The organism is Bernardetia sp. Wsw4-3y2, assembly GCF_037126295.1.
Classification (GTDB): domain Bacteria; phylum Bacteroidota; class Bacteroidia; order Cytophagales; family Bernardetiaceae; genus Bernardetia.
The window spans coordinates 4,670,001-4,727,671 of the sequence record NZ_CP147017.1 but is presented as its reverse complement, the minus strand read 5'-3'; the positions used below and the strand labels follow the sequence as shown (position 1 = coordinate 4,727,671).

The window sequence follows — 57,671 nt, the reverse complement described above, 5'->3', positions numbered from 1 at the left end:
ATGGTGTCTATGCTAAAGAATCAGCTAAAAGTACACGAGAGTACGCAAAATAAGCAAAATAAGGCTAATGATATAAGACAAACTGGGTAGTTTGGGTAAATCCTTGTGAGGGAAAAGACGACAAAGGTAAATCGTAGTTCAATATAAATAGACTACCATTTGAATACCAATCAAATACAAGTACCATACAAGCGAAATACAAATTATGTATTTTCTGAAATCGTTGTGCTTTAACTACTTAAAAAAATAAAATCGCCCTTTATGCTACCATAAAAAGCGATTTTGAGTAAAAAATTTGAAATTTTCCTTTTTATATTTTATGTATATTTAGATAACGCCCTTATACAAAAGCACAATTTATCTATCATCAACCTCAACAACTCTTACCGAGTGACCTTAACCTTAATAAATGACTAAATATACATGTATCATCATAGAAGACGAACCTTTGGCATTGGAAAAGACCAAAGGTTTTGTCGTAAAAATTCCTTTTTTGGATTTACTTGAAACATTTGATAATGCCCTTGAAGGATTGACATTTTTGAAGTCTAATAAGGTGGATGTACTTTTTTTAGATATCAATATGGACGAACTTTCAGGTATTGAGTTGTTGGAAAGTTCTAATTTAGATTGTCAGGTAATTATTACGACTGCCTATTCAGAGTATGCCTTAAAAGGCTATGAACTTTATGTTACTGATTATTTGTTAAAACCTTTTTCATTTGAACGTTTTTTGCAAGCAGTAAATAAAATTCAAGACAAAAAATTGGTCAAATCTAATGAATTGACGAGTAATTATATTTTTATAAAAACAGAAAATCGCTTGGAAAAAGTTAATCTTGATGAAATACTATTTATTGAAGGAATGAGAGATTACAGAAGAATACACACCACTAACAAACGAATTATGACACTTCAAAATTTTTCGGAGTTGGAGCAACTTATATCAGCAAAATTAATTTGTCGGGTGCATAAATCGTATATGGTTGCTATTAGTAAAATTGAAGAAATTGAACGAAGTCGAATTAAAATTTCAAACGAACTTATTCCTATTTCAGAAACATATAGAAAGCATTTTTTTGCACAGATTAATAGTTAATGGGTTATTGTAGCCTACTACTTTTTTTAAAGACCGAAGTCAAATCCTATCAGTCAATCGCTCAGTATCTTGTAACAAAAGTTTATTTGTGTTTTACTATTGTCAGTGAGAACACCAACAATGGTAGAATTATAATTTACAATCTTTTTTTTATAAAGTGTTCATTTATAAGTAATTGAACTAAATTATTTAGGGCTTATTTATTAAGCATCTTTTTTAGAATGAAACCCATAACTTTAGTTATGGGATAGTTGGAGGATATTTTCCACCTTTCTACTCCTCTTTTCCCACGATTAAAATCGTGGGTTTTGTTATATGTAATTCTGCCCAATTACTTAACAAAATATACAGTAGTGCGAAAGTCTTATAGATGTTATAATCTATATTTTGCAGACAAAAAAAAGGTGTTTGCATAATCTATTTTCACAACAGAAGCTATTATTCGACATTTGTTTCAGTATTAATTTAAAACCAATTAAAAAATGAAACAAATTGCATTTATCTATGTCGCATTGCTGATTACTTTTTCAGCAACAAGTCAAAACCCTACAAATCTTATTGATAATTTATTTATCGATTGGAGTACAGAAAACAATCCAGGGGGTGTTGTTTTGGTAACACATCAAAACAATCTTGTTTTTACAAAAGCGTATGGCTTGGCAAATATTCCATACCAAATTCCAAATACAGAAGAAAGTGTTTTTAATATTGGTTCTTTATCAAAACAATTTACAGCCATGGGAATTGTTTTGTTATATCTTGATGGAAAACTATCCTTTGATGATGATATTAAAACCTATTTACCTGAATTTACTGATTTTGGAAAGACGATAACTATTCGACAGTTATTGCATCACACAAGTGGATTAAGAGCCGTTCCCGAATTGTTTGGTCTAGCAGGTTGGCGTTCGGGCGATGCCATTTCAAACGATGATGTTTATAGATATTTATTAAAACAGCAAGATTTGAATTTTGAACCTAATTCTGAATTTATGTATTCTAATTCAGGTTATATTTTACTTGCTAAAATTATTGAAAGGATTTCTAAACAAGACTTCAAAAGCTATATGAAAGAAAAAGTTTTTCAACCACTTCACCTGAATTCCACTTTTGTTGAGGAAGATTATTCTGCAATCATTACCAAAACGGCAAATTCTTATACTGAAACAGCACCTTCATTTTTTCAAACGGTTGAAAACAACGATTTAACTTATGGAGCTTCCAATGTCTATTCTACAAGTGTCGATATATCGAACTGGGCAAAAAATTATACTAAAGCTCCTAAAAGTTGGAAAAAAGCCTTTTCAATACTTGAAACTTTAACTACATTAAATTCAGGCGAGAAAAATAATTATGCTTTTGGAATTGTAATTGATGATTTTTTTGGAAATCGTAGAATACAACATACAGGTGCTATTGCTGGTTTTCAGTCAATAATGTATTCTTATCCTGATGAAGACTTACAAATTATCATTTTGTCAAATTTCACTTCAAATCAATTATCACAAAAAGCCAATCAAATCAGCCAACTTTTCCTACAAAACAAATCTAAACCTACCAAAATTGAAGAAATAAAAAGTTCCTTTAAAATTAGCATTGAAGCTTTGCAAAAAAATGAAGGAATGTATTGGAACAATAAAAATAATTATTCCCGAAAAATTTTTGTAGCCAACGATACTTTGTGGTATTTAAGAAATAATAATCAAAAATCGCCTCTTCTTCCTATATCTGAAACAGAATTTCAAATGGGGGGTATCAATGAAAAATTAGTTATAAAATTTGATATTCATTCAGCAAAAATGACTTTAATTTTTGCGAATAATTCCACTGAAACATTTGAAAAATACGAAGATAAATTGCTTACGTTGGAGGAATTAAAATCATATACAGGAGATTTTTATAGTAGCGAGTTAGAAACTTTTTATACTATAACGCTCAAAGACAAATCATTATACGGTTATCATAGTCGCTTTGGTGAATTTGAAATTCAAGTGCTTAAAAGAGATGTCGTGAACTGGTCAGGAATGGCAATTTCGAAGTACAAAAGAAATGGAAATAGTATTGGCTTTTGGGTAACCATGAATGGAATTCGAAATTTGTGGTTTGAAAAAAAATAAATGTCAATATTGACCAAATTTATCTTTGCAGATATCGACAACAGTGAAGGTGATATAATGAATAAATTTTGAATGCAAAAACTCTTATCCAATTTCAAAAATTAGATAAGAGTTTTTTAGAATATTAATTGAACAGGGTTTTAACCCTGTTTTACCTTTGCTGTCATTGGTGGAGACACCAACGACACTTTATTTCAACCAACCTTCTACTTCTTCTTTGGTTGGATTTTTTACTTCTTTGAGTTTCATTTTCTTACGCATTCCACATATATCATTGAAAAGTTTTGAAGGAATTGCTTCTTTCAAGTCTTCAATTGTAAGGAAACCTAGCTTTTGAATAATTGGAATAAGTTCCGAACGAATTCCTAATGCTTCATAATCGCTTTCAGATGCATATTTTGGTTGTTTTTTAGGGCGCATTTGAGGGAAAAACAAAACATCTTGAATAGAGTTTTGATTCGTCATAATCATAGAAAGACGGTCAATTCCGATTCCTAAACCTGCTGTTGGTGGCATTCCGTATTCAAGCGCATTTAAGAAATCTTCATCCAAAATCATTGCTTCATCATCACCTCGTTTTCCAAGTTCTAACTGTTCTTCAAAACGTTTTCTTTGGTCGATTGGGTCGTTAAGCTCAGAAAAGGCATTACAAATTTCTTTTCCATTACAAACTGCTTCAAAACGCTCTACTAAACCTTCTTTTGTTCTGTGTTTTTTGGCAAGTGGCGACATCTCAACAGGATAATCTGTAATAAATGTAGGTTGAATCAGTTTTGGCTCACAATGTTCTCCAAAAATCTCATCAATAAGTTTTCCTCTTCCCATTGTATCATCAATCGGAACGCCTAATTGTAGAGCAGCTTTACGCATTTCTTCCTCACTCATTTCCGAAATATCAACACCTGTAAAATGCTCAATGGCTTCGTACATGGTGTAGCGTTTCCAAGGACGAGCAAAGTTAATTACATTTTCGCCTACCTGTACTTCTGTCGAATTATGAAGTTTTAAAGCAATTTTTTCTACCATTTCTTCTACCAAATTCATCATCCACTCGTAGTCTTTGTAAGCTACATAGAGTTCAATTTGAGTAAATTCTGGATTATGAAAACGGCTCATTCCCTCGTTTCTAAAGTCTTTTGAAAACTCATAAACACCATCATAACCACCAACAATTAATCTTTTTAGATACAGCTCATTTGCAATACGCAAATAAAGAGTCATATCTAATGTATTGTGGTGTGTTTTGAAAGGACGAGCTGCTGCACCTCCATAAATCGGCTGCAAAATTGGTGTTTCTACTTCTAAATAATCTTTATCATTTAAAAATTCACGCATCACATTCATAAGCTGAGAGCGTTTTTTGAAAACGTCTCTAACCTCAGGGTTTACAATCAAATCGACATAACGCTGACGATAACGCTGCTCTGAATCTGTAAAAGCATCATACGTTTTTACTGTTCCATCTTCATTTTCTACTCGCCTTACGACAGGTAGAGGATGTAGAGATTTTGTAAGAATCGTAAATTCGGTAGCACGAAGCGTAATTTCGCCTACATTTGTACGAAAAATATATCCTTTTACGCCAATAATATCTCCAATATCTAATAGCTTTTTGAAAACAGTATTATACATCGTTTTATCTTCATCAGGACAAATATCATCTCTACGAAAATAAACTTGCAAACGTCCTGTGCTATCTTCAATTTCTGCAAAGGCAGCCGAACCTTGAATACGATTTGTCATCAAACGACCTGCAAGAGAAATTTCCTTAAAATCATCAAAATTCTCCTCTCCTTCTGGTTTTTCTTCTGGAAAAAGAGCTTTAATCTGTTTGGCTGTATGCGTAAAGTTATAAAGTGCAGCAGGATAAGGTTCTATTCCTAGTTGTATAAGTTGTTCTCTTTTCTGACGACGCAGAATTTCTTGTTCGCTAAGTATTGGTTGCATAAAATGAGTAAAAGTCGTATTTAGTAATTGGTTCAAGCGTCGACGCTTGAACCAATTACTATTACTATCAATTATATATATAGTTTAAAAAAGCCTTTTTTAGATATAAGTTTCAAAAATACGGATTATTTGAATAGAACAAAAAAAATAGACTTTATTTATAAAAAATAAAGATATTCTTATCAATTTGGTATTCAAATTTGAGTGTTTACATTCTTTCAGGCATTTCTATTCCTAAAAGTTTCCCTGCATGTTTTAATGTCTTTGCTGTTGCATCAGAAAGGGCAACACGAAGCGATTTTTTAGCTTCATTTTCTTCTCCAAAAATTGGAAGTTCGGCATATAATTTACTATACTGACGAGCTAAATCATACATATAATTTGCTATCGCAGACGGTGCATAATTAGTTGCAGCTTCATTCAGATAAGAAGGATAATCAGAAAGTAAACGGATTAATTCTTCTTCCGTACTTTCCAACTCTTCTAAATTCTCAAAAGAAGTAGATTGGTGTGAAATGTTAGTTTCATTTGCTTTACGTAAAATAGCCGAAATTTTGGCGTGGGTATACTGTAAATAAACACCACTATTTCCTTGAAAATCAATAGAATCAGCAGGATTAAAAAGCATTTTCTTCTTAGGTTCTACTCTCAAAAGGTAATATTTCAATGCTCCTAAAGCCAACATTTTGTATAAATTCTCAGCTTCTTCTTCCGAAAAATCATCAATTTTTCCTACTTCTTGTGTTCTTTCTCTTGCCATTTCTACCATATCAGCTACAAGCTCGTCGGCATCAACAACAGTTCCTTCTCTTGATTTCATTTTTCCAGACGGCAGTTCTACCATTCCGTAAGAAAGATGATACATTCCATCAGCATAACTTCTACCTAGTTTTTGCATAATCAGTTTCAAGACTTTCATGTGATAATCTTGTTCGTTTCCGATTACATAAACTGATTTTTGCATTGGAAAATCATTAAACTTCAAATCTGCTGTTCCGATGTCTTGTGTCATATAAACAGAAGTTCCATCGCCACGCAAAACGAGTTTTTCATCTAAACCATCTTCTGTCAAGTCTATCCAAACCGAACCATCTTCTTTTTTGAAGAAAATTCCTTTTTCTAATCCTTCTTCTACAGCATCTTTCCCAGACAAATAGGTATTTGATTCATAATAAAATTTATCAAATGTTACTCCGATGCTTTTATAGGTTTCATCAAATCCTTCATAGACCCAACCATTCATTTTTTTCCAAAGGTCGGTAGTTTCTTTGTCGCCTTGTTCCCATTTCAAAAGCATTTGTTGTGCTTCTTTCAAGCTAGGAGCTTCTTTTTCGGCTTGTTCTTGTGTTCTTCCTGCTTCTACCAATTCTTTTACTTCGGCTTTAAATAAATCATTGAATTTCACATAATAGTCTCCAACCATTTTATCGCCTTTTATGCCCAAATCTTGTGGTGTTTTGCCTTCTCCATGTTTTTGGTAGGCAAGCATTGACTTACAGATATGAATTCCTCTGTCGTTTACCAAATTTACCTTCATTACTTCGCTACCATTAGCAGCCATAATTTCAGAAACCGAATAACCTAAAAAGTTATTTCTAAGGTGTCCTAAGTGCAAAGGTTTGTTTGTGTTTGGCGACGAATATTCTACCATTACTTTTTCGTCTTTCTTTTCTATTGCTTCCCAAACAGGTTTGTTATTGAGATTAACAAGTGTTTTGACCCAAACAGATTGTTCCAAAACAAGATTTAAAAAACCTTTCACGACATTAAAATCTTTTATAAAATCTACATTTTCTTTCAAAAATTCTCCTAAAAGAGTAGCTGTTTCGTCTGGTCGCTTCCCTGTAACCTTTCCATAAGGAAAAGTAACAAAAGTATAACTTCCCTCAAATTCTTTGCGAGTTTGTTGGAAATCAATTTTTTCTATTGGTAAAGTATGATTGAAAAGCGTTTGAAAAGCGTTTTGAATTTCTTTTTGGAGTTGTTGTAGTATCATAACTGTAAATAAAAGTTGTTTTTTGTCTTTGCTTTTTTGTATTTATTCGGCTAGTTTTTAATTAATTTACAAAGTTGCACAATTTGCAGCAAAAAGCGAAGAGAAATCGTGTTTTATGTATTCCTTTTAAGACAAAATCTTGGGTGTTAAAGTTCGCCAAAGCTAAACAAAATGCTCATTTATACAGATTATTATAGGATTATTCTAAACAATTCGGAATAAAATTTGTATTATACGGTACTTAATGTTAATTTAATGTTACATTTAATTGAATTAACTGCGAATGTATTTATTTTTAAACCTTGATTTTTATGAAAACTAAATTATTAAACTATGCCATAATCAATAAATATCCTTTGTTTTGTTTTATTGCAGGTGTTATATCGGTTGGTGTTGGGATGTACCAAAATCTAATGAAAAAAGAAATATTATTGATGGCTGTTGTTTTCGGAGGATTAACAGCTATAACAATAGCAGGGATTTATTTTACTCGCTATATAGTAGTCAAAAACATATTAGAAAAATTAGCTGAAAAACAAATTCAAGCTCATGTAATTGATGCAAATCTTATTTCATTTTCTTATAAAGAAGATAATTACAAAATGAACCTGTATGCAAGCAGAGGGACAACATTTGTGTTTTTTTATAAAAATGAAAAATTAATTGCTAATAAAGCAATTAGTCACTCAGAAGAAAACTTACTCAAAATGATTGCTTTATTGGATTCAGATAAGCCACTTTCAAGGAAGAAATATAAAGTTAAAATAAAAAGTAAGTGGCTTTAGATAGCACTTTAAAACTAGTTATAATTTATAAAACCTTATTTCCTTAGTATAACTTAGAAGTTACGCACCTTAAACTTACGTAATTTTTTTTAACTTTAGGTTGTATTTTTTTAGTATGTTTTTTTATTACTTAAATTTTACTTTTGATGAGAGTGTTGGTACGAAAATCAACTGCATTGTGTAATTTATCTCTTTATAGTAATTATTTAGGTTCTCTGACAATTTTTGCACCTGCCAGTTTTTGTCTGCAAATTTTGAGGTTGATATTTTTATTTAATAACTCACTTCAAAACACTAAGTGTTTGATTATCAAATAATTAATAAACATTCTGTATTTTCTTTTTAAATAATGAGTCTAATACTTTAAGCTTTATTTAGAACAAAGTGCAAAAATTGTCAGAGAACCATTATTTATTAGTAAATCCTAGAAATAAAGGATGTACTCAACTAGCTTTTGGAATGAAAAAAATGAGCCATGATAGTGTTCGCAATTTTTTAGTCCGTGAAGATTATACCCCACAGGATTTGTTTGAACGTGTTTGTTTACTGATTGTACTAGCAGGAGGCACTTTAAGTATTGATGATAGTGTTTGAGATAAACCCTATAGTGATGCCAAATTAAATCCTTTTATAGCTCGTCAGTATTCAGGCAAACATCATGGTGTTGTAAAAGGTATCTGTTTAGTTACCTTATTTTATACTGATATAAATGGGGTTCGTCTTCCTGTTAATTATAGAGTATATGAGCCAACTTCAGGGTTACAAAAAATGAACTTTTTCTTAAAATGCTTAGAGAAGTATTGGATTGGGTAGAGTGCGTAACTTCTAAAATTTACACTTTGAAAAATTCAGGCATTAATAAACTACCTTTTGTGATTTTTTACAAATACATGTTTTCAAAAATAGGCTATGAATTATAAATTGCACAGGGTTTTAACCCTGTTTTTATAGATAGCTAAAAATGTAAATTTATTTTTTTAGTCTTCTTAAGCAATTCGTAGTTTAATCCTCCAAAATATAGTAAATCAAGTTGCCTGCTCTAAGAAAGTATAACCATTCATTAATTCTACTTTTTTTGAATAAAAAAATAAATGGTCAAAATAAATCCTATCTAAAAAAGATTTAAAAACTGAAAATTTAAACTTTCAAAACTTCTTTGAGGTATCAGACAGATTTTGCTAACCTATAAATGATTTGCTTACTTATTTATTGATTAATACAGATTATCAAATAGTTTTGTAATTTTGTGGTTATTGAGTTTCTCAAAAAAAAGATTTTATTCATTTTAGTCAAAGCAGCACATTGGAAAACGAATATTCAAAACCTTATTATCCTTTCGAATCTGATTCAGAAAATACAGATAATTTAGCCTTTCAAAAAAAAGAACGCCCAAAACGTTTTCGTCCAAAGATAGGAATTTCTATGGGCGATTTTAATGGTATCGGTATAGAAGTAATTCTCAAAACACTTACAGATAGCCGAGTTTTAGAACTTTGTATTCCTGTTATTTTTGGTGCTGCACGAGTTTTTTCTCATTATAAGCGATTATTAAATATAGAATTTACATTTCAACAGCATTTTATAGACGATGAAAATTTAGCTAATTCTATTCATAATCAAAAAGTAAATATTGTAAATTGTTCTTCTGCAAAAGTAGATGTTGAGGCTGGAAAAGTTACAGCAGAAGCTGGTGCATGTGCATTAGCAGCTTTAGAAGGAGCAACCAAAGCTATGAAAGAGGGTTGGATTGATGCCCTTGTTACTGCCCCAATCAATAAAGATAATATTCAGTCTGAAACTTTTAATTTCCCTGGACATACCGAATATCTGACTGAAAAATTTAGCGTTGATAAAGTAAAAGATAGCTTAATGTTTTTGGTTCATGAAAATTTACGTGTTGGTGTTGTTACAGGACATATTCCATTAAAAGACATTCCTACTGCCGTAACTGCTGAAAAAATCACGAGCAAACTAAGCTTGATGTTACGTTCTTTGCGACAAGATTTTGGAATTGCAAAGCCAAAAGTTGCTCTCTTAGGACTTAATCCTCATGCAGGAGAAAATGGGCTTTTAGGAAATGAAGAAAAAGAGATTATTTTACCTGTAATAGAAAAATTTCGTCAAAAAGAGCATTTAGTTTACGGTGCTTTTCCTTCGGACGGTTTTTTTGGTGCAAAACAATATGAAAAATTTGACGGCATTTTGGCAATGTATCACGATCAGGGACTTATTCCATTCAAAACACTTGCTTTTAATGAAGGCATAAACTTTACAGCAGGTTTACCTGTTGTACGAACATCACCAGACCACGGAACAGCTTACGGAATTGCAGGAAAAAATATAGCAGATGAAAGTTCGTTCCGAAACGCTTTATTTTTAGCTATTGATACTCTAAAAAGTCGAATTGATTTTGAAATAACAAATCAAGAAAAAAATCAACACAAACAAAGACGCAAAGAAGAACGTAAAAGGAATAGAGGTTAAAGTTTTGTACCTTTACTTTTTACTAAATTTTAGATAAAGCCTTTTTAAAGAAAAAACATAATTCTATTAAGTGCACTGTTTCAAAAGTTTCGTTATGTTTTTTGTGTGTTCAACTCCCCAGAGTTGAACAAAACGTTTCCTCAGAAGCATGATTTATTTGCTTGAATCACGCTTCTGAGGAAGCGAAACATTCAGTTCTGAGGAACTAAATGCACAACAAAATATAAAATAACTTATTAAACAGTGTATTAAGTTAGGAATAAAAATTAGTTTCATTTTTTATGATAAGAAAAAAAATATCACGTTTTAATTTTTCTATCTTCTCGTTTTTAATTTTATCCTTAGCTTTTAGTTGCTACTTTTTTCTTGTGCCTTGTAGTTATGCTCAATCAGAATTGGATAGTATTCATAAAGATACTTTGCAGAATATTGAAAATACAAATCAAGAACAACTAAAATACAATCAGACCAAGAAAAAAGAAGTAGATATATTGATAGCTAAACTAGAAAAAACAACACCAAAACTAAAGACAGAATTATTTCTACAAATTTCAGAGTTTTATAGAACAGAATTAAGAGATTCTGATAAAGCATTAGAATATGCAACTTTAGCCGTCAAGCAATCCAATGAATTACGAGATAAAAATCTAATTGCTCAATCTTCTATACAAGCAGGTGCGTTACACAGAAACAGGGGAGAATCAGATTTCGCCCTTACTTTGCTTCTCAGAGGATTAAGTGCAGCAGAAGAAATAGGAAATGACTCTCTGCAAACTGATGCTTTACACAAAATAGCTGTTACTTATCTTTTAATGAGAGATTTTGAACAGTCTTATGAATATGCTCTAAAAGAAGAAAAACTATGGCGAAAATTAGGCTCTGAATATGGATTGGCAAGTGCAGTAAACTTAAAAGGAATTAGTCTTATTTATCTCAAACGTTTAGATGAAGCCATTCAATCATTAGAACAAGGATTAGTAATTGCCAAAAAATTAGAAAATGATGATTTATTGTATAAATTATTTTCTAATCTAGCAGATGCACATCTCAAAAAAGAAGAATTGGGAAAAGCAGTTTCTTATATTACTAAAAGTAAAGAAATTACAGAAAGAATAAATGATAACTATGGGAATATTGCAAATATGTTAAAAATGGGTGAAATTTATTCTGCCAAAGGAGAGATATCAAAAGCAATTAATACAGCCGAAAAAGGTGTAGAGTTAGCTCAAAATTTTCGTTATGCTGCTCTTGCAAGAAATGGATATGAAGCATTAAGAGAAATTTATTTTAGAGCAGGAAACTATAAAAAAGCATTTGAAAATCAATCTCTTGCAGTTGCTATGAATGATAGTCTTTCAAATATTAGTCGTAGGCATCAAGTTTCGAATATGCAAACTTATTACGAATCTGAAAGAAAAAATAGAGAAAATCAATTATTAAAAGAAGAGAGTAAAAATAAAAGTCTAACTCTTTATCTTATTTCAGCAGTTGCATTAATCGCCTTTTTGTTAGTTGGTTTATTTATTTATAGAACACAGATAAAGAAAAAAACAATTACTAGACTGCGCAAACAAAACGATGAAATTCGTTATGTTTACGAACAAATGTCCAAACAAGCAACCATTATAAATGATACAAATACGACTCTTACTGAAAGTATTAATTATGCTCGTCGTATTCAAGATGCTATGCAGGTCAATACAACCACTATTTTTGAAGAATTAAATGATTATTTTATAATAGACCGTCCTAGAGATATTGTAAGTGGAGATTGCTATTGGTTTGAACAGAGACAAGGAGAATTTTATGTGGCTTTGGCAGACTGTACAGGACATGGAATACCAGGAGCTTTTATGACAATCCTTTGTAACTCTTTACTAAACGATATTTTTAATTCTCGTCAGGGTGTTCGTTCGCCTGCCGAAATGCTTATTGAATTACATCGTCGTTTGATTCATCATTTACATCAACAAAAAAGTAATGTACAAGATGGAATGGACATTGCGCTTTGCCGTATCAATACAACTGAAAAAACGCTAACTTACTCAGGAGCAAAACAGCCTTTGTTGTATGTTGATAAAGATGGAGAATTCAATCGCTTTAAAGCAAGTTCGCTACCTATTGGTGGACACGAAGTAAAAATAAAACGTAAATTTGAAGATATTACTATTCATTATCAAATAGGAGATAGTCTATACATAACATCTGATGGTTTCCAAGACCAATTTGGAGGAAAAAATGATAAAAAATTTATGAGCAAACGTTTGTATGATATGCTTAGTCAAACTCATAAAATGCCTCTAGAAAAACAAAAAATTCATATAGAAAATCAGTTAGAAAAATGGCAAGCAAACAATGACCAAACTGATGATATAATGATGATAGGAATAAAATTATCTTAAAAAATAGCAAGAAAAAAGACTGGAGAATAAGGCTTTAAGTTTCTTAAACTCCCTAATTAATTTTTTATATAAATACACAAAGCTTACCTACTGCATTTAACTGGTAACTGATAACTGATAACTGATGAAAGTGATTTGGCGATTAATGGGCTTTATGCGACCTTTTCGGTCTTTTGTGCCTTTTTATATTTTGGTTTCTATATTAGCAATTATTTTTGGAGCAATTAATTTTACACTTCTAGCTCCTCTGTTAAAAATTCTTTTTTTAGATGAAACACCTACACAGATTGCTGTAGCAGCACCTATATTTTCTTGGTCATTGACTTATTTTGAAGATATTTTCAATTATTATTTTTACAAAATTATAATTGAAGAAGGAAAAATGGAAGCTCTTTACTTTGTTTGTAAAGTATTGGTTATTACTGTTTTCTTATCTAATATATTTCGTTATTTGGCGTTATTTATTGTCAATACTGTTCGCTTGAAAGCAACTGTAAAACTTCAAAATCAACTTTTTGAAAACATTCTTTCCTTAAATGTAGGTTATTTTTCACAGGAGCGAAAAGGAGATTTGATGTCTCGTTTTTCAAATGATGCTAGAGAAGTAGAAGTTTGGGTGTACAACGAATTTAAGGTTTTGATTCGTGCTCCCCTTACCTTTATAGTTTATTTTAGTTTGCTTGTTTATTGGTCTTGGGAACTCACTTTATTTGCATTTATATTTTTACCTATTTCTGGTGGAATCATTGCCCTTATTTCCCGTAAACTTCGCAAAAGTAGCGATATTTCACAGACTGTATTAGGTGATATGTTGTCTATGTTAGATGAACTTTTATCAGGAATAAAGATTGTAAATGCTTTTAATGCACAAAATTTTATTCTTTCAAGGTTTGAAAAATTAAATGAACTTTACCGTTCTTCTAGAACCTCTTATGATAATAAAAGAGACATTTCTGCACCTATTTCTGAGTTTTTAGGAGTCGCTACCATTGCAGTTTTATTATTATATGGTGGAAATATGGTTTTGACAGAACAAATAACTGCTGGAACTTTTCTCGTTTATATTGCTGTCTTTTCTCAAATTATTCCTCCTATAAAAGATATGTCTACACTCATTACTAACCTACAAAGGGGAATCATTGCAGGAAAAAGAGTTTTTGAAGTGTTGGATATTCAAACTTCTATTAATGACCTTCCTGATGCAAAAGAACTAAAACAGTTTTCTGATAAAATAGAAATCAAAGATCTTCATTTTTCTTATAAAATAAGTAAAGAAGAAGAAGGAATTATAGAAAAGCAGGTTTTAAATGGAATAAACCTAACCATAAACAAAGGTGAAATAGTTGCTTTAGTAGGAATGTCAGGAGGAGGGAAATCTACTCTTGCCGATTTGGTTGCTCGTTTTTATGACCCACAACAAGGAGATATTTTATTAGACAACCGTTCTTTGAGAGAATGGACACTTCACTCTTTGCATTCTCACATGGGAATTGTTACACAAGAAGCTATTTTATTTAATGATACAATTTTCAATAATATTGCCTTTGGAATAGAAACGGCAACACAAAAAGATGTAGAAAAAGCTGCCAAAATTGCCAATGCACACGAATTTATCATCAAAACTGAAGACGGTTATCAAACAAATATCGGCGATAGAGGAAGCAAACTTTCAGGAGGACAACGCCAACGCATCAGTATTGCAAGAGCTGTTTTGAAAAACCCTGCTATTTTGATTTTAGATGAAGCTACTTCTGCCCTAGATTCTGAATCCGAACAACTTGTACAAGAAGCTCTTTATAAATTGATGGAAGGACGAACTACACTTGTAATTGCACACCGTTTGAGTACCATTCAACATGCTGATAAAATTGTAGTGATTAATGATGGAAAGGTAATTGAAACAGGAACACATCAAAATCTAATAGAAAAACAAGGCGCATATTCTAAATTGGTAGAAATGCAAATGATGTAGCATTTGTATTTTCTATCTTAAAGAATAAACAAAGAGTGTATCATTTTCAATTTCAAAAATAGTCTGACAAAACGAAATACTATTTTGATTTTTGGGTAGAATTGTACACGCATCATAAGGCATTCCAAACATCATTGGTTCAAGGCTAGTTTCAAGTGTATCTATACTTTTATCTTGATGCACTTGAATAGTAAAATATTCTGTTCTAGAAGGTGCTGGCATTAAATTGTATTCTCTTCTATATTCATTCAATTTTTTATCTTCTTTGGGTGCTGTCAAAAATAAAATCATTGAATTTTTGTAAGGAATAAAACCAAGTAAATGATGACTTAGATTATCATAAAAAAATACTTCTTCAGCTTTTTCATAGATTTTCATCATTTCTTCGTGTGAATTTCTGTACGCTTGACTAACCAAAGAATCAAAATTATCATTTGAAGTAAGCATTTTAGGATTTTCAATTCTCATAATAGAAGAATAACAACCCATGTGACAATCCATTCCAATTATCCAGTATGAATCCTCCAAATAATAAATAGCTTGAGGATTATCCATAATTGTATAATAAAAAATACCTGTTTTCTTGTCTTCGAAAATGACTAAAGAAGTACCATAGTCATAAGGAATTACTCTTATTTTATAATTTTCATCTTCTCCTTTTAATGGTTTATCATTTGAATTAAATGTAAAATAAATCTGAAAATAATTTTCAGTTTTGGCAGTATCTACCAATTTATTATCCTTGATTTGAGCAAAATAGATTCTATCTCTTGTTACTAATTCAAAACAAAATTCTTTCTCATTATAACCCTTAAAACTTTCTATTTTTCGATGCTGAATAGTTATTTTTGGCTTTTTGAGTTTATTTTCTGTATTCTGACAAGAAATCAAACCAAGAAATAAAATACTCAAATAGACACAAAAAAGTAATTTCATAGGTTTTGAAAAAATTAAATTATCAAAATTAAAAAATGAGTTCAAAGTATTATTTTATCTTTGTAAAAAACTAAAAATCAAAGGTAATTAACTGATTACTGGTAACTGATAAAACTGATAACTGAAAATATGAATTTTATAGACACGCACGCCCATTTGTACGACAAAAAATTTAAACCTGACTGGAATGAGTTAGTAGATAGACTCAATGATACAGGAATAGAACGAGTTTACTTACCAAATATTGACCACGCTTCCATCGAACCCATGTTTGAAATTGAAGCAAAAGACAAAGAGCGTTTTATTCCTATGATGGGTTTGCACCCTTGTTCGGTCAAGAAAGATTTTGAAAAGGAATTATATATTGTGGAAGAATGGCTCAATAAACGCAAGTTTTCAGCTGTTGGAGAAATTGGACTGGATTTATATTGGGATAAATCATTTTTCGAACAGCAAAAAGAAGCCTTTGAAATTCAGATAAATTGGGCTAAAAAATTCAATATTCCGATTGCAATTCATACACGAGAATCAACTGACGAAGCATTAGATATTTTAGAAAATCTCAAAGATGATAACTTAAAAGGTGTCTTTCATTGTTTTGGTGGAACTTTGCAGCAAGCTGAAAGAATTCAAAAACTAGACTTTTTGATGGGAATTGGTGGAGTAGTTACTTACAAAAATGGAGGTTTAGATAAAGTCTTGCCAAGCGTAGATTTGAAACATTTGATTTTGGAAACTGATGCTCCTTACCTTTCGCCTGTTCCACACAGAGGAAAACGAAATGAAAGCAGTTACATTCCAATTATTGCCAAGCAAATTGCTGAAATAAAAGGACTTACCATAAAAGAAGTAGCTGAAAAAACTACTCAAAATGCGAAAATACTTTTTGGAGAATAAGGATTAGGAGCGAGAGGAGTGCAAAATGACAAATACAAGAATTAGAAAATAAAAATTAAATTTACAACGTACTAGTAATTGAAATTAACTGATTACTGGTAACTAATTACTGGTAACTGAAATGCTTTTAGACCAATACAACATCATAAAATTACGTACTGCTGCTGACGAGGATTGCAAAACGTCAATTTTGGTAATTTATACAGGAGGAACAATCGGAATGGATTACGATGAAAATGGTAGTCTTGTCCCTTTTGATTTTGAAATTTTATTGGAAAAAGTTCCTGAACTGACTCGTTTTAAGTTTTGGCTGACAATGCTTGTTCCTTTCGAACCTATGGATTCTTCAAATATGGGAACAGAGCATTGGCTCAGTATGAGTTGGTTAATTGAAGAATTATATGATGAGTTTGACGGCTTTGTGATTTTGCATGGAACAGATACGATGTCTTATTCAGCTTCTGCAATGAGCTTTTTACTTCAAAATTTAGCTAAACCTGTAATTCTGACTGGCGCACAAATTCCGATAAGCGCACACCGAACTGATGCAAGAGAAAATTTAATTGGAGCTTTAGAAATTGCTTCTATGCAAGAAAATAAAAAACAGATTACCATTACAGAAGATGGAAGTGAAATAATTAAGGAACAAAATGTAGCTCTAGTTCCAGAAGTATGTGTCTATTTTGATAATCTGCTCTTGAGAGGAAATCGTTCTAAAAAAGTTCAGAGTCTAAACTTCACAGCCTTCGAATCTCAAAATTATCCTCATCTTGCTGAAGCAGGAATTTTTATTAATTATTCTAAAAGCTATATTCTTCCTGTTCCGACAAGAAAACTAGATTTTAAAAGTGCAATGGATAATAATGTGGTACTTTGGAAAATCCATCCTAGTATGAATCCGAAATATTATCTTCCAATGCTAGAAAATGAAAATCTAAAAGGCTTAGTTTTGGAGTCATTTGGTTCTGGAAACATTCCAACTGAAAAATGGATTATCGATATTTTAGAAAAAATTATTAATCGTGGAGTAGTCGTTGTAAATGTTTCTCAATGTGCTGGTGGTTATGTTTTGCAAGGACATTATGAAACAAGTCACGCCCTCACACAAATAGGCGTAATTAGTGGAAATGACTTGACTTCAGAAGCTGCACTTACAAAACTTATGTATCTCTTTGGAAATTATGACCACCAAAAAGAGAAGGAAAGAATAATTGAATTGCTACAAACTCCTCTTTGTGGAGAAATGACTTTGTTTTGATAAAAAATAATACTTTTTCACTCTAAAGAGTGAGCTACATAAATGACATAAAAAAAATGCTTGAAATTTCTAATTAGAAATTTCAAGCATTTTTTATTTATAAATAATGAAGTTAATGGTTTTACATTCATAATTCACCATTCATAATTTCACTTTCTTATCCACCAAAATCATCAAACATGATGTGTTCTTGTGGAACGCCATAATCATCTAACATTTTCAAAACGGCTGCATTCATCATTGGAGGACCACAGAAATAAAATTCAATTTCTTCTGGATCTTCATGTTTAGAAAGATAATTATCTATCAAAGATTGATGAACAAAACCTACTTTACCATCCCAATTATCTTCTGGTAATGGTTCTGAAAGTACAATATTAAATGTAAAATTCGGAAATTCTTTTTCGATAGCTCTAAATTCATCTACATAGAAAAGCTCTCTTTTCGAACGTCCACCATACCAAAACGAAACCTTACGGTCAGATTTTAATGTATGGAATAAGTGGAAAATATGAGAACGCAATGGAGCCATACCAGCACCACCACCGATATAAATCATTTCTTTGTTTGTATCTTTAATAAAGAACTCACCATAAGGTCCTGAGATATTTACTTTATCTCCTTCTTTACAATTAAATACATAAGAAGAACATTTACCTGGATTTACATCCATCCATTTGTTATTTGCTCTATCCCAAGGTGGAGTAGCAATACGAATGTTAAGCATGACAATATTTCCCTCTGCTGGGTGATTTGCCATAGAATAAGCTCTAAATTCTAGCTCATCATTAACCATTTTCAAATCCCAAAGACCAAATTTGTTCCATTCGTCTCTAAATTTATCTTTTCCACCTGGATCATTTGGAAGTGGACTAATATCTATGTTTTTGAAATCTACTGTAATTGGAGGAACATCAATCTGAATATATCCACCTGACTCAAAGTGTAAACTCTCCCCTGGAGGTAACTCTACTACAAATTCTTTGATAAAAGAAGCTACATTGTAGTTAGATTTGACAGTACATTCCCATTTTTTGATTCCAAAAATCTCTTCTGGAATACGGATTTGCATGTCTTTCTTTACCTTCACTTGACAAGCCAAACGAACATTTTCTTTTTGTTCAGAGCGACTCAAATGTCCGACTTCGGTAGGCAAAACATCGCCACCACCGTCATCTACGATACATTTACACATGGCACAAGTACCACCACCACCACAGGCAGAAGGTAAAAATATTTTGTTATCGCCAAGTGTAGAAAGGAGTGTTGAGCCAGCAGCAACAACAATCGGATCGCCATCATTACCATTCACAGTAATTTTTACATCTCCACTTTGTACTAATTGTGCCTTTGCAACAAGAAGCAATCCTACAAGAAGAAGTGTAACAACTCCGAAAACGGCAAGTCCTGCAAGAATTACAGTTAAATTGATCATGTATTCTGTTTTTTTATAGGTTTTTTATAGTTCTGGTTTTGCGTTTGAATAAATTACTTAATAAGGATTCGTTTATTGAATAATATAGCTACAAATATACGTTCAAAAATTATCAAATACCAATAGCAATTCATCAAAAAACACGTTTTATTTTAAAATTTTGCTATTTTTCTTAAAATCTAAATTAAAACAAGATGTAAAAAGAAGTTTGAAACAAGAAATTTTTGTTGGTCTTTTATCTGTAACTTTGTGATTCAGAATAAGAAAGACATGTAGTAGAAAATTGTTTAAAAAAATTATAACTCATTCAAAAAAAATTATGAATTCAATACCTTTAATAGAATCAGATAAAATAAATCTTCTTATTGACGGTTTAGCAGATAAAGGATGGGCAACTGTTGATGATTTTTTGCCTTTAGAAATTGCAAATTCTCTTCGAAAAGAATTAAATGATGAATATGAAAAAGGCGAATTTGACCCAGCAGGAATAGGCAGACGAGGTGTAGATTGGCAATTACGCCCAGAAATACGAAGTGATTATGTAAAATGGCTTCAACCCAATGACTTGACAGAATTTCAACAACTTTACTGGACTCAAATAGATAATTTCAAACAGACTCTCAATCAAGAATTATATTTATCATTAAATAACTTTGAGGGACATTTTGCTATCTATCCTCCAAAAAGTTTTTATAAAAAGCACTTAGACAACCATCAAACAGCTCAAAGACGTTTTATTTCTTGCATTCTTTATTTTAATCAAGACTGGAAAGAAGAAGATGGAGGAAAACTTAGAATCTATGATAAAGATGATAAAAACAAAGTTGAAACTGATATTTTACCTATCTTTAATCGTTTTGTTTGTATGCGAAGTGAGATGATTTGGCATGAAGTTCTGCCAAGTGAAAAACGAAACAGAATGAGCATAACAGGTTGGCTCAGAAGAGAAATATAAAATTAGCTCAATATTAAACATTATCACGGTTATTTACAGGTCTAATAATTAGCAAGTTATAGACAACAAAACAGTCTTATTTTTCCGTAGCGACAGGTTTGCAAACCTGTCGCTACGGAAAAATGAACATTACTAAATTAACCGTGATAACCTTTATTAAGCTAATTTTATTTTTTGAGATTCAAAATACCTGTTGGTGTAGGAGCTTGGGAACGAATTTTTTCTTGTAACTTCAAAATTCCTCCAATAAGAGCTTCTGGGCGTGGAGGACAGCCAGCTACATACACATCAACAGGAATTATTCTGTCTACTCCTTTTACCACATGATAGCCATGTTCCCAATAAGGTCCTCCACAATTGGCACAACTTCCCATCGAAATTACATAACGAGGTTCTGCCATTTGTTCATAAAGGCGTTTTATTCTATCAGCCATTTTGAAAGTTACTGTTCCTGCCACAATCATAACATCAGACTGACGAGGAGAGGCACGAGGAAAAACACCAAAACGATCTAAATCGTAGTGAGGAGCATAAGTTCCCATCATTTCGATAGCACAACATGCCAAACCAAAAGTCATAGGCCAAAGAGATGATAACCTAGCCCACTGTATAAGATTTTCTAAAGAAGTAACCACCAAACCTCCTTGTCCTGTTTTTTCGGATTGTGTGAGTTTGGTGGTAGTTGGAATATTCATTTTTTATATAAATACGTTTTGTAAACTAAATTACACAGTAGTTTTTTTGCAGCTTGAACGCTATTTTACTAAAAATTATAGCTACTGTTGAGTTGATTTTGAAACTTTTTAGATAACCTTTTCTTTGTTCGGATTACATTCAAAAGATTCATATATTCGGAACGAACAGGTGCATGAGAAGGCTCATTTCTATCAAACATAGGTCTGCCATAACTATCTTGAGGAATGTTCTTAGCAATTTGTTGAAGTTTTGGTTCTTCTTCTCTAATGCTATCTTTGATAAGTTTGATTTTGAGTTTTAATTGTTCGAAACCAGTTTTTTCTTCGTAGCCTTCAAAGTTTTGTTTTGCATCATTTTCTAAAAATACATGCGTAAATATCTCACTACAAGCAGCATGAAAACGATTGTTTAATAAACGGTCTTCATCATTGTTTTTAATGATACCCATTTTTTTCCATTGCACTTGTTTTGTCTTGACATTATTCAAATGTACATTTTCAAACTTATTTGCAATTTCTTCTACTTCTTCAGTCATTTTGCGTTTGGCTTCCAAGATTCCCTCTGGAGTAGTTGGAATGGGTGGTTCTTGACGATACGACCCATAACTATCATTGCTCTGCTCAGGATTACCAAAGAAAATATCAACTTCTCGTTTATAGTTTCTATATAATTTTAGGTATTTCCATTTCGGAATTACGCCTACATCTTTCCATGCTTTTTGCAAGTCTATTACTTCTTGACGCATTTCAGGTGTTTTTTCTTTTTGATAATTGAGCTTTCTAACTTTATTACTAATACGTTTGTATTTCAGAATTCGCTCATCATTGACAATTCTTTCATTATCAAAAAATGCTTTTCGTCGTTCAAAAAAAACATCTAAGCATCTATCAAATTCTTCTGACATTTCTTCGTCTTCTTCACCCACACTGCCTGTTCGTATCCAGCGCATTTTGAGGTCTTTAAGATATTCAGAAACTTCTTCCCAGTCGTCGCTATCTTTAAGCTCTTGTGCTTCGGCTAATAAAGCCGTTTTTATTTCTGTGTTTTTTACTCTATTTTCAGAAATATAGTCTTCAATTCCTTGTTCTAATTCTAAAATACGTTTTTCTACGGCTGTATAGTCACCTATAGAGTTGTAAGTTTCTAAAGATTCTCTAATATGAACCAGTTTCATAAGATAAGAACCTTTATTTTGAGATTCTTCGATAGCTTGTGCTACTTCTTCTACTTTCTCTAATAATTTTTGATAACGGTCTTCAAAATAAGCAATACTTGCTTCTGCACTTTCTTTGACTACTCCGATTTGTCTGTCTGATTTGTCATTGTATGCTTTTAAGTAAACATTATTGTCTTTAATATAACCGAAAGAATTTGATACTGAATTTGAGTCGTGATTGGTAGTTGAGTTGGCTGAATTTGTGGTGGACATTGTTTGTAGTGATTTTTTTGAGTGATTAAAATAAACCTAATTTAAAGTAAATTTAGGCTTAAAAGGCAATGGTTTTGAGAAAATTAAAATTTGCACAATTTGTATAAAATAAAGCAATAAAAAAGCCTAATTTTATTCTAGCTACATTGTATGAATCTGTTTAAAAATTATTTTCTGTACAGAATTCCGAAACAGAATGTCGTATTAACTAAAGAATAGATTATTTTGTTAAAAAAGAACTAAATTTATTTTTGAGATAAATAATTTAACTGTTCCAAAACTAAGATACAATTTTTTTGGAAAAATAGAATAAAGAATAGTATAAAATTACAAGTATTTTATTAAAAAAATTCCTAATTCTTATATGCACTTATATACAACATAAACAGGGTTAAAACTATTTCTTTTTAATAAAAAATACTAACCTACTTCCATCTATTTGCTACAAAAACACCAAAAATAATCAGAGCCATTCCAATAAAATGTCCAGACTGTAAAGGTTCATCATCAATTACTCCCCAAAAAATGGCTACAATGGGAATAAAATAAGTTACTGTACTTGCAAAAACAGCATCATTGAGTTGAATCACTTTATTAAAAATAATAAGAGCGATTGCTGTTCCGACAACTCCTAAAATAACAATATAAAAAAAGGATTTCCAAACTAAAGCGATAGGAGGAATAAGGGTTGTCTGTGTAGTAATTTCTTGCGTTTCTTGAAAGTGAGACAAAAAAGGTGTTCCAAAAAACAAAAATAAAATAGAAGGAATACCCACAGTAAGAAAAGCACAAGAAGCAATTGGAAAAGAAGCCACTTCTGAAAGATTACTTTTGATTACATTTAGACTAATTCCATAAAAAAAGGCAGCCAAAATAACGAAGACCACATAAATATTTATATCTCCAAAACCTCCTCCTTTTTTGGCAATACTCAAAAGTCCTGCACCTATAAAAGCAATGCCTAAACCTACTAATTGTTTGTATTTTAGTTTCTGACTAAAAAAAAGCGCACCAACTAAAACAGTAAAAAGAGGTGTAAGTCCATTCAAAACGCCTGTAACCGAACTCAGAAGCCGAGTTTGGGCAAGTGGAAAAAGTACAGCAGGAATAGCATTTCCCAAAAGCCCTGAAATAAGCAAATATTTCCATTTTGATTTAGGAATTTTACGTGCATGAAACACAGCAAAAGGCAGTAGAGCTACAAAAGCAGCCGAAATACGCAGCGCACCAATTTCTAAAGGAGAAAAAACAAGTAAACCACGCTTCATCAAAATAAATGAGCTTCCCCAAATAAGAGCAAGTAAAATAAGTAGAAACCAAGATACAACAAGAGGATTTTGAGCAGATGTAGAACTTTTCATAAGAAGAATAAAATTACTTTTTTGCAGAAAAATAGTTGTTTCAATAATTGAAATTGAATGCAAAGGTAGTTTTTATTGAAAGGACATGTTCTTATAAAACGTTATTTTTTAATCGCCTTTAATCAAATTATGATATAGCTAAGAAGCCCAGTTTTTGATTAATTCTTCTTCGTTTCCATTATAGATATTATAATCTATTCCACATTCTAAGTCATCAACTTTATAAAAACAAGGTTTTTCTTCATTTACATTATCTGAACAACAATTCATTTCACAACCAAATTGCCAAAGTGAATAAGTAGTCCAAATTTTCTTATTTTTTCTATGATTTGTATAGTCTTTTTCAAATACTTCTGTAATATCTCCATTTTCAGTAAGTGCAATAATCCAGAGTTTACATTTTTTGAATATTTGACCGTAAAGAGAATCTTCTAATTTTTTGAGATTAGAAACAGAAGAATAAATATGAGGATAACGTCCTGTTTTTTCATAAATACGTGTTACAAAAAGATACGCATTATAAGGCGAAATGAATTCCTTTGTCATTTTGTGCATTTCAAAATCTAAAGCCAAAAACTCTTTTTTTATATACTCTTCTCCTACCATTTTTAAATATTCATCAGCCTGTTTTTTTCCATCTGTATTATGTTTGGGTAGCCAATACGAACCAAAAAGCAAATCGTTTTGGTAGGCTTCTTTTCTTCTTTTATAAAAAATACTACTGTCTTCTGCTGACAGTTTGTGAATAATTCCTTTTATTCTTTTTTCTTTCGTGATTTGATTTATGGTATAATCATTTTTAGAATAAACATCAATAATAATCGGTTTTTCTGTGTCATTCCACGGCTTGATGAAAGAAGCAGATGCTTTCTTAGTTTGTGCATTGGAGATAGAAAAAATTAACACGAAGAAGACTAAACTAAAAATTATTTTCATTTTGTATTTTTTTTAAATTTTAAAAGTAAATATGGTGGCAAGTTATTTTTTATCAAAACTCATCAAATCATTTTGTTCAAAAGTCCATTGAGGAGTAAAGATTTTATCAGATTTATTTTTCGGAATTTCATACCAAGGACTTATCTTATCATCATTAAAGTTTTTCAAAATATGAATATCTTGTGCAGGCATATAGCTTTGAGCCACTAAAAATATCTTTTTATTTGTTTCTGAATGAATCGCCACATCAACTACCAAAACAGCATGCCCAGGAAAGCCACCTTGTATAAAAACATCTCCTATTTCAATGTCTTCAATATTTTTTGGCTTTAATTCTTTGCTAAGTGAAGCCGAACCTGCATACATAAAAACATTATCCATATACTTTAAAAAATTAGTGTAACTTGTATCTACTTTGGCTTTCAAATTCCAATTTACTTTATTTCCTTTAATAGAAGGACGATAACCTGCTGCCCACTTTTCATAAATAGCTGCATCTCCACTTGTATAATTGAATGAAATTTTATCTTTTTGATTAGTTTTGAATAAATATTCGGCACGAAGGCGCATCACAGCATCAGCACATTGTTGCAAATCTCGCTTTCCGACTGAAATATCAAGTACTCTATAATGAACTTGTTGATAATTTTTGAGTTCTCCGTTGTATAATTTTACAGGTGCATTAGGCTCTTTTAATGAAATATGACGAAGGTAATAAGCAAATGAAGTTGAAGAAACTTCTTTTCTAGTATAATCTTGAGGTAATGGAATTTGATAAATTTCTTCTCTGTTTTTTACTGTTGTTTGAGTAGAAGCAATTGAAAGTATTTTTTCAGTTGAATTCTCTTGAACAGAAATAGAATTATCAGTTTTTTTTGAATCTTCAATAATTTCATTGGAATAGCCTTTTTTGACTTTGGTAGAATCAAAACTACAAGAAGTAGTTCCAAAAATAATTAATAAAATAAAGAGAAGTAAAGAAGTGTTTTTAGTTTTCATAAGTTTAGTTTGTAATTTTATAAAAAATGTTTCAATTTAAAAAGTTTAGTATTAATCAAGATAGTTGTGCCATGAAAATCTGTACAGATGCTTGTATTTTTGGTGGTTATATTGATGCTTCTGAAAGTAAACGCATTTTAGACATTGGCACAGGAACAGGTCTTTTATCCTTAATGCTTGCTCAAAGAACAGATAATGCATCAAGTAATTTTGATAAAAAACCAATAATAACAGCTATAGAGATAGAAAAAGAGGCATTTTTGGCAGCTAAAGATAATTTTGAAAAAAGTATCTACAACGAAAGACTAGAGATATATCATAATTCAGCACAAAAATTTTCAAAAAACTACTCTTCTACTTTCGACCACATTATTAGTAATCCTCCTTTTTTTCTTCATCAATCTAAAACAAAAAATACTCCTAAAAACTTAGCTTTGCATAGTGAAGCTCTTTCTTTTAATGAGTTAATAGAGATAATTGACAAATTACTTTCTAAAGATGGAAAATGTGATATTTTACTTCCAGCCTATGAAATGGATGTTTTTATCAAAAAAGCAAAGCATCATAATTTATCGGTTCAAAAAAAAATGAATATCTATACAAGAAAAGAACAAGGTATATTTAGGGTAATAACGAGATTTGTGCGAGATAAATTTGAAGAAAATAGAGAAAAGGAGATTCTGATAACTGATTTTGTTATCTATAAATCAAAGAATGAAAAAGATATTAATTTAAATAGAGGGTATACAGATGAATTTGTGGCACTTTTGAGAGAGTTTTATATTATTTTCTAAACTAACATAAAGGTAGTGTCACTATAAAATAATTCTTTTTGCACTTATTGGTGTCTCAATGAAGATAAATAATAAAAAAACTGTAATTTATTTTAGTTTTTTGCTCAAAATAGTTGCAAATTAAACTTCAAACCTTTTACTTTGTTTATCAAACAATATTCAATTCAAATAGACTTTATAAAATTAATTATTTTATCAAAAAAAATTTAACTTTTTAATTATATGGCAGATTTACGCAGTATCATTACCGATATGGACAAAGAATTCAATAATCGTATTCGCTTAGGACTTATGGCAGCGATGATGATAGAAGATTGGATAGAATTCAAGACAATGAAACATCTTTTAGACCTCACTGATGGTAATTTAGCAAGTCATGTAGCTGCACTAGAAAACTGTGGTTATATGGAAGTTCGTAAAAAGTTTATTGGCAAACGCCCAAATACTTCGTATAAAATTACTCCAACAGGAAGACGTGCTTTCGAACATCATTTACAACAGATGGAAGAGCTTATCAAAAAAGCTAGAGCATAAAAAAAATAACACACAAAGCGAAGAAATTACTCTCAAATTTCAGTAATTTCTTCACTTTCCATTTTTGAGTTTTTAGGAGAGTTTGGTTTTGCAATCGGACGAATCAAATCAGCTATTTTTTGGGCTACTCTTTTTGACGTTTCATCAGTATGATGTGTAAAATAAACTTTCTTTGTTTTGAATTTTTTGGCAGAATTTTCTTTGTTTGTCTTGACTAGAAAGAAAATTCCTTTTTTGTGAAGTGTTTTTTTATCTTGATAAATTATTCTCTTTATATCCTTCCAATTTCCTTCTTCGCCTACAAAGCCTAAAATCCCATAGTTTCTTATTGAAAAAGTATATTTTTCTTTATCAAAACAAGCTACTTGATAACGCCCACTCACACTTAAAAACAAAAGTCCTAGAAAAGAAATTCCTGCGGCAATGCCCCAGTAACCCATATACCAATCCCAAGTATTGAGAGAAGGACGTTTATTGAGAATAAAATCATTAAAATTTTTACTAAGTAATTCGGGTGTAAAAGCCACATCAGAAATCCTACGCAATGGATAACGCTCTTGTTGTGAAGTAACAAAAGTAGGATTGTAATGAACAGCTACATCAGATTCACTTTCTAATGATGAAAAATATCCTTTATCCATTCTAATAATTTCAGAAAGAAGAATTGAATCTGTTTTAACACCATTTTTAAAATCAAAATGAGTAATATAACAACGAGTTTCGGCAGTTAATTTTTTTCGTTTCTTATTTTTTTTATTCTTTTGAGTAGTAGTTACTTCCAAAAGTGGTCGCTCACATTTAATAGAAATATATTCAAAGCTCATATAAAAACTCAAGACTAAAATAGTGAGAAATAATCCTGTCCATACAAACCCCATTGCTGTTTTACTACGTACTTCTAATGTTTTTTCAGTTTCTTTTATCTTATACATGAATATTACAACTATTTTTAAAAAAATATTAACTAAATTTTGATTGCATTTTATGTGCCATATCAATTGTACAAAGGTCAAGAAATTTTTGCCATCAAAAAAGTAATATCATCTCTTTGATTCTGATTTCCTTGATAGGTATCTAAAAACTGTTCTAGTTTTTGTTTTTGAGTAGCTAAATTTTGTTCTTTTACAGAATCAATAAAACTAAATAGATTTTGACTACCAATTCGCTCTAATTTTATGTTATGTTGGTCGGCTATTCCATCTGTAAAAAGGTAGATAACTTCATCTTTTTGTATTTCAAAAATTTCTTGCTCAAAAACTCTTTCTTCTTCTTTTTGTCTTCCTCCTATGGATTTTCGTGTGCCTTTAACTAGATTTAATTCTCCATTTTTGGTATAATACATTGGTCTTTTTGCCCCTGCATACACTATTTTAAATGTGTTGGTTTCATTATTTTGTTCTTCATTCTTGACAATTAAACAAATCGAAATATCCATTCCGTCTTGATTTACTTGTTCTAATTTTTCAAGCTTTTCTTTTTTATTTTGGCGCAAAAGCTGACGAATCCCTTCATGTAATTCTTTCAAAATCAATTTTGGCTCTATTATTCCTCTTTGTAATACAATCTCATTTAAAAGCCCGTTTCCAATCAAAGACATAAATGCCCTGGAACTCCATGTCCTGTACAATCTGCTACAGCCAAAACTCTAGCTGATACTTTTCCGTTCAAATCTATGCCTAAAAAAGGATTTTTTTCTTTTTGTTTCTCTTTGAGTAAAATTTTAGAAAACCAATAAAAATCTCCAGAAACACCACTAGAAGGACGATATAAAATTTCGCATTCTGAAAAACTTCGATACATTTTGTTATGAACTGATAAGATAGATTCTTGTATCGTTTGAGCATAACGGATACTATCAGTAAGTTTTTGATTTACTTGATGTGTTTTTTCATGTGCCAAATCTAGTTCGGTATATGTTTCAGCATTTTTAAGAGCAATAGAAATGTAAGTTGCTAATGATTCTAAAATACTAATATGTCTTTCTGTATAAGCATTTTTTTGAAAACTCTGTACAGTCAGAACACCAATTCGGACAGTTTGGTCGTGATTTAAGATAGATAAAGGCACATACACAATAGATTGAGGCTCTTCTCCTTCAATGAGTTCTCCTAAATCTGAAATATAATTTTTATATTCTTTCTCTAAATCATTAATAAAAACGGCTTTTTGGTTATTAAATGACCAATTTCCTATACTTTCTTTATTTACATTTTCACTATGGTCTGGCAACACCACATTTTTTTCGATATAACCTGTATAAAAAAGTTCGTTTTCTTCTTCTCTAAAAAGACCAATTCCAAATCCTTCGACTGCCATAATCGTTTGAATACGCTCATACACCTGTTTTATCACCTCTCTAAGTTCTAAGTTAGATGTAATTTCTTGTCCTATGGTGGTAAGCGTATTTAGATTTTGATAGGATTGTTCTAAATTTTCATTTAGATTTTTTAATGAACTATTTTGCCCTTCAATGGCATCACGCTGCGCCAAAATTTCCTCTCTTTGTTGTTCTAATTCTTCATTTTGAACCAAAACTTCTTGGTTTTTTTCGTTCAAATCTTCATTAGTAGACTTTAACTCCTCATTTTTTACGTTTATTTCGGCTGTTCGCTCTCTGACGGTTTGCTCTAATTTTTGATTTTGTTTTTCTATTTGTGCTACTCTATTTTTGTAAAACAAATATCCTAAACCAAGTATAAATAAAGGTGCAAAAGTCATAAACCACCAAGTTTGGTAAAAAGGAGGAGTTACTTTTATCAATATACTTTTTTCTTCACTCCAAATTCCATCTGCATTAGCTGCCTTTATCTTAAAGGTATACTTTCCTGCTGGAAGGCTTGTATAGGTTGCAAACTTTCGGTTTGCATCTGTATAACTCCACTCTTTATCAAAGCCTTCCATTTTATAGGCAAAACGACTTTTTTGAGGTAAGTAATAACTCAAAGCTGTAAAGTCAAACTCAATTACTCTATCTTGATGTGATAAAATAATTTGATCTACTTGATTAATAGGTTTTTCTAGAGGAGAGTTTTTATTGATAGAATCTCTAATAAAGACCTCCTTACCAAAAAGTTTGAAGCCTGTAAAAGCCATTTTTGGAGCAAAATTATTTTTTCTTAAATAATCTGGGTGAAAAGCATTAAACCCTTCTTTTCCTCCCATAAAAATAATCCCATTTGGAAGGCGAATCAATGCACCACGTTTAAAATCATTAGCTTGAAGTCCATCTAATTTGTCATAATTAATGAATTGAGATTCATCTTTATTATTTTTCTGTGATTTGTTATAAAAAGACAATCCTTTGTTTGTAGTCAGCCAAAAGTTATTATTTGTATCTTCTATAATGGCTTGGATAACATTAGAAGGAAGTCCATTTTTTACAGTAAAGTTTTCAAAGGTAAAATCTGATTGATTATTTTCTATAAGTTTATTCAAACCTCCATTTGTTCCTATCCAAACCGTTCCTTTTTCATCTTCAAAAATAAAATTGATTTGATTATGAGTAATTGATTTCGGATTTTTCACGTCATTCAAAACTCTCTGAAACGCATTTATTTCAGCATCATAGAGGTGCAATCCATTTCTTGTTCCTATCCAAAGTCGATTTTTTTGGTCTTGCAAAACTGCTGTAATATATCCTTCATTCAAAGAAGTAGAATCAGAAGGTTTTGGAAAAAAATGTTCAAATTTTTTAGTTTGAATATCATATTTTGCCAGTCCATAAAGCATTCCGACCCAAATATTTCCATCATTACCCTCTCCTAGAGCTGTTATTTTATCTCCTTTTAGTGCATCAGGATTATTTCTATCAACTTCAAAAACGGTTAGTTTTGCTTTTTGAGTTTGATTATTTGTTTCTAGTTTTGCCAAGCCTTGCCAAGTTCCGACCCAAAGTGAAGATTTATTTTTTGTTTTTAAGAGTGTCGTTATAAGCCCATCCAAAACTGGAGGAGTTTTGTCTGTTTCTAAATAATCTAGCGAAGTTAGTTTTTGATATTCATTTTCAAATTTTAATTTTTCTAGTCCTTTTTCTGTTGCCAGCCAAATTGTTGTTGAATCTTCATATTCAAAATCCCACGTATTTATACTCTGTAATCCTTTTATTTCTCCTGTCCAAAGTCTAAACTGTTGATTTTGAGGAGAAAAATATTCAATTCCTTCTGCATATAATCCTAACCAAATCCCTCCCATATTATCTGCATAAATATCCCAAGCTAAAGCTTCCTTCAATCCAAATTCATAATTCTCTACCACATATCTCGCTTTAAAATTTCCATTCTCATCATATTGAAAAACTCCTGCCCCAAAAGTAGAAAACCACATATTACCCTGCATGTCTTGTGCTGCTGCTGTAACAGGAGGAGTAGGAATTTTTTTAATAAATTCTTCTTTTTCTGTATCAAAAATATAAACCCCTTCATCCCAAGTAAGTATCCAAAGTCTGTTTTGATTATCTAAAAAAAGCTTCGAAATACTTGCCGTACCATCCGAATTTGGAAGATAAAAATTTTTAAATGTTCCGTCTTGATAGAGTTGTAAAATGGTAGTCGTAATCCAAACCTTATTTTGTTTGTCAATCTGAATAGCTGTTACGTTATTATCTTTTAATGAAGTTGAATCTTTTTCATCATTTAAGAAAGTAGTGAAGTGTGTTTTTTCTACATCAAGAATTTGCAATCCTCCACGTTTTGTACCTATCCATACGAGTTCTTTTTCATTGTTTTGTTGTACTGCCAAACTTTGAATGGTAACATCTGAAATTGTGTTCTCTTTTCGTTCTGTTTGTTTTAAAATAGAAACAGGATAATGAAAAAAGCCCTTACTTTGATAATCAAAATAGTTTAAACCTCCATTATTTGTACCTATCCAAATTTTTTCTGTTTCTTGATTTTCATTTATACTTTGAGCAAGAGAGAGAATATATGTATCTGATAACCCTTCTGAAAATCCAGCTTTCAAAGTTGGCGCACTTCTATAATTTTGAAAAGAGTAGGCATCAAAACGACTCAATCCATCTCTAGTTCCGAACCACATAAAACCTTTTTTGTCCTGCAAAATACATTTTACACTATTATTAGCAAGTCCATTATCAGTAGAGTATTGAGTAAAAAGCACAGAAGGAGCAACAGGCGAAACGGAGTTTTGCTGTGCTAAAATAGTTGTTGCATCTATAAAAAAAATTATTATTAGCAGAGGGAATGCTAACAAAAGGGGAAAACGCATATATTTTTGAATAAAAAAATAATTAATTATTAGAAGCAGAAATAAGATAAAACTAAAACAAATTGCTTGATAAAATAAAAGACACACAAAGTTAATTAAATTAACTATAATAAATTATGCTTTACACTAAATTTTTATCTTCTTCCTAAATATACAATTATTCCAACAAAAAAACTATTCTTATTTCGTTATGATTAGACGAAAGCAAGAATAGTTTAGATAAAAACGAGACTATTAGTAAAGTGATTATACAAATAATTGACTTATCTTATTTTTTCTTTTTACCAAGAGTGATTTTGAAGCCAAAAAGTGTTGTTTCTTCATTTTTGAGCTTATCTCTTACTTTTTTGAGGTCTTCTTCCATCGGTAAATCTTCAGGTTTTATTCCTGTTTCTTTTTCAAAGGCTTCTCTAATTGTCTGATTTGAATTTGTATGAGTGTCCTTTATAGATTCCTCTCCTCTAATTTTTGGGTCTGTACTGACTTTGAATTTTGTAAAAAGAGTAGCCAAATTTTTCGAACCAATAGTTACAGCAGGCATAAAATCGGACACATTTCTTTCTTCTGGAATTTCATTTTGCTCTTTAAGTTCTTTAGGAGAAGTTCCACCAAAAAGTGTTTTGTCACCTTCATTTCTAATGCGTTGAAAACCTGCTTTACTTACGCCTCTTTCATCTGCAATCTGAAAAAGTTCGAACTCATTTTTTGCCAAAATTCTGCGCTGACGCAAACGTTCTCTACTCTGAATTTCTTCTTCTAATAATTCTGCTTTTCGTGTTTGAAGTGCAAAATAAGTTTGAGCAAAAGCGACTTCTTGTTTGCGAGAATCTCCATTTTGGGCAATCAAATAACAAGCATAACGAGAAAGTAAGTAATCCATTTTCATACGAGAACTCACTCCCGTTTTTACTTTTCTATCTTTTCTCAAAAAATGAAAATCTACGTCTTGCTCACTATTTATGCAAGCTGTTTGTGCTTTTGCGATAGTTCGTTCAAAATTTTCCCACTTTGAGTATTTCAATAAAGTTTGTAGTGTTCTAGCAGACCAAACTTCGTTGCCATTGCCATCTTTGAGAGCAGCATTTTCAAAAGCTGATTTGAGTACAGTTATGTTTTGATTATCCATAATTGAAAATAAGGGTAAAGAAAAATCTATGTTTTAGTGACTTTATTTATCTAGTTGCTAATTAGACTATCTAATATACAAAAATTTTAGCTAAAATCATAACATTTTTTTTAATAAAAAGTGAGATTTTCGTTATTTATTTTGTCGATATTTGTGACATAAAAAACTTGTTTTTAAATCTGTCTAGTGTCTTTAAAATGTGGTGACAGTTACAAACTTAATTTTAAAACGATGAAAAACAACTTTATATTTTTCGGTGCAATCTTGGGAGGCTTAGCTGTTGGAATTGGAGCTTTTGGAGCGCATGCTTTAAAAGATTGGCTTATTTCTATTGGTCAAGCCGAAACATTTCAAACAGCTTCCAAATATCATTTTTATCATTCCCTTTCTCTTATTTTAATAGGTATTTTATCAAAAATGAAATTAACAACTTCAGAAAAATCATCTAAATTATTGACTTGGGCAGGAAATTTACACCTTTTAGGAATACTTATTTTCTCAGGTACACTTTATTTACTTTGCCTTACAAATATAAAATGGTTGGGTGCAATTACTCCAATTGGAGGTGTTTTATTGATTGTTGGTTGGGTATTTTTAGCTCTTTCTTTTTGGAATAAAAAATAGGCTTTCATGAAAAGGTATAGCACAAAAGAACGATTATTTTGGAAAGTTAATCAAGATTTAGAAAATAATGACTTGAATAAAGCAATTTCAAGATTGGAAAGTTCCTTACAGTTTAATATTCTTGATGCAGCTTATAGAAAAAAGCTAGGAAATTTATACCTCCAAAAAAACAACCTTACCAAGGCAGGAAAATATTTCTACTTATTAGAAAATAACTCAGAAACAGAAGTAAAAGCTATTGAAGCCTTTGAGAAACATTTTGGAAATGATCCTATTTTAATTTGTAAAAATATTGTTACCAAAAGTCATTTTGCATTTTCAATATTGAGTAATTTTGAAAAAGATGTTTTTAGAAATTTACTCCTTGATATTCATTTGAAATTTGGTGTTACACCTAATTTTTTGAAGGGCTTAGAAAGGCATTTGAAAAAACAGTATCCCAAAAAATAAGATAAGACTTTGTTTAAGTGAAAACTACTTTTATGATTTTTACGTAATTGTAAGAAATGTTAATTAAAAAACACTCTTTACAAAACTACCTTATGAATTGCCCCAGTTGCGAAATAAAAATACCTAGAGATGCCATAAATATTCAAAAAGACATTGCTCAATGTCAAAACTGTGGAAATGTCTTTAGTATTTCAGCTCATGTAAGTACTAAAAAAGATGAATTTTCATCATCAAAATCTAGCTCAAGAAGCTACACTGACGATTATGATTTGGCTCGCCAGTCGATGTACAAAGAAGCAGACTTTCATAATCAATCTGTCCAAAAAAATTTTGATACAAAAAACTCCCGTAATTTTGATATAAATAATCCTCCCAAAGGAGCTTATATCAATCATCTAGATGATGGTGTTCAGATTGGAGCTTCTACTCGCTCGTGGTCTGCTCTTTTTATTATTCCTTTTGCCCTTGTTTGGTCTGGTGGATCGATAGGTGGAATTTATGGTACTCAAATTTTTACAGGAGAATTTGATATTGTTACTTCTCTTTTTGGAATTCCTTTTTTGTTGGGTTCTTTATTTATATGGAGTATGGCTTTGATGACAATTGCAGGCAAAGTAGAAGTTACTCTTGATAGTAAAGGGGGACATATCTTTACCGGAGTAGGGAAAATAGGAAAACATAAACGTTTTTTATGGTCTGAAATAAATAGTATTCGTGAAGATGTAAGTATTTCTCGTTCTAGCAAAGGAGGTAGCTCTACAAGTCGCTATATTTCATTAGAAGGACAAAGACAAGTTCGTTTTGGTAGTGAGTTGTCTACTGAAAACAGATATTATATACTTAAAACTTTAGAAGAACTTATTCAGAATAGAAAGTAATTATTTTTGGTTCTTGGTTTCATTATGTCGTTGGTGGCACACCAATAACGGCAGGTGAGACCAAAACGACAAAAAAAGAATGACAAATTTGAAAGAACCAAAACTATTCTTTTATCTCCACTTTTACAGAATCTAAAATTTCAACTACTTCTCCATTTAGAAAACGAACAGTTCTTTTATATTTTCCATCTTCATTTGGATATCCGTAACCTTTCCAAATTCCATTTACATCTTCTGATTTGTAATCTTGTTCTATACTAATCAAAGGAAAATAATCATGACAATAAACTCTTTTTAGTTCCCATTTCCTTCCGACTCTAGGAAAACGATGATAATGAGCATAAATAATTTTATCATATTTATTAGATACGTTTTCATAAACAACATAACTAAACTCTTTTCCAGAAAAAAGAGCGAAAGGAAGGGTTACAAGATTGAATAACAAGATAAACGTAAAGATAAATACAGCTCCAAGTCGTATAAATTTTCTAAATTTCACTTTTGAATGAAGCCTTTTATTCCAAAAATGAATAATCAATATTAATGAAGAAATACTCAATAATGAAGGATTAAAAAATCTGCTGACAAAATCAGGCATACCAAGTAAACAAACATCATAAGGAAGAATAATTAACATCAAACTACTCAAAAATATTCCAATAAGAATTTTGTCAAGTCTTTTAAACTCTAATGGTTTTATCTTTTTATCTACATTTTTCATAATCAAATTGTAATTCTGTTCTAAACATTTTACGAAATAACGTATATTTGCCAATATCAAAACTACTCGGCAGAAAGAATTAAATTCTTTTATGCTCATTTTGAATTTTTTATCTTAAAATCAGAATAAGAAAATTAACATAGAATTAGAGATATGAATATACATTTTATCGGAATCGGAGGAAGCGTTATGCACAATATCGCTATTAGAGAAAAAATAAATGGAAATAAAGTTACAGGTTCGGATGATGCGTGGTATGACCCATCTGAAAATCGTTTGAGAGAACATGGCTTACTTCCCCAAAAGGCAGGTTGGTTTCCAGAAAATATTACTCCTGATTTGGATAAAATAGTGTTAGGAATGCACGCAAAAGCAGATAATCCAGAACTTTTGAAGGCACAAGAACTAGGTTTAAAAATTTATTCGTATCCAGAATATATTTACTCCCTTTCTGAAAACAAAGAACGTGTAGTAATTGCAGGAAGTCATGGCAAAACCACTATTACAGCTATGATTATGCACACATTAAGACTTCAAAGTTATGATTTTGATTATTTAATTGGTGCGTATGTAGAAGGCTTTGATTCAACAGTGCGTTTATCTGATGCCCCTATTATTATCATTGAAGGCGACGAATATCAAACTTCTCCTTTAGACAAAACACCTAAATTTTTACATTACAATCATCATATTGGCGTTATTAGTGGAATTGCTTGGGATCACGCTAATGTGTATCCTGATTTTGAAGGCTATAAAAATCAGTTTCGTTTGTTTGCTGAAAACTCAGTAAAAGCAGGCGCACTTATTTATAATGAAGAAGACAAATTGGTAAAAGAAATAGTAGAAGATAATGAAAATATTCATTTTGATACGATTCAGTTGCCTTATAGAACACATCCATCAAGCGTACAGGAAGGAAAAACATTTTTGAAAACAGAACTGGGGCAAATGGAAGTTTCTGTTTTTGGAGAGCATAATATGTCAAATCTGAATGCTGCAAAAATTGTTTGTAGAAGGCTAGGAATAAGAGAAAGTCAGTTTTATGATGCCATGATGTCTTTTAGAGGAGCTTCAAAACGTCTTGAACTCGTAGGAGAAAATGATCAAATGCACGTTTTTAAAGACTTTGCTCACTCACCTTCTAAAGTAGAAGCAACTATAAAAGCAGTAAAAAAACAATATCCAAAACAGCGTTTGACAGCTTGTATGGAACTTCACACATTCAGTAGTTTGAATCAAGATTTTATACAAGAATATGCAAATACTGCAAATAATGCTGATACAGCAGCAGTTTATTATAACCCTGAATATGTGGCAGCAAAAGGATTACCTGCCATTTCTAAACAAGATTTGAAAGATGCTTTCAAAAGACAAGATTTAGAAGTATTTACTACAATTGATGAATTAGAATCTTTTTTAGTAGCTCAAAATTGGAAACAAAACAATCTTTTGATTATGTCCTCTGGAAAAATGGGAGGAATGAACATTGAAAGTTTGGCTAATCAACTTTTAGGATAACTTTTTAAAACCTTGTTCTGCACTGATTAGAACAAGGTTTTTCTGTTAATTTTGTTGCTCCTCAGAATTTAAAAATACTTCACACTTCATTAATACACTGTTTCAAAAGTTTTATTGCATTTTGTTGTGCATTCAGTTCCTCAGAACTGAATGTTTCGCTTCTGAGGAAGCATTTCGTTCAACTCTGGGGAGTTGAACACATAAAAAGCATTGTAAACAGTGTATTAATAAATTATGAACTTTATGATTTTAGTTGCAAAAGATGGTTGCAACTAAATTCATAAAGAACCAATTATTATTTCTCCAAAAGTTCAAAAATCTCATCTAGTTTGGGCAGAACTACAATTTCTATTCTTCTATTTTCACTTTTCCCTTCTGCTGTCTTATTACTTGCAATAGGTAAATGTTCGCCATGTCCTGCTGCTACAATGCTTTGAGGAGCAATGCCATTTTCTACCAACAATTGTACTACCACAGAAGCACGCAAAGCACTAAGCTGCCAATTATCTTTGAAAGGAAGCTCTGCGCCCGTTACAGGCATATTATCTGTGTGTCCTTCTACCCAAATATCTAAACCAGAAGCATTATTTTTTAATAGAGAAGCTAGTTTTTGAAGTGCCTTTCTTCCTTCTGAATTAATATCAATACTTGCTGTTTCGAAAAGTAGTTTGTTAGAAAGTGAAATATACAAACGTCCCGATTTTTCTTTTACTGAAAAAGATTCTTTATTGAGCGAACTAAAAGCCATTTTGATAGATTTTTGTAATTCATTAGATTGTCTTTGGCGTTGGTATTGTTTATTTTTTAAAGTAGAAATATTTTTTTCTTTACCTAAAATCTCATTTTCTTTTTTTGTTAGTTCTACTTCTTTTTCCTGTAATTCTTTATTTAATAAATTATTTTTTTCAACTGTTTTTTTGGCAATTTTTTGAAGACTATCTAATTGATAATCTTTTGTTTGCAATGAAACAATAATTTCTTTTAAAGAATCCGAACTTTGAAGTAATAGTTTTTGAGCTTCATAAAATTGTCTTTTTATGCGTTCGTTTTCTTGTTCTTTACGCTCTACTTCTGCTAATTTTGCCTTATATTTTTTCGGACTTACACACGAGAAAATAACCAAAATCAAAAGAGAGAGTAAGAAAGTGGGCAGAATTATTTTTTTTATAAAATGTAGTTTTTGATTCACTTTTTTTTAGGTTTTGTAACTTTGTAGCTCTTTTTAGTAAAATTTAAAAAGAATTAATAGAATAATAAAATTCAATATGCAATTCTCCTTTGTCGCTAGTTTAAATCTTACGACTTTTGCACCAAATTAATTTTTTATTCAGAAATAGAGTTTAATTTAACTCTAAATTTCGTCAAATTGTAGTTCTATGCAAGATTTTTTTTATCAGTATCTCAATGAAGATACAATTTGGGTGTATGCCTACGTTATTCTTCCTATTCTTATTTTCTTGGCTCGTCTGACCGATGTTAGTCTTTCAACGCTTCGAATCGTACTTGTAACAATGGGAAAACGCAATATTGCGCCACTTATTGGTTTTGTTGAAGCTTTTGTATGGCTACTTGCTATTGGTCAGATTATGCAAAACCTTACTAATATAATGTCTTATTTGGCGTATGCAGGAGGTTTTGCAATGGGAACTTATTTGGGAATGTGGTTAGAACAACGAATTGCTTTAGGAATGGTAATGGTCAGAATTATTACAGGAAAAACGGCTGAACATCTTATCTCCAAACTAAAAGACACCAATTATAGATTTACACATTTACAAGCAGAAGGAAAATATGGCGATGTAGGAGTAGTTTTTTCGATTGTGAAAAGAAAAGAATTACCTAAATTTTTACACTTAATAAATACGCACAATCCGAATGCTTTTTATACTATAGAAAATATCAGACACGTGCAAAATACAGATGATATTCCTACTTCTGACTCGGGGACATTTTCTCGTGTGGTCAGAAAAATAAAAACAATTAGAAAGTAATTGTGGATTTAGAATAAAACGAATTAGTAATCTTTTTTGAAAAATGTAGCTTTATAGTTTACTTTTGTAATCCATTAAAAATAAAATTATTTGTAGAGAAAAGGTTTGTCTTTTCCTAGCTAGTAGCCTAAAAATAAAATGAATATAAACGAAGAAATACAAAGTCAGCAAATAGATTTTGAAAAACAAAACGGACTTGTTCCTGTCATTATTCAAGATTCTAAAACCATGCGTGTTTTGATGCTTGGTTTTATGAATCACGAAGCCTTCGAAAAAACGCAGAAAGAAAACAAAGTGACTTTTTTTAGCCGAACAAAAAACCGTCTTTGGACAAAAGGAGAAACGTCTGGAAATTTCTTGCATGTACAAAAAATGCACTTAGATTGTGATAATGATACTCTATTGATTTTTGTAAAACCTCAAGGCGAAGTTTGTCATACAGGAACAGATACATGTTTTGGCGAAGAAAAAAATACAGCTAATATTCATTTTTTGCAGCATTTAGAAAATACAATTGAAAAAAGAAGCCAAGACACAGAAGAAAATGCAAGTTCTTATACAAATAAACTTCTCAAAAGTGGTGTTCATAAAGTAGCTCAAAAAGTTGGCGAAGAAGCCGTCGAAGTAGTTATTGATGCAATGAGAGGAAACAAAGAACGATTCAAAGAAGAATGTGGTGATTTATTGTACCACTTACTTGTCTTGATGCGCTCTCAAGATGTCAAAATTGATGAGGTGATGGAAGTTTTGGAAAAAAGACACAAGTAAACGGTTATCTGTAAATAATTATTAGTAACCAGTTAATAAACGTTATCACGGTTATTTACAGGTTTGATAATCAACTTAATTATAAAAATATACCTTTGCTCATTTTTCCTTAGTGGTAGGTTTGCAAACCTATCACTAAGGAAAAATGAACTTTACAAAATTAACCGTGATAACGTTTAATACAGAATACATTTTTTTGATAAATTGTATTCTGTATTTTTTTTAGCCTTATTTTGATTTTGAATATTTTTCTCTTGATTTTTTTATGTTGTCTATATTTATTTTTGCCCAATTTACAAGCGTTTCTATGTGAGGAACAAGACTTTCCCCCATATCAGTAAGTTCATATTCTACACGAGGAGGAACTTGAGGATAAATAGTTCGTTTGACTAATCCATCTGACTCTAAGCCTTTTAGAGTTACAGAAAGCATTTTTTGTGATATACTCTCAATATATTTATTTATTTCATTAAAACGCAGTATTTTTTCTTCGTGCAAAATCAATAAAATAAGTATTGACCACTTATCGCCTACTTTATCAAGGACATTTCTGACAGGACAATTATCTACGTCCGAATATTTTTCTAAAGTTTCTCTTTTCATAACTAACTGATTATCAGCAATAATAACTTCAAGATAAGTGAGTGATTTTGTTGTAAGCTCTTGTAATAACAAAAGTAACCTTTTATCTTTGACTAACCAAAAGTTAGTTACTTTATTTTAGTTTGTAAAATTAAATCATAGAAAAATAAGAAAATCATGAGCAAAATATTAATTACAGGTGCGACAGGTGGATTAGGAAGCAATGTTGCAGAATTTTTAAAAGAAAAAATTGAAGCTACAAATATTGCCGTTTTGGTAAGAGACAAAAGTGCTGAAAAAGCAAAACACTATCTAGAACAAGGCTTTGATGTTCGTGTTGCTGATTATGACAATTCAGATGCTTTAAAAGTTGCCTTTGCAACTATTGATGTGCTTTATTTTGTATCTGGAAGTGATATTAATAATCGCTTATCACAGCATGAAAATGTAGTCAATGCTGCTAAAGAAGCTGGAATAAAGCATATTCTTTATACAAGTACAGTAAGAAATGATGAAACAGAAAAATCGCCACTTCATCTTGTTGTTGATGCACACATTAAAACAGAGGAATGGATTAAAGAATCAGGAATTACGTATACAATTCTTAGACATAATCTATATGCAGAAGTTGTTCCTATGTTCATCGGTTCGAAAGAGCAATTACAGCAGACCAAAACAGTCTATTTGCCTACTGGCGATGGAAAAACAGCATTTGCTCTAAGAAAAGATTTTGCTGAAGCAGAAGCAATCATTTTGAGTGAACCTGAAAAACATGCCAACAAAATTTATGAGTTTAATGGAAGCAAGCTGATAACATTTAATGATATTGCTACTTATTTATCTGAAGCAATAGGTGAAACGATTAATTATGTTTCTCCAACAGTTCCAGAATTTGAAGCGACATTAAAATCTGTAGGTTTGCCAGCCGAAATTATTGGCATGACAACAGGTTTTAGTTTGGGAATAGCAAGTGGCGAGTTTGAGAAAACAAAAAATGATTTGGAAACTATTTTAGGTAGAAAAACTCAAACTCTTTCATCATTTATTAAAGAAGTGTATAAATAATGAGTTATATATTGAATTATCAAAATCCTAAGTTTTAAAATGACTTAGGATTTTAACTACTTTATTTGTGTATTTTTCATAAAATTGCTAATTATTGGATTTACAATGACTAGAAAAGACTTTTTAAAATCACTATTACTTTTACCATTATTAAGCACTTCCATGAAATTGAAAGAGTTAGATAAAATGACTTCATCGCTGAGTAAGACAAGTAAAATGCCTGTATTATTTTTAGGTCATGGAAGTCCAATGAATGCTATTGAAGAAAACGAATTTGTTGCATCATTCAGACAATTAGGAAAAGATATGGTGCGTCCTACTGCCATACTTTGTATATCTGCTCACTGGGAAACAAAGGGAACTTTTGTTACAGCTATGCAAAATCCACGTACTATTCATGATTTTGGAGGATTTCCAAGAGAATTATTTGAGGTGCAATATCCAGCTAAAGGAAGTCCTGAGTTAGCGCAGGAAACTAAAAAGATAATTACCAAAACAGAAGTAAAGCTAGATGAAAAATGGGGACTTGACCATGGCGCATGGAGTGTAATCAAACATCTCTATCCAAATGCTGATATTCCTGTTATCCAAATGAGTATTGATTATTCAAAACCTGCTCAATATCATTATGAGTTAGCCAAACAAATAGCTAGTTTGCGTGAAAAAGGAGTTTTAATTGTGGGCAGTGGAAATATAATACATAATTTAAGATTAGTAGCTTGGGATAAATTGAATCAACCTTATGCTTTTGATTGGGCAACCGAAGCAAATGAAAATATCAAAAAATATATCTTAAATGATGACCACCAAAAACTAATCAATTTCAAATCACAAGGAAAAGCATTCGAACTAGCCATTCCAACTCCAGAACATTACTTGCCTCTCATTTATACGTTAGCATTAAAAGAGGAAAATGACAAAATAGATATTTTTAATGATAAACCTATTGGTGGCTCGCTTACAATGACTTCAATAAAAATAGAAGCAAGTTAGAATAACTTTTTATAAAAAAATACAGAATACAGTTTTTTGAGAAATTATATTCTGTATTTCTATTTCTTAGAAGTATAAAATGAATAAATTTACACTTTGAAAAATTCACGCATTAATCAACAGGGTTAAAATCCTGTTTTTATAAATAGCTAAAAATGTAAATTTATTTTTTTAGTCTTCCTTACTTTATAATCTCCATTTTTCTAATTTCTATTCCCCGTCTAATCGTTCATTTTCAGATTTTGCCACTAAAAGAGAAACTGTTGCATCTCCTGTAACATTGACAACTGTTCGGCACATATCCAAAAGTCTATCTACTCCCAAAATAAGGTTAATTCCATCAGAAGGAATTTTTGCTTGTTCCAAAACAATAACAAGCATCAAAATACCAGCCCCTGGAACAGCAGCAGCACCCACAGAAGCCAAAGTAGCCGTCAAGACAATTCCAAGTTGTTGTACAATAGTCAAATCCATTCCGTAAGCCTGAGCGATAAAAAGAGCTGCAACGCCTTGATACAAACTTGTTCCGTCCATATTTACAGTTGCGCCCACAGGCAAAACAAAACTTACAATTTCTTTGGGAACACCCAAAAATTTGTTTACTCTTTCCATCGTAACAGGCAAAGTAGCTGCACTAGAACTGGTAGAAAATGCCAAAAGCTGTGCAGGAGCAATGCCTTGAAAAAACTGCAATGGATTATAACGAGCAAAAATCATTAGCACAAGCACATAAAAAACAACCATCAAAAATAGTCCTAAAATTACAGTTAAGCAGTACAAACCAACTACTTTAAACAGTTCAACTACTTTATTCAAATCTCCTTCTGCAAAATCTACAATCAAAAAAGCAAGAAGTGCAAAAACTCCATAAGGCGCAAAGAGCATTAGTATTTCTACTATTTTTATGACCAAATCATTGAGAGCATCAAATCCTTTTTTGATAATTTCTCCTTTCTGAAAATCAATCATTACTAAAGCTACACCAAACAGAACAGCAAAAAATATCACTTGAAGCATATTTTGATTATTGGTAGCTGCTGCCACAACATTATCAGGAACAATATCGATGATAGGTTGTAATGGATTTGATTCTTTTACAGCTAATGCTTTTTCTTTGCTAGATTTTGTTTTGGCTTCATATTTTTGAGCAAATTCGGCTCTTTTTTCTTCCGAAAATGCTTTACCAGGTTGAATTACATTTGCCAAGACAAGTCCAATAGTAATGGCTACTACTGTTGTAATAAGATAAATAGCTATTGTACGAGTTCCTAAACGAGAGAGTTTTGAAATATCACTCATACTTGCAATTCCTTGTATCAAAGAAATAAATACAAGAGGCATTGCAATCATTTTTAATGAGTTTACAAAAATCTTTCCCCATGGTTGAATCCAATCAGCAACAAAACCACTCCAGCCCATCAGAACGGCACTTATTCCGAATACGACACCGAGTATCATGCCAATAATAATTTGCCAATGTAGAGCGAGTTTGAAGGATTTGTTAAAGGATTTTTTCATGAGATATGTTTGTAAATTGTTTTAGGTAATTAGTTCATCTAGAATTAAAATATAATTCAAATATAGTTGTGTTTCTCTTAAACAACAAATGAAGTTTGTTTTGGCTCAAAAAATAGTGTGAGAATAAACTCCCCTGACACTTGACTACCAAATTTGTTTTTTACTTTTATTACTTTCTATTTACAATATTCATTCAAAGGCTTTGCAGCTTCTTGACTTCCATAACTGACAGCAATTTTCCAACTCTCACAAGCATTTTGTTTATCTTTTACCTTCGCATCTCCGTTATTCTCTATTTCACTTTCTATACCTGAAACTGGCTTTTCCCAAAAATAAAACCCTTTATAATACCATAAGTACGAATTCTTTGGATTAATTTCTATTGCTTTATCTAAAAGTTCTCCCATTGCTTGATAGTCTTTTGTATTATGTTTGGCAACAGCTTTTCCAATATATGGCTCTACCAATTTTGGTTCTTTCTCAATAATTTTATCAAAATACAAACTTGCTTTATCATAATCTCTCAATTTCTCAAGATACAAATCAGCAATATTCATGAGTACTCTTTGATTGTAGCCTCCTAAAGAACCAACTATCTTATACTCTTCAATAGCTAAATAATATTCATTCATCAAGAAATAAGTATCTGCTATTTCATTATGGTATTTTGCTCTAATCTCTTTTTCACCTTTATCAGTATAAGAAAGTGCATTTCTGAAATAGCTAATAGCATCAGCATAATTCTTTCTATTCAACTGAATTTTTCCTAACAAATAATTTACTTCAGCATCTTCTTCTTTTTGTGTTTGTGCTTCTTCTAGTGCTTTATGCGCAGTTACAAAATCATTTGATTCTATGGCTGCTTTTGCTTCCTCTATGTAGGTATTATATGAGTAATTTGTCATGACATTCATCAGTAAATAAGCAAAAACAAACATTACAGCAAAGCCTAAAACGATATATAACTCTGTTTTTCCAAATTCGAAAGTTGGTTGTTTTTTTTGAGTAGTTTGTCTTCTTTGGTAAGTATAGCCTGTATCTCTTTGTGTATTCTGATGTGTATTCTGATTAGAAGAGTCAGAATAGTTCCCACTTGATGTATATTGTTTATAATATTGTTGTCTTCTTGCACTTTCAAACTCTAATTCATTATCATACCTTGACTTTTTAATAGGGTCAGAAAGAACTTGATAGGCTTCATTTATTAATTTGAATCGCTCTTCTGCTAGTTGTGCTTCTTGAGGAGTTGCTGCATTTCTATCTGGATGAAACTTTAAAGCCTGTTTTTTGTAGGCAGATTTTATTTCTTGTAAAGTAGCTGTCTTTGTGATGCCTAATAAATCGTAGTAATTACTCATGTTTTATTAATATATTTTCGCTTTAATTCTGTTTTGTACTATTTATTACTCAAATCTACAAACACTTTTTCCTCTTTTGTAGTTTTAAAAAGAACGGTTGTAAGAGAAATAAATTTTTGAGATAATAAAATTCAATTTATTATGCCTTAAATTTTATCTCAAAACTAATTTATTCCTATCTTTATTTCTTATCAAGAATAAAGAAATTTTTTCATCTTAAACTCACTTTTTATGTCCTATTTCAAAATGATTTTAGCAAAAATAATAAACTTCAATTTATTTACAGTTAATCACTTCTACAAAAGAAGAGTTTTACTTTTATTATTAGGCTTTTTTATTACTTCAAACTTTGCTTTTGCACAGAAGAAGGCTGTTGTTCTCTCAGAAACTACTCAAACTAACAAAATGGCTTATTTTGCAGGTTCATTTGACCAGTTGCAAGAGGAAGGAAAAAAGAAAGACAAACCTTATTTTGTTTTTGTTCATGCCAAAAACAACAAATTTGATTCAGTTACTTTTGCTAACCAATATGTTCAGACCTACGTAAAAAAACGTTATATAGCTCAAAAACTACAAGCTCCTTCATTATATGCAGATTATGTAGTTAAAAAATATGAAGTGAAGAGCTTTCCTCAAATTTTGGTTTTTACACCTCAAGGAAAATTAGTTGATAGAATTACATCCTATCTAAGTCCGAAACAAATGATTGCTCGTTTGAAGCTCCATGAAGACAAAAAAGGTTCTTCAGATGACCGTATTTCTGCTTTTGCAAAAGCTGCCGACCCAGAACTTTCATTGAAATTACAAACAGAAGGTGAAATTCAGGAAGTATATCATTTTAGTATTCGTCCGTATGGTGTAGAAGAAAAAACTATTGGTATTCAATTGGGTGTTTTTGAAAATTATCAAAACTTGGTAAATAATGTTGCTGAATTAGAAGTACACTGGCACGATAACATTTTGGTAACTTTTGTAGAAGTAGATGGAAAAATGTTGTACAGATTACTTCTAGGACCTTTTTATAGTTACGAACATGCTGAAGTTTATAACAGAAATTTAAAAGAAAAAATGGGATTGCGTGGTATTTTGGTGAGTTTAGAAGATTTTGATCCAATTACAGAGGATAACAAATCTAAATATCTATTAAAAAATATAGAAACGCCTGTGGAAAGCGAAAACCCTAACAAAAGATAATTTTTTTATAGAAAATAAAAAAATAAAGTTTGAACTTATTTAAAATCCTATTGAGTGATTTATCGAATTATCGAAGATTACTCAGTAGGATTTTGCAATTCTAGCTATTCTTAAATAATTTATAAACAATTAAAAAACAGCAATTTGTCTTTGAAACATCTAAAACTAACAGATTTATTTTTAGAAAAAAACATTAAAAACCACACAACAAAACGATTTTTATCTTAATTTTACATTATTCTCTTACTCAGAAGAGTATTTTTCAAGAGAAACCTAAAATACAGATATTAAAGCTAGAATATGAAAGAATTTGGACAAAAGTCTGATAAAGAATCAATTACTGATTTTTCATTATTATATAAAAATAAAGAACAAGCTATTCAAAAACGAATAGAGTTGTTGTATAAAAGTATGTCTTTTTCGGAAGGCATAGAACCAAACTGGTCAAACTTTCATGACTGTTTTACAAGTAGTGCACAATTTATCAATGCAAACCTTGATGCACCTATGTTTTTAGATGTTCGTACATTTGCACAAGTATTACAGAGTCAGATAGAACAAAATGACATTCCTCAACTTTTTACACAAGAGATTTCACATCGTACACAGATTTTTGGAAAAATTGCACAACGTTTCAGTATTTTTACCAACAAAATTGAATTAGACGGAGAACCAACCACAAAAGGAATAAATAGTATTCAACTTATTTGTGCAAAAGGAAATTGGCTTATTCAGTCTATTTCTTGGTATAACGAACGTAGTGATGACAAAATCCCCAATCATTTATTAGAGATATTGAAATAATTTTATAATTGCACATGCACATGGTCATCATGTCTAGCAGCTTTACAGCCGTGAAAACGCCATTTGGGAGATGTAATATTGAAACGATTTTTAAGATGTGGTTCTAAAAAAAATTTCTTTAAAGATTTTTCTTTTATGATTAGCTTCATCAAATAATTTGTTCGTTCTGTATCAAAAGAATAGTCTTCTTTATGGCTATAAACTTTGGCATATTTTCCTATATCATAATACCAACTTTGTTTTAAACATATTGCTGGCTGATTTATTTCCCCTTTTTGTGGCTCTTCATAAATACCATAACCCGAAAAAGAAGGCTTTTCATGTGTCGGTTTGCCTGTTTCCTTATCCAAATAAAAAAAACTCAAATCTATTTTTTTTCCGTCGTTATGGCTAATATGTGGTAGAAGAGGAAAACCTGTATAAAAAGGAAAATTAGCATCTAAATACCTTACTTTTGAATTTGGATATTTTTTATCAAAATCTTTTCCTATTCTAAATAAGGCTTCTTTAAGCTGTGGTTTTACATAATGCCTATTCAAAATACATGTCCAAATTGTGGTAGGTTGAAGATTACTTTCTTCAAAAATGGGAAGTGCTACTCGGTTACTATATTTTTCAGAAGCTAGAGGAATAATTGCAAAAGTAGCAAATAGATAAAATGCAAGAAAGTAAAGCAACTTTATTTTGAAATAATTGAAATAATGCTTTTTCTTTTTTTTGTAACCAAAAATAGTTAGTTGTAACCAACAGATAATCCAAATAATGCCTCCAATTTGAGTAAGAACTGTCAAAAAAATGACTAACAAAATTTGTAAACTAAAAGAAATTATTTTTTTAAACATAAGATTTTAACAATAGTCTGTTTAGGGTTTAAAACACTAAAGCTTCATATTTGGGATTATTTATGTGGTGTTTGGGATTTATACTGAACAATTAAAAAATCATATTTAGTAGTAATTAATTTTGGTATAACCTTGTAAAACTTTACAACTATGAGCTAATTTAAAGTAGTTCAAATCTGTATTTTTAATATCAACTTTGCCATCAGGTTGTTTTGGCTCTCTTCTAAATAAATATCTTAGATAAGCATCATCTCTAAGTCTTGAAACAAGGCAAATGTTTGTTTTTACTGAGACATTTTCTATAAAGTGATATTTAGAAAAACACGCATCTACACATCCATAAACACTAAGTTTTGGCATTCATTATTATTGCTTTAATTACAAACTGATATTACGCAGTTTAGTGTTCTGTGGCACACAGAGCAGCCTTTTGCGTAACATCAGTTACAAACGAAAAAATCACTTCTTTAGCTTAAAAAAGTGATTTTGATTTTTACAGAAATTGAATGTATTTGATAATTTCTATTTTAGTTATTCACTATTTCAATGGAAATAATTTTGATTGGCTCACTTGGTCCAGGGTATGCAAGACAAATAACTATATCATCATAACGATTATCTTTTTTAGCATACTGATAATGAATTTTCAAACTCATTTTGTCTTTTATTTCCATATTTTCAATATCGGCTTTTGCATACTCATCTAAAGAATAGGGTTGTAAATAAGTATTTGAGCCATCATTAAACCAAAGATTATCCCATACACCTACTCCACAAACTACTTGTTCGACCACTACATCAGCTGTCATAACAATTTCGCATTCATCAATAGGAGGGTCACAGCCTTGGTCATCACACTGGAAAGCAGAAAAAGCAAGTAAAATTCCTAGTGCAAAAACATAAAAAGGAAAATTGATAGAAAAAGCATTCTTAGCAGAATTAGCAATTTCTTGTCTAGAATTGAAATTTAATTTTAACATAAGTTGTAAGAATTAATAGTAATAGAATTTTTGAGTGAAATTATTTTTCTTGTTGGAGTTGTTATTTTCTATACGTAATTCTTTTTCAATATGTCGCAATAATTTTTGATGTTTTTTACTCCCAAAAAATACCATCTACTAGCCATTTATTTCCTATATAAAGCTGCCTACATAAAAAATAAGTATAGTTTACTCGTTTAGGAATTCGTTTTTCTGCTGCAAAATTTTGATGAATAAATTGTTTTTGATAATCTGAGAGTGTGATTTTTGGACTAATTCGAAGAACTTTCAACACATCTTGAATTTTAAACTTTGCAATGAGTTTATTAATCTCAATTCCCGATTTTTCAGCAGGAACATATAACGAAATGTAAGCCGATTGATAATAATAACGATCATTTTCTATATCATAAATAACTTCATTCTCAATTTCTAAAAGCGAAATATCCGACATATAAAAAAATTTACTAGAAGGGTCAGTATACAGTTCGTTTACTTCCAAAAGCTCTTTAGCTTGCTCATTTCTATATTTTTCTAACTCTGCAACTTGTTCTAAAGAAATTCCTATTTTAACTTGTTCTTCACTAATATTAAGTATTTCAGACGCTGATTTTTCAGTTTTTATTTTCAATAAATTTGCTTTAATTTCTGCAAAATCAATCTCTTTCTCATAGAAATTTCCTTTTTCTGCATTGTAATTTGCTTCATACGCCTGTAGTTTACCTTTTTCAGCAGCTTCTAAAAGAAGTTTAGAAATTTCATTATCATCTTGAAACAATGATTTATTTACATTTTCTTTCAAATGAATTTCTGTTCTGACATAATAAGCTAATTGATTTAAAACTTGATTTTTTAAATTAGAATTGTATTTATAAAAAGGTTCATCTTTCAAATCTTCATTTTCCCAAACTATATTTTCGCTTTCAAAATACTGATTTTGCAAAGCATTTGTGTACGTAGTTATTTTTTGAGAGGTAGAAGTAGACCTTTTACTTTCAAAAAAAGGCTTCATTTCTTCCACTAAAAAAGAAGCTACTGGTTTCAAATAATCACTTTTTGTATTCCAAACTGTAATCCATTTTGAAGTAAAAAAATCATGTGAGTCTTTCGTAGGAATTCTATCATCAATATTCTGAATTCTGACTTCTCCAATAGGAGCATCTGTAAGAGAATTCCAACGATTTAAAAACTGTTCAGCACTCATTTTTTCAGGTTCTTTGAGTTGCTTCTTCTTTCCTTTTTCTTTCTTTTTATATTCAAATTCTTCTAAATCGTAAGGAGTAATATTACCACTTTTCACAAGCTGTGCTAATTTTTGGCTAATTTTGGCTTGCTGACTTTCGTCTGCTAAAAACAGATTTTCAAAAAAATTATCATTTTGTACCTCTTCGTTTTCATCACCTTGAGTAGGCATCCAAACACTTCTGTGGTCATTGTCTAGAAAACGTTTGGCATCTTCATAGCGAAATGAAACAACAGGTTGAGGCTTCGAATCTGAAAAGTATTTTCCTGCTACAAACAAATGTAGATATTGAATATGAATCGTTTGATTAGAATTAGTTACACTTTCAACATAATCGATTCCCAAAATGCTAAGCTGGTCAGTAGTAAGCGTTTGGAATTTATCCATGTGTTCTGTTTCCAAGCGTTCTACCTCTACTTTTTTTGCATCATTATCTTGATATTCTACCTTATAAATTGGCAATTCACTTCTTTTAGCACCTTCAAAAAGAAGTTTTGTAATCTGCTTATCCGTTTGAAAAAAGCCTTTATTAGCTTTGTTTTTCAAATTTATCAATTTAAAAAATCGCTTATTTTGCTCAGTGGTGTTTTGAGCAGTTACTTTTATTTCAAAAAAAAATAAAAGAGCAAATAATAAAAAGCAGGAAAATATAGAATAAAATGATGACTTCATAGGAGGAGTTTTATAGTAGAGAAAAGGTATGCTTTTTCTTTTTTTAATAAAAATTGTAAACAATTACGAAGATAAGAATTAAATTACACCATTTTTATAAAAAATAAAAATTGTAAATTTGTTCTTTTAGATTTGATAATACAATAATAATTAGTCAGAATTTACCATTACTCATAAAATGAATTTCATAGAAGTAGAAACAAAAGAACATAAAAAAGAATTTAATGATTTTGCAGCTCGTCTTTACAAACATAATCCCTATTGGATTCGTCCATTAAATAAAGATATAGAAATTGTATTTGATGAAACTCAAAATCCACTTTTTAAGCAAACTGGAGGAGAAAAAGGGGAAATAAAAGCACAAGCAATTCGCTGGCTTTTACAAAACAATACTGGAAAAACAATAGGAAGAATTGCAGCTTTCATAAATCCTAAAACTGTTTTGCAAGATAATGAACAACCTACAGGAGGAGCAGGTTTTTTTGAATGTATCAACGATGAAAAAGTAGCTTTTGCATTATTTGATAAAGCTAAAAAATGGCTTTCAGAGCGTGGAATGGAAGCGATGGATGCACCAATAAATTTTGGAGAACGTAATCAATGGTGGGGGGTTTTGATTGATGGATTTGATAAGCCTCCTAATTATCAGATGGGTTATCATTTTGAATATTACAAAGATTTTTTTGAAAAATGGGGCTTTCAAGAGTATTTTCAGCAGTTTACCTATGGACGTGAAATGTATGATGTTTCAGAAAGGTTAGAAAAAATTGCTAACCGAGTGATGACAAGGGAAGGCTACTCTTTTTCTCATATCAACAAAGCAACTATTGACAAACATGCAGAAAACTTTAGAGAAGTATATAATGCTAGTTGGGGAAATCATGCAGGTGTAGCAAAACTTACAGTAGAAGATTCAAAAGCTCTTTTAAAGCAAATGAAACCTATTTTAGAAGAAGATTTGGTATGGTTTGCTTATTTTGAAGGAAAAGCTATTGGTTTTTATGTGATGTTACCTGAACTTAATCAGCTTTTCAAACACCTAAACGGAAAATTTGGCATTTTGCAAAAACTACAATTTCTGTGGCATAAAATGCAGAAGAAAAATAAAAAAGTATTTGGAGTAATATTTGGAGTTGCACCAGAATTTCAACGAAAAGGAGTAGAATTAGGGATGGTTATGGCATATCAAAAAGAGCGCAGAAGTAAACCTAACTATCAATATGACTACATAGAATTTAATTGGATTGGAGATTTTAATACTAATATGGTTAAACTTTGTGAGAGTTTGGAAGCTGAAAAAGTAAAAAGACATGCAACGTATCGCTATCTTTTTGATAGAACAAAACCATTTGAGAGAATGAAAGAAATCAAATAGTACAACAGACTTCCTAATCTGTTTCAAAGTAATAGTTGATAATCTACTAATTCAACAGACTGAAAAGTCTGTTATACAAATAAGAAAATGCTAAATAAAGAAGATAGTTGGGGAAATAGTGTAACTGAATTTTTCGATTACGCAGAAGAAAAAGAACAGTTGCTTTGGTCGTATTTATTCGAAAAAATAATTGACGTTACACCACGAAGTTATAAAAAACAGATTTTGCCTATTATAAAAAAAATAGGTGAAAAATCTTTTCGTACAATAGTGCATAGTTGGCTAGAACTTGTAATTCTTCAAAAACCCAAAACAGCTTTTTATGAAGATGAATCTGGATTAGAATACGAGCGAAATTATTTACTAGAATATCCAAATGAAACGATTTTTTCTCGTCTTATTCGTGCTTTACCTTTTGTAGCAGACCAAAATTCTATTGATTTGCTTTCCGAACTTGCTATTGAAGCAGGCAAAAATAGACCTTTTAAAAGCAATGATAAAACAGATAAAATCACAGGAATTGCTTCTTACAAACTTTCTGAACAAGCAATTTATGCCATTGCAGACATTGAGAATGTTACTCCTATTCAAGCCCTTCTTTCTATACAAATTCAATTACAATCTCTTTCTTTAAAAAAATTAGTAGAAACTAAACTTACTCAAATTGCAAAAAAACGAAAAGTGGAGGTAATAGAGCTTTTAGAAAATCATTTGCCAGATTATGGACTAGAAAATGGATTTTTGGAAGGAGAAATTCATTCAAAACTAAATCCTGAAAAAATTTATGCCTATCAAATGCAGGTTATAGAAAATAAAGTAAAACTTACTTGGTTTGATACTCAAGGAAAAGAATTAAAAACTGCTCCTGCTGCTCTCAAACGAGAATTTCCTAATAAAATAGAGAAACTAAAAAACACAGCCAATGAAGCACAAAAAACACTTACTCTACAAAGGCAACGTTTAGAAAAAACCTATTTAACTCAAAAAACTTTTACCTATTCACATTGGCAAACTGCTTATGCCAATCACGGACTTTTGGGAACTGTTGTAGAAAATTTGGTGTGGCAAGTAGAAATTAATACAACAAATTCTGAATCAGAAAAAGAATGGAAAACAGTATGGTCTTCTTTTGGTCGCTTTGTCGACACTGATAAAAATCCTGTTAAAGTAAAAGAAAATACAAATATTCGTCTTTTACATCCTGCTTTCTTACAGAAACAAGAATTAGAAGATTGGCAAGAACTTATAAAACAGAAAGATTTAAAACAGCCTTTTCAGCAAGTTTTTAGAGGTGTTTTTGAAAGAAAAATAGATGAAAATGAAGAAAGCAATCGTTTTGAAGCAATAATTCTGAATCAGAAAAAACTTCGAATGTTTGCCAAAGTACAAGGATGGAACTATAAATGGCTTACCTATCCGAAAATGAATCGTAGTTTTCTTACTTTTCAATTTGACTATAAACTTTACAATACAGAAAAAGCTACTAAATTAGAAGTAGAGTTTTGGGTAGAAGCATTACCAAGTCAGCCACAAAATGTAAAAACAAATGTTATTCGTCTTCATCAGAAAGCACAGTCACTTTCTTTTGAAGTTTTAGATAAAGTCACTTTTTCAGAAATTTTTAGAGTTATTAAACAGATTATTCATGTCTCTTCTGTAGATACTTCTATATAATTTCCTTGTATTAAATTTGTGTAATTGCAATGGCAGCAATACTTACTGTTTTTGCTCCCTTCTCTAAAAGCAGATTAATACAGGCTTCCAAAGTAGCTCCTGTAGTAACTACATCATCTACAATCAAAATATTTTTGTCTTTTATTTCTTCTGGGTTCGGCACTAAAAATCCTGCTTTCATATTCTCATATCGTTCTTGTCTTGATTTTTTTGTTTGAGAACTAGTATTTGTTACTTTCTCTAATCCGTGTTCTAAATGTGGAATTTTCCAAACTTCTGCTAAACCTTCCCCAAAACAAGCACTCTGATTATACCCTCTTTTTCTAAGTTTTTTTGGGTGTAGAGGGACAGGAATAATAACATCAAAATTTTTATGAAAATCATTTTCTAAAAGCTCTTGTCCATACCAATTTCCTATAAGTATTCCCACTTCTGGCGAATCCTTGTATTTGAGATAATGCAACATACTTTGTACATCTGCTGCTTTTTTAAAAAATAAATACGCAATAGCATGTTCTACCTTTGTTCTTCCCCAAAATTTTTGTGCTAAAGCATTTTCTTTATCCAAATGAAAATTTGTTCTAGGAAAACTAAATTTACATATCGAACAAATCGTTTTTTCTCCTTGCTCTATTACTCCTCCACAAGCCAAACAAACATCTGGAAAAAAGATATACACAAGAGTTGATAGATAATCTTTGAAAGTCGTCATAAGAAAATACAGATAGGAAAGATCAATTTTCAGAAATATACAAAATAAATTCAGCTTTGCCTCAATAAATTACTATTATTACTTGATTTACTCTAATAAATTTTTCTCCATCATATCTTTTCACTAGGATGATATAAAAACTGTTTTCCACAAAAAAAGCCTTTCTAATCAATTATGATTAAAAAGGCTTAATTCTTTGTCCGTTCACAAATACATTTCTGCATTTGTCCTTATAAAGACGGGCGATGACCTACTCTCCCACGAATAGCGCAGTACCATCGGCGCAATAGGGCTTAACGGCTCTGTTCGGAATGGAAAGACGTGTACCCCTATGCTATGATCACCCTTTTTCTTTAGGTAAATTGTCTGGCTAGTACCAATGCAACTTACACAAGTTCTTAAAAAGTTCTTTAACAAAGTAAGGTGTATAGTATATTTAAAAATTATGATCTTCCGTTTGCATATCGGAAAACCTACACTAACAAAAGACTACTGAGAAATTAGTACAGCTCAGCTCCATTTATTTCTAAACTTTCACCTGCTGCCTATCTACGTCATCATCTTTAACGTCTCTTAAGGGAAATCTCATCTTGAAGTCAGTTTCGCACTTAGATGCTTTCAGTGCTTATCTGTTCCAAACGTGGCTACTCAGCAATGCAGTTAGCACCACAACTGATACACCAGAGGTTTGTCCAACTCGGTCCTCTCGTACTAAAGTCAGATCTTCGCAAATTTCCTACGCCCACAACAGATAGAGACCGAACTGTCTCACGACGTTCTGAACCCAGCTCGCGTGCCACTTTAATGGGCGAACAGCCCAACCCTTGGGACCTTCTCCAGCCCCAGGATGTGACGAGCCGACATCGAGGTGCCAAACCTCCCCGTCGATATGAGCTCTTGGGGGAGATCAGCCTGTTATCCCCGGAGTACCTTTTATCCTTTGAGCGACGGCCTTTCCACACAGAACCGCCGGATCACTATGCCCTACTTTCGTACCTGCTCGACCTGTTTGTCTTGCAGTCAAGCTTCCTTATGCCATTACACGCTACATACGATTACCAACCGTATTGAGGAAACCTTGGGAAGCCTCCGTTACACTTTCGGAGGCGACCACCCCAGTCAAACTACCCACCACGCACCGTCCCTCTCACGAGGTTAGATGACAAATACAGAAAGGGTGGTATTTCAACAATGACTCCACGATGCCTAGCGACACCGCTTCAAAGTCTCCCACCTATCCTACACATTCTGTATTCAACAACTATGCGAAGCTATAGTAAAGGTTCACGGGGTCTTTTCGTCCCGTTGCGGGTAATCGGCATCTTCACCGATACTTCAATTTCACCGGAATCATGGTTGAGACAGTGTCCAAGTCGTTACACCATTCGTGCAGGTCGGAACTTACCCGACAAGGAATTTCGCTACCTTAGGACCGTTATAGTTACGGCCGCCGTTTACTTGGGCTTCGATTCAAACCTTCGGATTACTCCTAAGCTCCCCTCTTAACCTTCAAGCACCGGGCAGGTGTCAGGCATTATACTTCATCTTACGATTTCGCAATGCCCTGTGTTTTTGTTAAACAGTCGCTTGGACCTTTTTATTGCAGCCGCTTATATCGCTATAAGACGGCACCCCTTCTCCCGAAGTTACAGGGTAAATTTGCCTAGTTCCTTAACCATGAATCTTCCGAGCGCCTCAGGATTCTCTCCTTGACTACCTGTGTCGGTTTGCGGTACGGGCTATTTAAATTAACGTTAACGAGGATTTTCTTGGAAGCTATTATGTAGATTATCAACGCCCCCGAAGGTTTGTCGTACTATTGCCTAATCCAATCTCTAGCGGATTTACCTACTAAAAACCTTTGCGTTTCGGCTTTAACGTCCATTTCTGTCAGAACGCACTACACTATTTACTCCGTCTCCCCTAACAATTTAAACGAGGTACAGAAATATTAATCTGTTTCCCATCGGAATCGCTCTTCAGCTTATCCTTAGGTCCCGACTAAACCTGAAACGATTAGCGTTGTTCAGGAAACCTTAGTCTATCGGCGAGGGGGTTTCTCACCCCCTTTATCGTTACTCATTCCTACATTTGCTTTTCTAAACGCTCCACTTTCATTCACAATCCAGCTTCTACGCATTTAGAATGCTCTTCTACCACTATGACTTCAAAAAATCATAGTCCATAGCTTCGGTAATAGATTTATGCCCGTGTATTATCGACGCCCAATCACTCGACCAGTGAGCTGTTACGCACTCTTTAAATGAATGGCTGCTTCCAAGCCAACATCCTGGCTGTCTCCGTAATCGGACCACCTTAGGTCAACTT

The 57,671-nt window shown here is 31.4% G+C and carries 48 protein-coding genes and 2 rRNA genes (2 of these 50 cut by a window edge); 25 read left to right on the top strand and 25 right to left on the bottom strand.

Going from position 1 to position 57,671, the window contains the following annotated elements; translation table 11 throughout:
* The 3 genes from V9L05_RS19820 to V9L05_RS19810 all read left to right on the top strand — a co-directional run.
* A protein-coding gene (locus V9L05_RS19820; RefSeq protein ID WP_338813623.1) for a hypothetical protein crosses the window boundary here: on the top strand, positions 1–90 show its 3' portion. It extends 312 nt beyond the left edge of the window; 90 of the gene's 402 nt are visible here — the last part of the coding sequence; its start codon lies off the left edge, out of view; its stop codon occupies positions 88–90.
* Between the two features lie 319 nt (positions 91–409).
* A complete protein-coding gene (locus V9L05_RS19815; protein ID WP_338813622.1) occupies positions 410–1,099 on the top strand; it encodes a LytTR family DNA-binding domain-containing protein in 690 nt (229 codons plus the stop codon).
* A gap of 482 nt (positions 1,100–1,581) precedes the next feature.
* Positions 1,582–3,216, top strand: a complete 1,635-nt coding sequence (locus V9L05_RS19810; protein ID WP_338813621.1) for a serine hydrolase domain-containing protein — start codon at positions 1,582–1,584, stop codon at positions 3,214–3,216.
* A 189-nt stretch (positions 3,217–3,405) separates the two neighbouring features.
* Here V9L05_RS19810 and lysS read toward each other — a convergent pair whose 3' ends face one another.
* Complete coding sequence (gene lysS / locus V9L05_RS19805) at positions 3,406–5,163, bottom strand: lysine--tRNA ligase (RefSeq protein ID WP_338791706.1); 1,758 nt, start codon at positions 5,161–5,163, stop codon at positions 3,406–3,408.
* Positions 5,164–5,371: 208 nt separating this feature from the next.
* Entirely contained in the window at positions 5,372–7,159 is a 1,788-nt protein-coding gene (gene argS / locus V9L05_RS19800) for an arginine--tRNA ligase (protein WP_338813620.1), read from the bottom strand.
* Positions 7,160–7,470: 311 nt separating this feature from the next.
* Between argS and V9L05_RS19795 the strand changes: the two genes are divergently transcribed.
* The 5 genes from V9L05_RS19795 (at position 7,471) to V9L05_RS19775 (ending at position 14,802) form a co-directional block, all read left to right on the top strand.
* Positions 7,471–7,944, top strand: coding sequence for a hypothetical protein (locus V9L05_RS19795; RefSeq protein ID WP_338813619.1), 474 nt, complete (start codon positions 7,471–7,473; stop codon positions 7,942–7,944).
* 393 nt (positions 7,945–8,337) lie between these two features.
* Complete coding sequence (locus tag V9L05_RS19790) at positions 8,338–8,538, top strand: hypothetical protein (protein ID WP_338813618.1); 201 nt, start codon at positions 8,338–8,340, stop codon at positions 8,536–8,538.
* A gap of 708 nt (positions 8,539–9,246) precedes the next feature.
* Positions 9,247–10,428, top strand: a complete 1,182-nt coding sequence (gene pdxA, locus V9L05_RS19785) for a 4-hydroxythreonine-4-phosphate dehydrogenase PdxA (RefSeq protein ID WP_338813616.1) — start codon at positions 9,247–9,249, stop codon at positions 10,426–10,428.
* Between the two features lie 368 nt (positions 10,429–10,796).
* Positions 10,797–12,830 (top strand): SpoIIE family protein phosphatase, encoded by a 2,034-nt coding sequence (locus V9L05_RS19780; RefSeq protein ID WP_338813615.1) that lies wholly within the window; start codon positions 10,797–10,799, stop codon positions 12,828–12,830.
* 124 nt (positions 12,831–12,954) lie between these two features.
* Complete coding sequence (locus tag V9L05_RS19775) at positions 12,955–14,802, top strand: ABC transporter ATP-binding protein (RefSeq protein WP_338813614.1); 1,848 nt, start codon at positions 12,955–12,957, stop codon at positions 14,800–14,802.
* Between the two features lie 12 nt (positions 14,803–14,814).
* Here the strand turns inward: V9L05_RS19775 and V9L05_RS19770 are convergent, their stop codons facing one another.
* Positions 14,815–15,738: a hypothetical protein gene (locus V9L05_RS19770; protein WP_338813613.1), complete on the bottom strand. Its 924-nt coding sequence runs from the start codon at positions 15,736–15,738 to the stop codon at positions 14,815–14,817.
* Between the two features lie 129 nt (positions 15,739–15,867).
* Here V9L05_RS19770 and V9L05_RS19765 point away from each other — a divergent pair, with 129 nt between their 5' ends.
* Positions 15,868–16,635, top strand: coding sequence for a TatD family hydrolase (locus V9L05_RS19765; RefSeq protein WP_338813612.1), 768 nt, complete (start codon positions 15,868–15,870; stop codon positions 16,633–16,635).
* A 121-nt stretch (positions 16,636–16,756) separates the two neighbouring features.
* Complete coding sequence (locus V9L05_RS19760; protein ID WP_338791715.1) at positions 16,757–17,893, top strand: asparaginase; 1,137 nt, start codon at positions 16,757–16,759, stop codon at positions 17,891–17,893.
* Between the two features lie 157 nt (positions 17,894–18,050).
* Here V9L05_RS19760 and nqrF read toward each other — a convergent pair whose 3' ends face one another.
* Complete coding sequence (gene nqrF, locus V9L05_RS19755; RefSeq protein WP_338791716.1) at positions 18,051–19,328, bottom strand: NADH:ubiquinone reductase (Na(+)-transporting) subunit F; 1,278 nt, start codon at positions 19,326–19,328, stop codon at positions 18,051–18,053.
* A 319-nt stretch (positions 19,329–19,647) separates the two neighbouring features.
* Here nqrF and V9L05_RS19750 point away from each other — a divergent pair, with 319 nt between their 5' ends.
* Entirely contained in the window at positions 19,648–20,283 is a 636-nt protein-coding gene (locus V9L05_RS19750; protein ID WP_338813611.1) for a 2OG-Fe(II) oxygenase, read from the top strand.
* Positions 20,284–20,450: 167 nt separating this feature from the next.
* On the opposite strand, the gene V9L05_RS19745 is transcribed toward V9L05_RS19750, so the two are convergent.
* From V9L05_RS19745 to V9L05_RS19725, 5 genes are all read right to left on the bottom strand, one after another.
* A complete protein-coding gene (locus tag V9L05_RS19745; RefSeq protein WP_338791718.1) occupies positions 20,451–20,978 on the bottom strand; it encodes an NADH-quinone oxidoreductase subunit B family protein in 528 nt (175 codons plus the stop codon).
* A 68-nt stretch (positions 20,979–21,046) separates the two neighbouring features.
* Entirely contained in the window at positions 21,047–22,408 is a 1,362-nt protein-coding gene (locus tag V9L05_RS19740) for a DUF349 domain-containing protein (RefSeq protein WP_338791719.1), read from the bottom strand.
* Between the two features lie 425 nt (positions 22,409–22,833).
* Positions 22,834–23,769, bottom strand: coding sequence for a DMT family transporter (locus V9L05_RS19735; protein ID WP_338791720.1), 936 nt, complete (start codon positions 23,767–23,769; stop codon positions 22,834–22,836).
* A gap of 138 nt (positions 23,770–23,907) precedes the next feature.
* On the bottom strand, positions 23,908–24,705 hold the full coding sequence (locus V9L05_RS19730; RefSeq protein WP_338813610.1) for a GH25 family lysozyme: 798 nt from the start codon (positions 24,703–24,705) through the stop codon (positions 23,908–23,910).
* 42 nt (positions 24,706–24,747) lie between these two features.
* Positions 24,748–25,704 carry a DUF4846 domain-containing protein gene (locus V9L05_RS19725; RefSeq protein ID WP_338813609.1) on the bottom strand — a complete coding sequence of 319 codons (957 nt, stop codon included), beginning with the start codon at positions 25,702–25,704 and terminating at the stop codon, positions 24,748–24,750.
* A 26-nt stretch (positions 25,705–25,730) separates the two neighbouring features.
* Between V9L05_RS19725 and V9L05_RS19720 the strand changes: the two genes are divergently transcribed.
* Positions 25,731–26,498 carry a methyltransferase gene (locus V9L05_RS19720; protein ID WP_338791723.1) on the top strand — a complete coding sequence of 256 codons (768 nt, stop codon included), beginning with the start codon at positions 25,731–25,733 and terminating at the stop codon, positions 26,496–26,498.
* A 222-nt stretch (positions 26,499–26,720) separates the two neighbouring features.
* The gene (locus V9L05_RS19715; protein WP_338791724.1) at positions 26,721–27,032 is read left to right on the top strand and encodes a transcriptional regulator; all 312 of its coding nucleotides are present in this window, start codon (positions 26,721–26,723) and stop codon (positions 27,030–27,032) included.
* 32 nt (positions 27,033–27,064) lie between these two features.
* Here V9L05_RS19715 and V9L05_RS19710 read toward each other — a convergent pair whose 3' ends face one another.
* The 4 genes from V9L05_RS19710 to dinD all read right to left on the bottom strand — a co-directional run bounded on the left by V9L05_RS19710 (position 27,065) and on the right by dinD (position 33,381).
* Positions 27,065–27,964: a hypothetical protein gene (locus V9L05_RS19710; protein WP_338813608.1), complete on the bottom strand. Its 900-nt coding sequence runs from the start codon at positions 27,962–27,964 to the stop codon at positions 27,065–27,067.
* A 77-nt stretch (positions 27,965–28,041) separates the two neighbouring features.
* The gene (locus V9L05_RS19705; protein WP_338813607.1) at positions 28,042–28,629 is read right to left on the bottom strand and encodes a SpoIIE family protein phosphatase; all 588 of its coding nucleotides are present in this window, start codon (positions 28,627–28,629) and stop codon (positions 28,042–28,044) included.
* Entirely contained in the window at positions 28,620–32,255 is a 3,636-nt protein-coding gene (locus V9L05_RS19700; protein WP_338813606.1) for a two-component regulator propeller domain-containing protein, read from the bottom strand. The genes V9L05_RS19705 and V9L05_RS19700 overlap by 10 nt, the downstream gene beginning before the upstream one ends.
* Before the next feature lie 268 nt (positions 32,256–32,523).
* On the bottom strand, positions 32,524–33,381 hold the full coding sequence (gene dinD, locus V9L05_RS19695) for a DNA damage-inducible protein D (protein ID WP_338791727.1): 858 nt from the start codon (positions 33,379–33,381) through the stop codon (positions 32,524–32,526).
* A 231-nt stretch (positions 33,382–33,612) separates the two neighbouring features.
* On the opposite strand from dinD, the gene V9L05_RS19690 reads away from it, so the two are divergent.
* From V9L05_RS19690 to V9L05_RS19680, 3 genes are all read left to right on the top strand, one after another.
* A complete protein-coding gene (locus V9L05_RS19690; protein WP_338791728.1) occupies positions 33,613–34,005 on the top strand; it encodes a DUF423 domain-containing protein in 393 nt (130 codons plus the stop codon).
* A 6-nt stretch (positions 34,006–34,011) separates the two neighbouring features.
* The gene (locus V9L05_RS19685) at positions 34,012–34,455 is read left to right on the top strand and encodes a DUF6584 family protein (protein WP_338813605.1); all 444 of its coding nucleotides are present in this window, start codon (positions 34,012–34,014) and stop codon (positions 34,453–34,455) included.
* 92 nt (positions 34,456–34,547) lie between these two features.
* The gene (locus V9L05_RS19680) at positions 34,548–35,333 is read left to right on the top strand and encodes a hypothetical protein (protein WP_338813604.1); all 786 of its coding nucleotides are present in this window, start codon (positions 34,548–34,550) and stop codon (positions 35,331–35,333) included.
* Positions 35,334–35,436: 103 nt separating this feature from the next.
* On the opposite strand, the gene V9L05_RS19675 is transcribed toward V9L05_RS19680, so the two are convergent.
* Complete coding sequence (locus V9L05_RS19675) at positions 35,437–36,153, bottom strand: hypothetical protein (protein WP_338813603.1); 717 nt, start codon at positions 36,151–36,153, stop codon at positions 35,437–35,439.
* Between the two features lie 54 nt (positions 36,154–36,207).
* On the opposite strand from V9L05_RS19675, the gene V9L05_RS19670 reads away from it, so the two are divergent.
* Entirely contained in the window at positions 36,208–37,572 is a 1,365-nt protein-coding gene (locus tag V9L05_RS19670) for a Mur ligase family protein (RefSeq protein WP_338813602.1), read from the top strand.
* A 295-nt stretch (positions 37,573–37,867) separates the two neighbouring features.
* Here the strand turns inward: V9L05_RS19670 and V9L05_RS19665 are convergent, their stop codons facing one another.
* A complete protein-coding gene (locus V9L05_RS19665; RefSeq protein ID WP_338813601.1) occupies positions 37,868–38,761 on the bottom strand; it encodes an OmpA family protein in 894 nt (297 codons plus the stop codon).
* A 187-nt stretch (positions 38,762–38,948) separates the two neighbouring features.
* Between V9L05_RS19665 and V9L05_RS19660 the strand changes: the two genes are divergently transcribed.
* Together V9L05_RS19660 and hisIE are read left to right on the top strand one after the other, a co-directional pair.
* Positions 38,949–39,563 carry a DUF2179 domain-containing protein gene (locus tag V9L05_RS19660; RefSeq protein ID WP_338791734.1) on the top strand — a complete coding sequence of 205 codons (615 nt, stop codon included), beginning with the start codon at positions 38,949–38,951 and terminating at the stop codon, positions 39,561–39,563.
* A 138-nt stretch (positions 39,564–39,701) separates the two neighbouring features.
* A complete protein-coding gene (hisIE, locus tag V9L05_RS19655) occupies positions 39,702–40,331 on the top strand; it encodes a bifunctional phosphoribosyl-AMP cyclohydrolase/phosphoribosyl-ATP diphosphatase HisIE (RefSeq protein ID WP_338813600.1) in 630 nt (209 codons plus the stop codon).
* Between the two features lie 228 nt (positions 40,332–40,559).
* Here hisIE and V9L05_RS19650 read toward each other — a convergent pair whose 3' ends face one another.
* Positions 40,560–41,006 (bottom strand): helix-turn-helix domain-containing protein, encoded by a 447-nt coding sequence (locus tag V9L05_RS19650; protein WP_338791736.1) that lies wholly within the window; start codon positions 41,004–41,006, stop codon positions 40,560–40,562.
* An 84-nt stretch (positions 41,007–41,090) separates the two neighbouring features.
* Here V9L05_RS19650 and V9L05_RS19645 point away from each other — a divergent pair, with 84 nt between their 5' ends.
* Both V9L05_RS19645 and ygiD read left to right on the top strand, forming a co-directional pair.
* Positions 41,091–41,978, top strand: a complete 888-nt coding sequence (locus V9L05_RS19645; protein ID WP_338791737.1) for an SDR family oxidoreductase — start codon at positions 41,091–41,093, stop codon at positions 41,976–41,978.
* 105 nt (positions 41,979–42,083) lie between these two features.
* Positions 42,084–42,971, top strand: a complete 888-nt coding sequence (gene ygiD, locus V9L05_RS19640) for a 4,5-DOPA dioxygenase extradiol (RefSeq protein ID WP_338813599.1) — start codon at positions 42,084–42,086, stop codon at positions 42,969–42,971.
* A 210-nt stretch (positions 42,972–43,181) separates the two neighbouring features.
* Here the strand turns inward: ygiD and V9L05_RS19635 are convergent, their stop codons facing one another.
* Together V9L05_RS19635 and V9L05_RS19630 are read right to left on the bottom strand one after the other, a co-directional pair.
* Positions 43,182–44,489: a dicarboxylate/amino acid:cation symporter gene (locus V9L05_RS19635; RefSeq protein ID WP_338813598.1), complete on the bottom strand. Its 1,308-nt coding sequence runs from the start codon at positions 44,487–44,489 to the stop codon at positions 43,182–43,184.
* Positions 44,490–44,665: 176 nt separating this feature from the next.
* Positions 44,666–45,847 carry a DnaJ domain-containing protein gene (locus V9L05_RS19630; protein WP_338813597.1) on the bottom strand — a complete coding sequence of 394 codons (1,182 nt, stop codon included), beginning with the start codon at positions 45,845–45,847 and terminating at the stop codon, positions 44,666–44,668.
* 231 nt (positions 45,848–46,078) lie between these two features.
* Here V9L05_RS19630 and V9L05_RS19625 point away from each other — a divergent pair, with 231 nt between their 5' ends.
* On the top strand, positions 46,079–47,041 hold the full coding sequence (locus tag V9L05_RS19625) for a hypothetical protein (protein ID WP_338791741.1): 963 nt from the start codon (positions 46,079–46,081) through the stop codon (positions 47,039–47,041).
* Positions 47,042–47,341: 300 nt separating this feature from the next.
* A complete protein-coding gene (locus V9L05_RS19620) occupies positions 47,342–47,845 on the top strand; it encodes a hypothetical protein (RefSeq protein WP_338791742.1) in 504 nt (167 codons plus the stop codon).
* A 2-nt stretch (positions 47,846–47,847) separates the two neighbouring features.
* On the opposite strand, the gene V9L05_RS19615 is transcribed toward V9L05_RS19620, so the two are convergent.
* The 4 genes from V9L05_RS19615 to V9L05_RS19600 form a co-directional block, all read right to left on the bottom strand.
* Positions 47,848–48,687 (bottom strand): hypothetical protein, encoded by an 840-nt coding sequence (locus V9L05_RS19615; protein WP_338813596.1) that lies wholly within the window; start codon positions 48,685–48,687, stop codon positions 47,848–47,850.
* 105 nt (positions 48,688–48,792) lie between these two features.
* Entirely contained in the window at positions 48,793–49,047 is a 255-nt protein-coding gene (locus tag V9L05_RS19610) for a hypothetical protein (RefSeq protein ID WP_338791744.1), read from the bottom strand.
* A 167-nt stretch (positions 49,048–49,214) separates the two neighbouring features.
* Positions 49,215–49,667, bottom strand: coding sequence for a hypothetical protein (locus V9L05_RS19605; protein ID WP_338813594.1), 453 nt, complete (start codon positions 49,665–49,667; stop codon positions 49,215–49,217).
* 115 nt (positions 49,668–49,782) lie between these two features.
* Positions 49,783–51,582: a hypothetical protein gene (locus V9L05_RS19600; protein ID WP_338813592.1), complete on the bottom strand. Its 1,800-nt coding sequence runs from the start codon at positions 51,580–51,582 to the stop codon at positions 49,783–49,785.
* Positions 51,583–51,760: 178 nt separating this feature from the next.
* Here V9L05_RS19600 and V9L05_RS19595 point away from each other — a divergent pair, with 178 nt between their 5' ends.
* Positions 51,761–52,957, top strand: a complete 1,197-nt coding sequence (locus V9L05_RS19595; protein WP_338813590.1) for a hypothetical protein — start codon at positions 51,761–51,763, stop codon at positions 52,955–52,957.
* Positions 52,958–53,044: 87 nt separating this feature from the next.
* Positions 53,045–54,631 (top strand): DUF4132 domain-containing protein, encoded by a 1,587-nt coding sequence (locus tag V9L05_RS19590; protein WP_338813589.1) that lies wholly within the window; start codon positions 53,045–53,047, stop codon positions 54,629–54,631.
* Positions 54,632–54,641: 10 nt separating this feature from the next.
* On the opposite strand, the gene V9L05_RS19585 is transcribed toward V9L05_RS19590, so the two are convergent.
* The 3 genes from V9L05_RS19585 to V9L05_RS19575 form a co-directional block, all read right to left on the bottom strand.
* Positions 54,642–55,343 carry a ComF family protein gene (locus tag V9L05_RS19585; protein ID WP_338813588.1) on the bottom strand — a complete coding sequence of 234 codons (702 nt, stop codon included), beginning with the start codon at positions 55,341–55,343 and terminating at the stop codon, positions 54,642–54,644.
* 237 nt (positions 55,344–55,580) lie between these two features.
* Positions 55,581–55,691, bottom strand: a 5S ribosomal RNA gene (gene rrf / locus V9L05_RS19580).
* 131 nt (positions 55,692–55,822) lie between these two features.
* Positions 55,823–57,671 (bottom strand): 23S ribosomal RNA (locus V9L05_RS19575); it runs 1,039 nt beyond the window's last position.

Coding starts and splice junctions, on each gene's coding strand:
- V9L05_RS19725 (WP_338813609.1), bottom strand. CDS start 25,704: ATGAAAACTAAAAACACTTCTTTACTTCTCTTTATTTTATTAATTATT.
- V9L05_RS19760 (WP_338791715.1), top strand. CDS start 16,757: ATGCTTTTAGACCAATACAACATCATAAAATTACGTACTGCTGCTGAC.
- V9L05_RS19590 (WP_338813589.1), top strand. CDS start 53,045: ATGCTAAATAAAGAAGATAGTTGGGGAAATAGTGTAACTGAATTTTTC.
- V9L05_RS19610 (WP_338791744.1), bottom strand. CDS start 49,047: ATGCCAAAACTTAGTGTTTATGGATGTGTAGATGCGTGTTTTTCTAAA.
- V9L05_RS19630 (WP_338813597.1), bottom strand. CDS start 45,847: ATGAGTAATTACTACGATTTATTAGGCATCACAAAGACAGCTACTTTA.
- V9L05_RS19795 (WP_338813619.1), top strand. CDS start 7,471: ATGAAAACTAAATTATTAAACTATGCCATAATCAATAAATATCCTTTG.
- lysS (WP_338791706.1), bottom strand. CDS start 5,163: ATGCAACCAATACTTAGCGAACAAGAAATTCTGCGTCGTCAGAAAAGA.
- V9L05_RS19720 (WP_338791723.1), top strand. CDS start 25,731: ATGTTTCAATTTAAAAAGTTTAGTATTAATCAAGATAGTTGTGCCATG.
- V9L05_RS19810 (WP_338813621.1), top strand. CDS start 1,582: ATGAAACAAATTGCATTTATCTATGTCGCATTGCTGATTACTTTTTCA.
- V9L05_RS19745 (WP_338791718.1), bottom strand. CDS start 20,978: ATGAATATTCCAACTACCACCAAACTCACACAATCCGAAAAAACAGGA.
- V9L05_RS19705 (WP_338813607.1), bottom strand. CDS start 28,629: ATGTCTTTGATTGGAAACGGGCTTTTAAATGAGATTGTATTACAAAGA.
- dinD (WP_338791727.1), bottom strand. CDS start 33,381: ATGGATAATCAAAACATAACTGTACTCAAATCAGCTTTTGAAAATGCT.
- V9L05_RS19660 (WP_338791734.1), top strand. CDS start 38,949: ATGCAAGATTTTTTTTATCAGTATCTCAATGAAGATACAATTTGGGTG.
- V9L05_RS19710 (WP_338813608.1), bottom strand. CDS start 27,964: ATGTATAAGATAAAAGAAACTGAAAAAACATTAGAAGTACGTAGTAAA.
- V9L05_RS19615 (WP_338813596.1), bottom strand. CDS start 48,687: ATGTTTAAAAAAATAATTTCTTTTAGTTTACAAATTTTGTTAGTCATT.
- V9L05_RS19815 (WP_338813622.1), top strand. CDS start 410: ATGACTAAATATACATGTATCATCATAGAAGACGAACCTTTGGCATTG.
- ygiD (WP_338813599.1), top strand. CDS start 42,084: ATGACTAGAAAAGACTTTTTAAAATCACTATTACTTTTACCATTATTA.
- V9L05_RS19775 (WP_338813614.1), top strand. CDS start 12,955: ATGAAAGTGATTTGGCGATTAATGGGCTTTATGCGACCTTTTCGGTCT.
- V9L05_RS19620 (WP_338791742.1), top strand. CDS start 47,342: ATGAAAGAATTTGGACAAAAGTCTGATAAAGAATCAATTACTGATTTT.
- V9L05_RS19595 (WP_338813590.1), top strand. CDS start 51,761: ATGAATTTCATAGAAGTAGAAACAAAAGAACATAAAAAAGAATTTAAT.
- V9L05_RS19670 (WP_338813602.1), top strand. CDS start 36,208: ATGAATATACATTTTATCGGAATCGGAGGAAGCGTTATGCACAATATC.
- V9L05_RS19605 (WP_338813594.1), bottom strand. CDS start 49,667: ATGTTAAAATTAAATTTCAATTCTAGACAAGAAATTGCTAATTCTGCT.
- V9L05_RS19690 (WP_338791728.1), top strand. CDS start 33,613: ATGAAAAACAACTTTATATTTTTCGGTGCAATCTTGGGAGGCTTAGCT.
- V9L05_RS19740 (WP_338791719.1), bottom strand. CDS start 22,408: ATGTCCACCACAAATTCAGCCAACTCAACTACCAATCACGACTCAAAT.
- V9L05_RS19770 (WP_338813613.1), bottom strand. CDS start 15,738: ATGAAATTACTTTTTTGTGTCTATTTGAGTATTTTATTTCTTGGTTTG.
- V9L05_RS19700 (WP_338813606.1), bottom strand. CDS start 32,255: ATGCGTTTTCCCCTTTTGTTAGCATTCCCTCTGCTAATAATAATTTTT.
- V9L05_RS19635 (WP_338813598.1), bottom strand. CDS start 44,489: ATGAAAAAATCCTTTAACAAATCCTTCAAACTCGCTCTACATTGGCAA.
- V9L05_RS19625 (WP_338791741.1), top strand. CDS start 46,079: ATGTCCTATTTCAAAATGATTTTAGCAAAAATAATAAACTTCAATTTA.
- V9L05_RS19680 (WP_338813604.1), top strand. CDS start 34,548: ATGAATTGCCCCAGTTGCGAAATAAAAATACCTAGAGATGCCATAAAT.
- V9L05_RS19750 (WP_338813611.1), top strand. CDS start 19,648: ATGAATTCAATACCTTTAATAGAATCAGATAAAATAAATCTTCTTATT.
- V9L05_RS19675 (WP_338813603.1), bottom strand. CDS start 36,153: ATGAGCATAAAAGAATTTAATTCTTTCTGCCGAGTAGTTTTGATATTG.
- V9L05_RS19715 (WP_338791724.1), top strand. CDS start 26,721: ATGGCAGATTTACGCAGTATCATTACCGATATGGACAAAGAATTCAAT.
- hisIE (WP_338813600.1), top strand. CDS start 39,702: ATGAATATAAACGAAGAAATACAAAGTCAGCAAATAGATTTTGAAAAA.
- V9L05_RS19735 (WP_338791720.1), bottom strand. CDS start 23,769: ATGAAAAGTTCTACATCTGCTCAAAATCCTCTTGTTGTATCTTGGTTT.
- nqrF (WP_338791716.1), bottom strand. CDS start 19,328: ATGATCAATTTAACTGTAATTCTTGCAGGACTTGCCGTTTTCGGAGTT.
- V9L05_RS19585 (WP_338813588.1), bottom strand. CDS start 55,343: ATGACGACTTTCAAAGATTATCTATCAACTCTTGTGTATATCTTTTTT.
- V9L05_RS19685 (WP_338813605.1), top strand. CDS start 34,012: ATGAAAAGGTATAGCACAAAAGAACGATTATTTTGGAAAGTTAATCAA.
- V9L05_RS19765 (WP_338813612.1), top strand. CDS start 15,868: ATGAATTTTATAGACACGCACGCCCATTTGTACGACAAAAAATTTAAA.
- V9L05_RS19600 (WP_338813592.1), bottom strand. CDS start 51,582: ATGAAGTCATCATTTTATTCTATATTTTCCTGCTTTTTATTATTTGCT.
- V9L05_RS19730 (WP_338813610.1), bottom strand. CDS start 24,705: ATGAAAATAATTTTTAGTTTAGTCTTCTTCGTGTTAATTTTTTCTATC.
- argS (WP_338813620.1), bottom strand. CDS start 7,159: ATGATACTACAACAACTCCAAAAAGAAATTCAAAACGCTTTTCAAACG.
- V9L05_RS19645 (WP_338791737.1), top strand. CDS start 41,091: ATGAGCAAAATATTAATTACAGGTGCGACAGGTGGATTAGGAAGCAAT.